39 protein-coding genes and 2 tRNA genes (2 of these 41 running past the window's edge) are annotated in these 57,671 nt (G+C 33.8%); 36 read left to right on the top strand and 5 right to left on the bottom strand.

All coding sequences use genetic code 4. From position 1 onward, the window contains the following. Together uvrA and uvrB are read right to left on the bottom strand one after the other, a co-directional pair. Window positions 1-1,823: the 5' portion of an excinuclease ABC subunit UvrA gene (gene uvrA / locus EXC55_RS00780; RefSeq protein WP_129622797.1), read on the bottom strand. The gene continues 1,018 nt to the left of window position 1, outside the view; only the first 1,823 of its 2,841 coding nucleotides appear in the window; its start codon is at window positions 1,821-1,823; its stop codon lies beyond the left edge, outside the window. An 11-nt stretch (window positions 1,824-1,834) separates the two neighbouring features. Next, window positions 1,835-3,829, bottom strand: a complete 1,995-nt coding sequence (gene uvrB, locus EXC55_RS00775; RefSeq protein ID WP_129622796.1) for an excinuclease ABC subunit UvrB — start codon at window positions 3,827-3,829, stop codon at window positions 1,835-1,837. Between the two features lie 264 nt (window positions 3,830-4,093). On the opposite strand from uvrB, the gene EXC55_RS00770 reads away from it, so the two are divergent. The 15 genes from EXC55_RS00770 (at window position 4,094) to EXC55_RS00700 (ending at window position 27,967) form a co-directional block, all read left to right on the top strand. Next, on the top strand, window positions 4,094-5,746 hold the full coding sequence (locus EXC55_RS00770; RefSeq protein ID WP_129622795.1) for a ribonuclease J: 1,653 nt from the start codon (window positions 4,094-4,096) through the stop codon (window positions 5,744-5,746). A gap of 249 nt (window positions 5,747-5,995) precedes the next feature. Then, entirely contained in the window at window positions 5,996-6,292 is a 297-nt protein-coding gene (locus tag EXC55_RS00765; protein ID WP_129622794.1) for an HPr family phosphocarrier protein, read from the top strand. Window positions 6,293-6,304: 12 nt separating this feature from the next. Further along, window positions 6,305-7,276, top strand: a complete 972-nt coding sequence (locus EXC55_RS00760) for an ABC transporter permease subunit (RefSeq protein ID WP_129622793.1) — start codon at window positions 6,305-6,307, stop codon at window positions 7,274-7,276. After that, entirely contained in the window at window positions 7,257-8,354 is a 1,098-nt protein-coding gene (locus tag EXC55_RS00755) for an ABC transporter permease subunit (RefSeq protein WP_129622792.1), read from the top strand. Before EXC55_RS00760 ends, EXC55_RS00755 begins: the two co-directional genes overlap by 20 nt. 9 nt (window positions 8,355-8,363) lie before the next feature. Then, a complete protein-coding gene (locus tag EXC55_RS00750; protein WP_129622791.1) occupies window positions 8,364-10,658 on the top strand; it encodes an OppA family ABC transporter substrate-binding lipoprotein in 2,295 nt (764 codons plus the stop codon). Window positions 10,659-10,781: 123 nt separating this feature from the next. Further along, window positions 10,782-10,855: transfer RNA gene (locus tag EXC55_RS00745), tRNA-Gly, on the top strand. 131 nt (window positions 10,856-10,986) lie between these two features. Continuing rightward, the gene (locus EXC55_RS00740; protein WP_129622790.1) at window positions 10,987-12,606 is read left to right on the top strand and encodes a CTP synthase; all 1,620 of its coding nucleotides are present in this window, start codon (window positions 10,987-10,989) and stop codon (window positions 12,604-12,606) included. Between the two features lie 17 nt (window positions 12,607-12,623). After that, window positions 12,624-15,314: an isoleucine--tRNA ligase gene (gene ileS / locus EXC55_RS00735; RefSeq protein ID WP_129622789.1), complete on the top strand. Its 2,691-nt coding sequence runs from the start codon at window positions 12,624-12,626 to the stop codon at window positions 15,312-15,314. Further along, entirely contained in the window at window positions 15,314-16,111 is a 798-nt protein-coding gene (locus EXC55_RS00730) for a signal peptidase II (RefSeq protein WP_129622788.1), read from the top strand. The genes ileS and EXC55_RS00730 overlap by 1 nt, the downstream gene beginning before the upstream one ends. A 267-nt stretch (window positions 16,112-16,378) precedes the next feature. After that, window positions 16,379-17,692 carry a 23S rRNA (uracil(1939)-C(5))-methyltransferase RlmD gene (rlmD, locus tag EXC55_RS00725; RefSeq protein ID WP_129622787.1) on the top strand — a complete coding sequence of 438 codons (1,314 nt, stop codon included), beginning with the start codon at window positions 16,379-16,381 and terminating at the stop codon, window positions 17,690-17,692. Window positions 17,693-18,210: 518 nt separating this feature from the next. After that, the gene (locus EXC55_RS00720) at window positions 18,211-21,741 is read left to right on the top strand and encodes an OppA family ABC transporter substrate-binding lipoprotein (protein ID WP_129622786.1); all 3,531 of its coding nucleotides are present in this window, start codon (window positions 18,211-18,213) and stop codon (window positions 21,739-21,741) included. A 68-nt stretch (window positions 21,742-21,809) separates the two neighbouring features. Continuing rightward, a complete protein-coding gene (locus tag EXC55_RS00715) occupies window positions 21,810-22,961 on the top strand; it encodes an ABC transporter permease (protein ID WP_129622785.1) in 1,152 nt (383 codons plus the stop codon). Next, the gene (locus EXC55_RS00710; RefSeq protein ID WP_129622784.1) at window positions 22,951-24,231 is read left to right on the top strand and encodes an ABC transporter permease; all 1,281 of its coding nucleotides are present in this window, start codon (window positions 22,951-22,953) and stop codon (window positions 24,229-24,231) included. The genes EXC55_RS00715 and EXC55_RS00710 overlap by 11 nt, the downstream gene beginning before the upstream one ends. 24 nt (window positions 24,232-24,255) lie before the next feature. Next, window positions 24,256-25,545 (top strand): ABC transporter ATP-binding protein, encoded by a 1,290-nt coding sequence (locus tag EXC55_RS00705; RefSeq protein ID WP_223211674.1) that lies wholly within the window; start codon window positions 24,256-24,258, stop codon window positions 25,543-25,545. Continuing rightward, window positions 25,538-27,967: an ATP-binding cassette domain-containing protein gene (locus tag EXC55_RS00700; RefSeq protein WP_129622783.1), complete on the top strand. Its 2,430-nt coding sequence runs from the start codon at window positions 25,538-25,540 to the stop codon at window positions 27,965-27,967. Before EXC55_RS00705 ends, EXC55_RS00700 begins: the two co-directional genes overlap by 8 nt. Before the next feature lie 159 nt (window positions 27,968-28,126). Here the strand turns inward: EXC55_RS00700 and EXC55_RS00695 are convergent. Then, a tRNA-Trp gene (locus EXC55_RS00695) sits at window positions 28,127-28,200 on the bottom strand. A 19-nt stretch (window positions 28,201-28,219) separates the two neighbouring features. Continuing rightward, window positions 28,220-29,323: a redox-regulated ATPase YchF gene (gene ychF / locus EXC55_RS00690; RefSeq protein WP_129622782.1), complete on the bottom strand. Its 1,104-nt coding sequence runs from the start codon at window positions 29,321-29,323 to the stop codon at window positions 28,220-28,222. Between the two features lie 309 nt (window positions 29,324-29,632). Between ychF and upp the strand changes: the two genes are divergently transcribed. The 9 genes from upp to EXC55_RS00645 all read left to right on the top strand — a co-directional run bounded on the left by upp (window position 29,633) and on the right by EXC55_RS00645 (window position 42,972). After that, window positions 29,633-30,259: a uracil phosphoribosyltransferase gene (upp, locus tag EXC55_RS00685; RefSeq protein ID WP_129622781.1), complete on the top strand. Its 627-nt coding sequence runs from the start codon at window positions 29,633-29,635 to the stop codon at window positions 30,257-30,259. Next, window positions 30,246-30,914, top strand: a complete 669-nt coding sequence (locus EXC55_RS00680) for an MPN527 family putative ECF transporter permease subunit (protein ID WP_129622780.1) — start codon at window positions 30,246-30,248, stop codon at window positions 30,912-30,914. The genes upp and EXC55_RS00680 overlap by 14 nt, the downstream gene beginning before the upstream one ends. Window positions 30,915-30,926: 12 nt before the next feature. Further along, entirely contained in the window at window positions 30,927-33,284 is a 2,358-nt protein-coding gene (locus tag EXC55_RS00675; RefSeq protein WP_129622779.1) for a class I tRNA ligase family protein, read from the top strand. Between the two features lie 85 nt (window positions 33,285-33,369). Continuing rightward, window positions 33,370-36,621, top strand: coding sequence for an endopeptidase La (gene lon, locus EXC55_RS00670; protein WP_223211673.1), 3,252 nt, complete (start codon window positions 33,370-33,372; stop codon window positions 36,619-36,621). Window positions 36,622-36,943: 322 nt separating this feature from the next. Further along, the gene (locus tag EXC55_RS00665; RefSeq protein ID WP_129622778.1) at window positions 36,944-37,543 is read left to right on the top strand and encodes a hypothetical protein; all 600 of its coding nucleotides are present in this window, start codon (window positions 36,944-36,946) and stop codon (window positions 37,541-37,543) included. Window positions 37,544-37,844: 301 nt separating this feature from the next. Beyond that, entirely contained in the window at window positions 37,845-39,629 is a 1,785-nt protein-coding gene (gene dnaK / locus EXC55_RS00660; RefSeq protein WP_129622777.1) for a molecular chaperone DnaK, read from the top strand. Window positions 39,630-39,966: 337 nt separating this feature from the next. Beyond that, entirely contained in the window at window positions 39,967-40,320 is a 354-nt protein-coding gene (locus tag EXC55_RS00655) for a hypothetical protein (RefSeq protein WP_129622776.1), read from the top strand. 3 nt (window positions 40,321-40,323) lie between these two features. Then, a complete protein-coding gene (locus tag EXC55_RS00650) occupies window positions 40,324-41,685 on the top strand; it encodes a hypothetical protein (protein WP_129622775.1) in 1,362 nt (453 codons plus the stop codon). Between the two features lie 12 nt (window positions 41,686-41,697). Continuing rightward, on the top strand, window positions 41,698-42,972 hold the full coding sequence (locus EXC55_RS00645; RefSeq protein ID WP_129622774.1) for a glucose-6-phosphate isomerase: 1,275 nt from the start codon (window positions 41,698-41,700) through the stop codon (window positions 42,970-42,972). Window positions 42,973-42,996: 24 nt separating this feature from the next. On the opposite strand, the gene EXC55_RS00640 is transcribed toward EXC55_RS00645, so the two are convergent. After that, complete coding sequence (locus tag EXC55_RS00640) at window positions 42,997-43,635, bottom strand: sugar O-acetyltransferase (RefSeq protein ID WP_129622773.1); 639 nt, start codon at window positions 43,633-43,635, stop codon at window positions 42,997-42,999. Between the two features lie 279 nt (window positions 43,636-43,914). Here EXC55_RS00640 and EXC55_RS00635 point away from each other — a divergent pair, with 279 nt between their 5' ends. From EXC55_RS00635 to EXC55_RS00580, 12 genes are all read left to right on the top strand, one after another. After that, on the top strand, window positions 43,915-46,314 hold the full coding sequence (locus tag EXC55_RS00635) for a P68 family surface lipoprotein (RefSeq protein ID WP_129622772.1): 2,400 nt from the start codon (window positions 43,915-43,917) through the stop codon (window positions 46,312-46,314). Window positions 46,315-46,384: 70 nt separating this feature from the next. Continuing rightward, window positions 46,385-47,695, top strand: a complete 1,311-nt coding sequence (locus tag EXC55_RS00630; protein WP_129622771.1) for a hypothetical protein — start codon at window positions 46,385-46,387, stop codon at window positions 47,693-47,695. 3 nt (window positions 47,696-47,698) lie between these two features. Then, window positions 47,699-49,786: an ATP-binding cassette domain-containing protein gene (locus EXC55_RS00625; protein ID WP_129622770.1), complete on the top strand. Its 2,088-nt coding sequence runs from the start codon at window positions 47,699-47,701 to the stop codon at window positions 49,784-49,786. Continuing rightward, on the top strand, window positions 49,770-50,852 hold the full coding sequence (locus EXC55_RS00620) for a carbohydrate ABC transporter permease (protein WP_129622769.1): 1,083 nt from the start codon (window positions 49,770-49,772) through the stop codon (window positions 50,850-50,852). Before EXC55_RS00625 ends, EXC55_RS00620 begins: the two co-directional genes overlap by 17 nt. Next, the gene (locus EXC55_RS00615; RefSeq protein ID WP_129622768.1) at window positions 50,791-51,783 is read left to right on the top strand and encodes a carbohydrate ABC transporter permease; all 993 of its coding nucleotides are present in this window, start codon (window positions 50,791-50,793) and stop codon (window positions 51,781-51,783) included. Before EXC55_RS00620 ends, EXC55_RS00615 begins: the two co-directional genes overlap by 62 nt. 3 nt (window positions 51,784-51,786) lie before the next feature. Next, complete coding sequence (locus EXC55_RS00610) at window positions 51,787-52,068, top strand: hypothetical protein (RefSeq protein ID WP_129622767.1); 282 nt, start codon at window positions 51,787-51,789, stop codon at window positions 52,066-52,068. Window positions 52,069-52,076: 8 nt separating this feature from the next. Beyond that, window positions 52,077-53,495 (top strand): hypothetical protein, encoded by a 1,419-nt coding sequence (locus EXC55_RS00605; RefSeq protein WP_129622766.1) that lies wholly within the window; start codon window positions 52,077-52,079, stop codon window positions 53,493-53,495. Between the two features lie 309 nt (window positions 53,496-53,804). Beyond that, a complete protein-coding gene (locus EXC55_RS00600) occupies window positions 53,805-54,059 on the top strand; it encodes a hypothetical protein (RefSeq protein ID WP_129622765.1) in 255 nt (84 codons plus the stop codon). A 23-nt stretch (window positions 54,060-54,082) separates the two neighbouring features. Next, entirely contained in the window at window positions 54,083-55,183 is a 1,101-nt protein-coding gene (locus tag EXC55_RS00595; protein ID WP_129622764.1) for a hypothetical protein, read from the top strand. Further along, window positions 55,119-56,813: a hypothetical protein gene (locus EXC55_RS00590; RefSeq protein ID WP_165001859.1), complete on the top strand. Its 1,695-nt coding sequence runs from the start codon at window positions 55,119-55,121 to the stop codon at window positions 56,811-56,813. Before EXC55_RS00595 ends, EXC55_RS00590 begins: the two co-directional genes overlap by 65 nt. Window positions 56,814-56,940: 127 nt before the next feature. Next, entirely contained in the window at window positions 56,941-57,303 is a 363-nt protein-coding gene (locus EXC55_RS00585; protein WP_129622762.1) for an Mbov_0395 family pilin-like conjugal transfer protein, read from the top strand. A gap of 34 nt (window positions 57,304-57,337) precedes the next feature. After that, on the top strand, window positions 57,338-57,671 hold the start of the coding sequence (locus EXC55_RS00580) for an Mbov_0396 family ICE element transmembrane protein (protein ID WP_129622761.1). The gene runs 857 nt beyond the window's last position; the window shows 334 of its 1,191 coding nt (coding positions 1-334); the start codon lies at window positions 57,338-57,340; its stop codon lies beyond the right edge, outside the window.

Here is a 57,671-nt window from a genome sequence, read left to right as displayed (position 1 = left end):
CGGCGAACTTCAGGAACTTCGATTTTACGAACACCGCTAAGATATTGGCCTGTGAGTGAATTAGGATTATTTTTAATATCTTCTAAATTACCAAGGGCAACGATTTCGCCACCGTGTGAACCGGCGCGCGGGCCAATATCAACAATAAAATCAGCCGCACGAATTGTATCTTCGTCGTGTTCAACAACAATTAGAGTATTACCAATTTCCACCATTTTTTGTAAAGTGGCAATTAATTTGTCATTATCTCTTTGGTGCAAACCAATTGATGGTTCATCCAAAACGTAAATCACGCCAGTAAGTGCAGAGCCAATTTGCGTTGCTAACTTAATCCGTTGACTTTCACCCCCACTTAAACTTTCCGCACTACGATTTAAAGTCAAATAGTTCAAACCAACATTTTGTAAAAAAGACAAACGATTTTTAAGTTCAGAAATAACTAAGGCAGCAATGGTGCGTTCTTTTTCGTTAAGGTCTAAATTTTCGATGGTTTCGAGCGCTTGGTCAACTGTCATTTCACTCAATTGTGCTATGTTATAGTCACCAACGCGAACGGCTAATGCTTTAGCATTTAGTCTAGTACCCTTACAATCTTTGCAAGTGAAAGTGCTCATAAATTGTTTGATTCAAGTTCGCACTTGTTCACTTGAAGTTTCACGGTATCTACGTTCAATTTTAGTAAGAATACCTTCGATTCTGCGGTTGTAACGTCTGATGCTTCCGCTTTCAGACTTAATGTCAAATTCCAATTCATCTGGAGAACCTTCTTTAATAATTTGTAGTTCTTCTTCAGACATTCTTTCAATTGGTGTTTGCCAAATGTCGATGTTATAAAAATCACACAAAATGTTGAATTCTTGTCATTCAATTTTTTCTGAACCAACAGAATTTTCAAAGATTTTAATCGCGCCTTGCGCGATCGAAAGTCAAGGATAAGGTACTAGTGCGTTAAAGTCGGCCTTAAGGTGTACACCGCGCCCTTCACAACTTGAACATCTGCCATCAAGTGACTTGAAGGAAAAGAGTTTTGGTTCAATTTTAGGCATTTCAAAATCTTTGAATTTGCAAGAGTGTTGTTGTGAAAACAATTTAATTTCACCATCAAGCGTTTCAATTTTGACTAAACCACGGCTATATTTCAGTGCCATTTCCACCGCTGCAGCGATGCGATTGTAATTAGTTTGACTAAGCACAATACGGTCAACAACAATGTCAATGGTGTGTTTTTTATTTTTTTCTAACACGATGTCTTCACCTAATTTATAGATTTCTCCGTCAATTTTAACTCTAGTAAAGTTGTCACGTTGTAACTTTTCTAACAACTTGGCAAAGGTACCTTTTTCGTTATCAACTACTGGACTCAAAATCATAACGTGACTTTGGTCAGGCAAAGTAAAAATTGAATTTAAAATTTCTTTGTTAGTTTGAGCAGCAATAGGAATGTTGTGGTTGGGACAAAACGGTTTGCCAATCCGAGCATAAAGTAATCTTAAATACTCGTAAATTTCGGTCACTGTACCCACAGTTGAATAAGGGTTGTTGTTGGCTGTCTCTTGCTCAATTGAAATTGAGGGACTTAGTCCTTCGATCGAGTCAACGTCAGGTTTAGAAGTACCACCTAAAAATTGAATTGCATAAGTTCCTAGCGAGTCAATGTAACGACGTCTAGCTTCTTCATAGATTGTGTTAAAAGCCAGCGATGACTTGCCACTGCCTGATAAACCACTAAAAACAATTAATTTGTTTTTTGGCAAAGTTAAAGACACATTCTTAAGGTTATGTTGACGAGCACCTTTAATTATTATTTCATCACGAATTGACATCTGGTTGTCTCCTATTTGTTATTCATTTCCAATTCAATTAACAAATCAAAAATTTCTTTGGCACGATCGAAATCAAGTTCTTTTTTGGCTTGTTCAAGTTCAGCTTTAAGTTTAGTCACAATTTGTTTTTTACTTACTTTCTTAGTGTCACCTTTTTTAGGTTCTTCGAGGTGATAGAATTTCATCAAATCATCATAAACTTTCGAATCATCTTGAATCGGTTCAGGAATTGGTTTTTGAATTGTACGTGGCACAATGCCATGTTTTTGGTTGTAAGCAATTTGTATTTCTCGCTTAGTACGATTGTCGTCAATAGTAGCTTGCATACTTTGCGTAATATGATCAGCATACATTAACACGCGCCCGTTGGCATTCCGTGCTGCCCGGCCAACAATCTGAATGAGCGATGTTTTGGAACGCAAAAAACCTTCCTTATCAGCATCTAAAATAATAATCAAACTTACTTCGGGTAAGTCAATTCCTTCCCGCAAGAGGTTAACGCCGATCACAGCATCGTAAACACCTTTTCTTAGTTTGCGTAAAATCGTGTTCCGTTCAAAAGTACTATGTTCCGAGTGTAAATAAGCAATTTTTTCTTTCTTTTGTAAGAAATAGTTGGTTAGTTCTTCAGATAGACGTTTGGTGGTAGCCAAAATTAATGTTCTCTCGCTTTTAGCTTTTTGTTTTTGCAACTCATCGTATATATCTTCGACTTGATTAGTAGTTGGTCTTACTTCAATTACAGGATCAAGTAAGCCAGTGGGACGAATTCATAAAGGGGTGATCGCGCCATAAGTTTTATTTAATTCATATTCATCTGGTGTGGCTGAAATGAAAACTGTTTGAAAATCAAAACAACTTTCAAATTCGTCAAAACGGAGCGGACGGTTATCAAGAGCACTTGGTAAACGGAAACCATATTCTACTAAGGTTTCTTTTCGTTCGCGATCGCCCCGATACATAGCTTTAAGTTGAGGAATCATCATATGTGATTCATCAATAAAAACTAAAGGATTTTTATCAGCCATATAGTCAAGCAATGTGTAAGGACGTTGTCCGAGTTCGCGACGGTCAAAGTACACAGAATAGTTTTCCACACCTGAGCAAAAACCATTTTCTTTGAGTTCATCCAAATCGCGGTTCGTGCGTTCTTCGATGCGTTGTGCTTCTAATAATTTGTTACGTTCACGGAAATATTGCACACGTTCAGCAAGTTCTTTTTCAATCTTACTTACAGCTTCTTGGACAATGTCTACACCTACAGTATAGGCATGAGCGGGAAAGATCGTAATAAATTCTTTCCGTTCAATAATCTTTTTATTTAGTGGATCAACAAGCGAAATTTCCTCAATTTCGTCACCGAAAAAATCAACACGAATTACGTGTTTGCTTGTGTCAAGTTGTTTAATAAAAACAGAGTCGCCTTTCGAGTCATAAGAACCACCAGTTAAATCGATTTTATGTTGGTATTGTAAAACGACTAATTTATGTAAAAAGTCGCGGCGCGAAATTTGCATACCAACGCGAATTGGTCAAAAGTTATCTAAATACTCTTTAGGGTTTAAAGCGCCATAAATTGCCGACACACTAGCAACAACAATTGTGTCATTGCGAGTTAAGAGTGCGTTGGCTGCTGACATTCTCATTGCGTCTAATTCAGCATTAGTTTGCGAGACCTTATCACTGAATGAGTCACTAGCAACGTGATAATATTCAGGACGATAGTAATCAAAATATGAAACAAAATATTCCACACGGTTATGTGGAAAAAAATCTCTTAGTTCACTATAAAGTTGTGAAGCCAAAGTTTTGTTGTGTGAAAGCACTAATACAGGGCGGTCAAAATGGGTAATCACATTAGCGATCGTAAAAGTTTTACCAGACCCAGTGATACCTTGCAAAACTTGGTATTTTTCACCATTTTTAATGTTTTTTACCAGTTCAGCAATTGCTTCTGGTTGGTGTCCTGCAGGTTTATAGTTCGAGACTAATTCATATTTATGCATAGCAAAAGAATTATATAGAATTAACTCTTATTATTCTTATTAATTTAAATACCATTTTTCTTCAGAATGCAATGAAAATGTACAAAAAAACCATTTAAATCGCAGTTTTTGGTTATTTTACGGATAATTAAATCCAATGTTTTTGATAAGAGGTAATTTGCAAAAAACATAGCAAAAGTGAATTTCATATATAATAAAAAAGTATTTTTTACGTGTTGTCTAATGAATAATTTTTGCAGCGAAATAATTTAGTAAAGGAGAGCTATGAATCATATTAGTATCTTTGCTCTTGGCGGTTTAGATGAAAATGAAAAAAACTGCTATGTTTTGGAGTGAAACGAAAAAATATTTATTATCAATGCTGGAACAAAAATTCCGATTAATTCAACCAATGGAATTGACACTTTAATTCCAAATTTTGATTATTTAGTCAAAAACAAAGATCGTATCCAAGGCATTTTTATAAGTGATGTCAAAAGTGATACTTTTAGTGCTTTGCCATGATTATTAATGCAAATTCCTAATTTAAAAATTTACACTTCTGAATTTAACAAATTAATGATTTTGGATCGTTTGTCTAAATATCGTATTAGCAATGCTGCATACAAAATTTTTGTTCTCAAAGATGTGAAGAAATTTGATGACATTTTCATTCAACCAATTGATATTGCTGGTTCAATGCCTGGTTGCTTAGGTTTTGATTTTATTACTCCAGATGGTGATGTACTTTTTATGTTTAACTTTGTTGAAGGAAATTTAGGTATTTATGGCAAGTTAAGCTTTGATAGCTTAGCCAAAAATTTTACTAAACGTAAACTTTTAGCTTTAGTTGTTGATGCTGGTAGAGTAAATTTGAATGGCAAAGCAATTGAAAAGATTGCTTTACCACAGTCAATAAAAGAAGTTTTTTTAAATGCAGGACCAAAAGAAAGAATTATTGTAAGTGCTTACGATGAAGAAATGGCATCAATTCAACAAATTCTAGACTTAGCTTACAAAACAAAACGTCCAGTTGTTACTTATGGCAAAACTTACGGTCAAGTGTTTGAACTAATTAGAAATACTTATAGTAAATTAAATTGACCAAATGCTATCGATTATCGTAACGCAAATAAAATACCAAATGCTGTTGTGCTTGTAACTGGATCAATTAATCGTCTCTTTAGTCGTTTTCTAAGAATTACTGAAAAAAACGATGTCTTTTTATCGTTGAACGCTAATGATAATGTGCTTTTTCTTTCGCCAGCAGTAAATGGGTTAGAAAAATTAGAAGCGTTAACACTTGATGAAATTGCTAAAGTTACTTCTAAAATTTATGATGTTTCTTCTTCTGAATTCTATCGTCACCGTCCTGCACGACAAGACATTATCGATCTAGTAACCAAGACTAAACCACAATATGTAATTCCAGTCGAAGGTCTTTATCGTTATTTAAGTGATGCACAAAGATATATTGCCAAAGAATGCAAAATGAAAGAAAATCAAATTTTAGTGTTGCAAAATGGTCGAATTGCTCACTTTATTGACGGCAAATTAGCTTCCTCAAAAGGAAAAGTCAAAGAAGTTGGTGAAACCATTATCGACGGTTACGGAATTGGTGATATATCTTCTGAAGTCGTGATGGAACGTGAAGTTTTAGGGCGTGAAGGTGTAATTGTCGTGAGCGTTTTATTCGATTCTAAAACTAAAAAACTAGTTTCTAAAATTCAAATTAATTTCGTTGGGTCGATTAGCAAAGAAGCAAAAAAAGATGCTTCAGAATTAATTAAACAAGTAATTTTAAAAATTCTTGAAGAGGAAAAATTTGCTAATATCAAAGAATTACAAAACAGAGCACGTCAAGTTATTAAAAGAAAAATTTTCAAAAATTATGACAAAGAACCACTTGTAGTGGTGACATTTCAACAAATTAGCTAATTTTTAAATGATGACGAAATCGTAGTTTCGAAATCTTTTCTGAAATAAAAATTTAGGTTTACGCCAAACCTATTTTTTTAAAAAACACTTTTTCACTACTGAATCAAAATATATGCCTATGTTATAGTACTATTTGAAAATTAGACATAAAATCAAGTTAGTTACTGAATTCTTATAGTTATTTTGTTTGTATTATAATATTTATACTTATATATTTATATAGTACATTGAACAATCTGAAAGGATAAAATGAAGGCATTTACTATTACAGTGCAGGACCCAATGGGTATGCACGCGCGTTGAGCAACAGCGGTATCATCTGTAGCATCAAAATACAATAATTGTGAAATTAAGGTTGTTATGAAAAAAAATAACCTTGAAGCAAATGCCAAATCAATTATGAGCTTGCTATCACTCCCAATTCGCAAAAGCGATAAAATTACTTTTAAAGCATCTGGTAGTGACAAGGAGCAAGACGCGCTTAGTTCAATCAAAGAAGTTTTACTTAAGCACGGAGTAGCGAGTCAAGAAGAATTAAATTTGTAGAAAGAAAGGCAAATGAATTTTGCTAAATATTTAACTAAAAAAATCTTTCTTTTAGCTGTTACATTCAGCATAGCTTTATTTTTGGGCTATGTTTTTTTCTTTTTATTATTGAACAAAACACAAACGGTGTCGATTTTAGAAGGGTTCTTTCTTTTTTTAAATAATTTAAGCAAAGGTTTTGGTCAGCTTTACAATACCACTATTGCTGATGCTTTTAGCAGTCCATTGACTTTGTTTTGAAATTATTATCAATGAAGCTTTTTGTTTGTGAGCACAACTTTAGTTATTTCCGTTTTAGTAGGTCTTACGATTGGTTTAGTAATGGGTTACAAAAATAACAAAAGCAGTGATTTGATATTATCCTTTTTTGTCTTTGGTGCAATTGCCATTCCTACCTTTGTTTTAGCTCCAATATTAATAGTTGTAGCTCAAAACAATGATTTACCAGTTATGTTTTTAAAACCATCTGTTTTAGGGTTGAATTGAACAATTGCGTCATTGATTTTTCCAATCATTTTATTATTGGTTGTACCAGTAAGCATAATTTCTACGATTACGAAAAACACTATAATAAAGAGTTATACAGAAAGTTATATTGTGCAAATGCAAGCTAATGGTATGAGTACAACTGCAATTTTTAGAAAAGCTATTTTTAAAAATATTTGCACAAATTTAGCTGGTAATGCGTTTGGAATTTTAATTTTAGTTTCAAGTTTTAGTTTCATAATTGAAAGAATTTTTCAAATCCCAGGGCAATCTTTGTTACTAATAAATATGATTGAAAGTAATGAAATTAATGTACTATTGTGTTTTTTATTTTTTAAACTATTAATTTTCTTGCTTTTTCTTTTACTTTTTGACACACTAAGCGACGTATGAAATAACTTGATTGAAGAAAAAACACAAGGTTGATACATTTGAAAACATATAAAACAAAGAAGTTGACTAAATAAGGAGCGGAAAAATGCAGAAACAAGAAAATAAAAATAACTCTGAATTATTTCGCTTTAGTCAATCTAAACCTTTGTTTTATTCTCCATCGAATCCTGAAAATTCTTTTAAAAGATATTGAAGACGTTTTTTTTCAAAAAAACTAAATTGGGTAATTTTGTTTTTGTTCATTGTTTTTTTATTATTTATCTTTCTTAGTGCAATTTTCTATCCATATTCGTCAAATAAAGCTGTTTTAAATAATGATTTTGTGAAGAATTTACCAAATTACACTAATCAAATTTTGACTAAAAAATTTGATCTAAACGATCCAAATTATTTATTGATCAAACAGCAAGCAGCTAAGAATTCCGCAATTGTTATTCAAGAAGTTTTTATCAGTGATAAAGTTAATTTGACGTATAACCCTTATTTGTTGTTGTATTCGTTATACGCAAAAAATTTTGTTTTGCTATTTGGCACTAACAGCTTTGGGATAAGTTACTTTAGTTTCTTTGTTAATTCATTTGCAAAAACTATTGGTTTGATTACATTAATCATTTTGTTGCAATTTTCGATAGGGTTGCTATTAGGAATGTTTTTAGGTTATTTTTCTAATTTTAAACTATTTAAAGTTAATTACTTCTTGTTCAACACTTTAAGTATTATTCCATTAACTGTTTTGTCCATTATCATTTTCAAACTTGTTGGTTATTCTGATGCAAAAATTATTTTTATTCCTGGCATTTTAGGGTTTGTAAATTTCTTTTATTTTGGCTACAACGAAACTATTCTGATAAAACAAAAAGAATACATTAACGCTTTACGTTCTCTAGGGTTAACCAACACAAAAATTCTTTTTTCAACTATTTTGCCTCAACTTTTAATTAATTCGCTCAATACAATTGCGGAAAACATAAGTTTATGCATACTTATAATTAGTTCGCTTGCATTTTTTAATATTGATAATTTAGAGAATGCATTAAATTTAGGCAGTGTTTTTCGAGAAATTTTAATTAATACAAAAAATGGATCCTATCTGACTTTTGTGATTCTTTCTGTTTCGTTTTTTGTTCTTATCAGTAAATTATTTGGTTTGAAATTATTTTTAGCTTGAAGAGTAAATGCGTAGAGGGTACTAATGAAATTAATAAAAAAACTTTCTTTGTTGACAACAATGTTAGCTCCTGCAATTGCAACTACTAGCTGTAACATTAGAGAAGCAGCCGCAAGTAACATTTATATAAAAAAATTCAATAGTCCAAATAATTTAAAAACAGATTTTGTAATTAATAAAGTTGGAAAAGTAACCAATGACTTTGAATCACTTTTGCATTCCCCACTTTTAAAGTGAACTTACGATGGCAAAGCAAAATATGATTCAATTAACAAGCAATTTTATAATTCAAGTTTAAAGTATCTTTCTTTTGGTTTGGCTAGACTTATTATTTTGGTTAATGATAAAAAAGAAGAAAATGTTTTTCTGCAAGACAGTGTGCAAACAAATAATCATTTATCAACTAACGAAACAGGAATAAAACAAGTTTTTTCAGATAACAAACAAAATATTAATTCTGAATTCTTTTTTGAAACATTAAAAAAGGCTGTGGAAATAAGAATTCAGCTAAAGAATAATATTTTGTATGTTAATAACAATGGAGAATTTATTAAAGGGCTTGGTGTACGCGCGATTGATTATTACACGTCCTTTAAAAATGATTGGGATAATACAATAAATTTATTTACTACTTATCAGTTAGAAACTCCAAAAGCAGAAGACTTTGTTGACAAAAGTTCGTCGATTAGTACTATCACCTTTAGATCACTTAATACCGTTAAGCCTGAACTTTCTGATTTTGTTCTCAACGAAATTCCAAATAATTTAATTTTTAATCCATTATTATCGTCAGATAAAAACCCTTTTGGTGCTGACTACGGAAAAACTCTAGACAAAACACTTTTTACTTCACCTTATTATTTAGCTTACAATTCATTTGAACAGCAAATTTTTAAAAAAAACCCTCATTTTGTCGATTCTAATTTTGTTAAAAATTCTAAAAAATTAGAAAAAATTGTTCTTAACTATAATTTAGTCCCTCAAGATTTAAGTACTTTTCAGTTACAACAAATGGAAGGTTTTAAACAAAATTTAGTGACTGAAGTTGAATATAATGTTCTCAATTCCAACCAAAAAGAAGAAGTAGATACGTTGCCTGTTCTTTTTAATTTAACTTACGCTACTGATGCTAAAGACTATTCAAATTCAGTTAATTTATTTTGAAATGTCAGCGGCGATTTCGAAACAAATGAACAACTTTTCAGTAAAGCATTCGGAAAAATTGTTTTAGGAAATATTTACGACCAAAGTTTGTCAGGAGAGGAAAGCGAATTTTTCTTTCCAAAAAGATTTGAATTAAGACATTTACTAAATTTAATAACCAATCCAAATACTTTTCAAAAGTTAATCAATAATAGAAAATATTGAAATAATGTTATTTTGCAAAATGCAAACTTAAACTCCGTTGATTCTGAAAGTTTTTCCACAAGCAAATTAATAGATTACGAAAGCTTTGTTAATAATTTTTATGATTTAAATTTTGCGACAAAAACTATTAGTTTCATTAGTGACTTTGAATTTGAAGACGCAAAAAACGCTGCGCTTTTATCAGCTGCTGACGCCTTAAAAAGTCCTTATTTTAGTGAATTTAAAACTCGGATAATAGCGTTGTTAAATTTCTTTTATGATTATTATCATTTTGATAAACAAGAAAAATTTAGTTGAACAATTCCTGTTTTTGCGACAAAAAACAAAGAAATTGAGACGATTTTAACATTAATTTTAAATAATATTAAATCCATTGATGAAAGATTAGAACCACGGTTTGAATTTTTTGCTAAAACAAACAAAAAAACACCATTTGTTTTGCAAAAAATGCATTTTGAAAATCTAGCTTTTAGTAATATTTTTGCTTCATTGTTGTTTAGATCTGATTTATTCTTTTGAGCTTACTTACTAAAAGCTCGCGATTTTGTTGTAAGCAACGATAAAGAGTTTACTTCTTGAAGCGATTTAAAAACCAATGGTTTGTTGTCTTTTGAGCCTATAAAAAAGGTATATATGTGAATTGAAACTAACTTTAAACCAGAAGTTTTTAGTACTAGTGAAACTTCACTCGCAACACTTTTAAGTCACAGTAAAAATTTAAAAACTATTACTGATTTGAAGTTAGACTTTGCAAATTTTCTTAAAACTTTTTCCAGAGCAGAACAACTTGATCTAATCAAAGTTGTGAATTTGATTTTTGACGGACAAATTTCGATAGATTCTTATATTCAAGCAAATTCATATTCAAAACAGCTCATTCAAATAACTTTTGAAAAGCCTCTTAATGATTTGGGGTATACACAGTATCAAGACATTAATTATTTTGGTTAGCTACAAATATTACTATGTCATAGTATTAAATTTAAAATTTGCTAACTTTATATTAGTATCAAATTATGTTTTCAAATTTTCTGCTTATGGTTTTGCGTTATGTTATAATACTTTAACGCAAAGGGAGATGTAGTTCAATGGTAGAACCCCAGCCTTCCAAGCTGGTCATGCGGGTTCGATTCCCGTCATCTCCTCCATTTGATTTAATCACCATTTATAGACGCACTTGTTGTGTCTATATTTTATATTTAAATAACTTTGGCTTATAATTTACAAATATTTTTGAGATAAAGTATTTAGATAATATAAAGATATTAAAAGAGGTACGATGAAAACTAAATTTATTATTACTACAGGTGGTGTCTTGTCTGGCTTAGGTAAGGGTGTGGCTTGTGCATCGATAGGGAATTTATTAAAGACCCAAGGTTTTAGTGTTTTTGCTCTCAAACTTGATCCATATTTAAATATTGATCCTGGTGTAATGAGTCCGAATGAACACGGTGAAGTATTCGTCACCGCTGACGGTGGGGAGACTGACTTAGACTTAGGACACTATGAAAGATTCATTGATGTTAAGTTAAATAAAGATAGTAATTACACCAGCGGAAAAATTTTTACTAGAATTTTTGAAAAAGAACGTCGCGGCGAATATGGTGGCAAAACCGTCCAAATTGTGCCACACGTTACAGACGAAATTATTAAAATTGTTACCGACTTAGCTGAAAGTAAACAACCTGATTTTATGCTTATTGAAATTGGTGGTACGGTTGGCGACATTGAGTCAAACCCTTACATTTATGCAATGAGTAAATTTGCTGCCCAACACCCAGCAAATGTCCTTTTCACCCACTTAGCATTTGTGCCTTACTTATCTGCTTCTAAAGAATACAAATCAAAACCATCACAAGTTTCAATTGCTACTTTGCGTTCGTATGGAATTAATCCTAACTTGTTGTTATTAAGATCGCAAGGTGAAATTGACCACAATATTATTCGTAAGGTAGCGGAAAGCTCTTTCCTTAATCCTAAACAAGTGATCAGTGTACCTGATAAATCAACTATTTACGAAGTACCTTTGTACTTGTTAAAACAAGGTGTACTTGAAATTATTTTTGAACATTTTCATATTCAGAAAGAAATCGAACTGACTAAACATCAAAATTGGTCACGTTTCATTGAAAAATATTTATTGCCAAAACAACACCAAATTAAACTATTGCTAGTTGGTAAATATATGGGGCTTGATGATGCTTACTTATCAATTATTGAAAGTATTAAAATTGCCCAAGCTCACAATGATGTCAAAATTGATTTCGATTTAGTAAGTGCCGACACAATTAATGCGCAAAATGCCGACGAAATTTTAACTAAGTATGATGGCGTGCTCATCTTACCTGGTTTTGGTAAACGAGGTTTCGAAAGCAAAATTTTTGTAAGTAACTACACTCGCACGCACAATATTCCAACTTTAGGAATTTGTCTTGGCTTTCAAGCTATGGTGGTAAACCAAGCAAGATTGCAAGGTATTTCTAATGCCACCTCAAAAGAATTTGCAAGTGCCAGTGCAACTGAAACTTATGTTCTAACACCTTTTTATGAAAACGGAGATAAACAACAAATCGGTGGCACTTTGCGTTTAGGCGAAGATCAAGTGATTGCCAAACCAGGGACTTTAGCTGCTAAGATTTATGGTGACCAAGTCTTTTTCCAACGTCATCGTCATCGTTATGAAGTGGCTCCACAATTTCGTGAATCACTTCAAGATGAAAACTTTGTGTTCTCAGGGTCAAAACCAGCATCTAAAAATGTCGCTGAAATCTGTGAATTGAAAAATCATCCTTTTTACCTTGGCGTGCAGTATCACCCTGAATTCACCACTAGAGTCTTAACTTCAAACCCTCTTTTTGATAGTTTTATTCAAGCTGTCATTGTTCACAAAACTAAATAGCAAATTAAGGAGTATTTATGTCAAATCCATCTGAAAAGAAAGATTATAAAAACACACTAAATATGCCCGTAACTAACTTTGAGATGAGAGCAAATTTAGTGCAAAAAGAACCTTTGTTTCGACAAGAATGAGAAAAAACTTTACTTTACCAAAAAGTTTTAGCGTCAAATGCGAACCAACCAACTTTTATTTTGCATGATGGGCCTCCCTATGCTAATGGTAGTTTACACACAGGACATGCTTTAAATAAAATTTTAAAAGACATCATTGTACGTTATAAATCAATGAATAATTTTTATGCACCATTTGTGCCTGGTTGAGATACTCATGGTATGCCAATTGAACACAAAATGCTCGAACAAGCTAAACTTAATGTTAAAACTTTAACACCATTAGAAATACGTCAAAGAGCTGCTAAATATGCTCTTGAACAAGTTGAAATTCAAAAAGAGCAATTCAAACAAATGCAATTGTTGAGTGATTTTAAAAAATACTACATCACCCTAGACAATAATTTTGTTGCTAAACAATTGCAATTGTTTAAGAAAATGGTTGTGAATGGACTTGTGTATAAAGGTTTAAAACCAGTTTATTGATCACCATCTTCACAATCAGCTTTAGCAGAAGCTGAAGTTATTTATAAAAATGTTGATTCGCCAGCAATCTTTGTGGCTTTCCCAATTACACAAATACCTGCAAATTCAAAAGTAAGTGTGGGCGATAATTTAGTCATTTGAACTACCACACCATGAACTTTACTTGCCAATGCTGCCGTAGCTGTGGGTGAAAACTTTAAATATTCACGTGTTGCCTTCAATGGCAAAACCTACATTTTTGCGAGTGAATTAGTTGAAAAAGTAACTACAAAGTTGGGCTGAACTAACTACCAAGTGCTTAGTGAACTTAACACTTTAAAAGATCTTGTGGGTGTGCAGTACACAAGCCCTTTGAATAGTTTAACTGCGCCAGTAGTACTTGGGCACCACGTTACACTCGAGGCTGGTTCTGGGCTTGTTCACATTGCGCCTTTATTTGGTGAAGACGACTTTAACATAGGCAAAAACAACAAATTAGTTAACATTATGCACATCGAAGATGATGGCAGCATTAACCAAGCAGGTGGCAAGTATGCTGGCCTTAATTATGGCCAAGCTAACAAAGTTATTATTGATGATTTACAAGCACAAGGCTTATTATTAAAACATTCAGTACTTAACCACTCGTACCCACACGATTGAAGAACTCACAAACCAATTTTGTATCGTGCGACACCACAATGATTTGTTTCAATTGAAAAGATTCGCGACAATATTTTAGAACAACTTGAACAAGTCAACACTTACACCGAGTGAGCTAAAAAACGTTTACACAATATGATTGCTGATCGTCACGATTGAACTATTTCACGCCAAAGAACTTGAGGTGTGCCAATTATTATCTTCTACGACGAACACAAAAATCCTGTTTTTGTGGAGGAAATTTTTGACTATGTGATTGCTTTAATTACCAAATCAGGTGCTAACATTTGGTGAGAAAAAACTACTGACGAGTTATTGCCAGAAGAATATCGCGGCAGAAATTGAACCCGTGAAATGGACATTATGGATGTGTGATTTGATTCAGGTTCGACTTCTTTTGCCGTTGAAATTGATCCACGTGCGCAAGCGCCATACGATTTATATCTAGAAGGTAGCGACCAATATCGTGGTTGATTTAACTCATCGTTAATTAACTCAGTTGCCTACGCGGGTGTAACCCCTTACAAAAACTTGTTAAGTCACGGCTTTGTTCTTGATGAAAAAAGCGAAAAGATGTCAAAATCTAAAGGTAATACCATTGATCCGCTTGACATTATTAAAAAAGATGGTGCCGACATTTTAAGACTTTGAGTTGCCAATAGTGAATATACTAATGATGTCACTTTAAGTGTTAACATTTTGAACCAAAATAAAGAAATTTATCGTAAGATTCGGAACACAATTAAGTTCTTATTAGGAAATTTACATCAGTTTACTTATGATTCAAAATTAGTGAGAGTTGGTGTACATGCCTATGTTAAAGCACAATTCGAAGCTTTTAAACAAGATGTACTTAAAGCTTACGATGAATATCGTTTCATCAATGTCATCAAGTTAATTAATAATTATGTAATCGAATTATCAAGTTTTTATCTTAATGTAGCTAAAGACATTTTGTATGTGGAAGAAGTTAATTCACCAGCAAGATTAATGGTGCAAACTAACTTATACGAAATTACTGACTTCTTAATCAAGGCAATTGCGCCGATTTTACCGACTACTGCTGAAGATGCTTACAGAAATTTTAACAAAGCAAATAAACTTGAATCAGTGCATCTGAAAAAATTCGCTCCAGTTAGTTCTTATGACGTGAAACTTCTTGAACAATGAAAAGAATTCTTTGACTTGCGTGACCAAGTTAATTTATTACTTGAACAGTCAATTCAAGGCGGCTTAATCAAAAGAACTAACGAAGCTAAATTGGTGGTTAACACCAAGAGTGAATTTATTAAATCATTAAACTTAAAACAATTATTGATGGTTGGACTTGTAGAATTTGGTTCAAAAACAAGTATCGAAAAATTTGATTCTCTCAAATGTGCTCGTTGTTGAAATCACTTCACACCGTCACAAATTAAAGATGAATTATGTCCATTATGTCACCAAATTTTATTCAAAGAGGCTAAATAATGGGACATCAAGCTGCCCAAAAACAAAAGTTTAGCGTGGCATTTAAACAGTATTTTCTTCGTTTAGGACAAGATCTTAAGCAAAACCCGCGCAAATATTTAATTCGTTACTCAATCTTTCTTGGCTTATTTGCAGGTTTTTTGTTACTGGATCAAATTACCAAAATCACTATCTTTAAGTGAAATTCGTCACATACCGATGGTTTGTATGTGAGTGATCATAGTTCTGCTGTGAGTTGAGGGATTATTGGCTTTCGTTCGGTTGGACATTATGGCGTAACTTTGTTTCCGCAAAAAAATAATGCCATTGTCATTAATACTGTGCAAGCATTAAGTATCGTTCTTTGTTTAGTTTTTTTAACTGCACCGTTATTTTGCAAAAAGAAAACAATTTTTGTATTTTTAGCAATGGTGATGGCTGGAGCCGCAGGCAATATGATTGATCGTTTCGCTTTCAATGGTATGGTCAAAGATATTTTGTATGTTCCTTTTCTTGAAAAATGACGCGGACGTGACGCAGGAACATTTAACTTAGCTGATCTTTTTATTGTTGTGGGCGGTTTTGGCAGTGTTCTTTACTATGGAATTAACTCAATTCTTACTTACAACAATGAAAGAAAAAAGCACGCTCAACTACAAAATTCTGAAACCAAATTAAGCGACAAAATTTACCAACACAACAATAACACAGATGTAAAAACCAACCAACCAATTGACAAAAAAGATGATTCTTTGCTCGACAAAGAAAATAATACAACATCTGATGCTACTGTTGATAACTCAGAAACTTCAAATTAAATTTAATTAACTCACTTAGTAACGTGATGTTTATTAGCGAGAAAATTTTTGGGACTAACTTTTAATTTCATCGTTAGATTTTTTGCAGTTTTTGCAGAAAAAGAGAAAACTCAGCAATTATTAAGAAATTCATTTCAATTTTAAGAATATAACTTAAAATTAAGTAAACATACCCAAAACAACAGATATATCACAAGGAAGACGAAGTGTGGGGCTTCGTCTTTTTTGATTCATTTTTTCGCGTCAAATTAAACTTATAATATCAATATGAAAATCAAACAAGGACAAGTTTTAGTCGATGTTACGACTGATGAATTTACTTATGAAGGCTATGGTGCAATTCGTAGCGAAGATTTTGTTATTTTTGTTGATGGACTTTTACCGGGTGAGCTAGCAGATATTAGAATCGAACAAACATATGCCAAAAAAGCCTTTGGCAAAATTTTAAAAATCAAAAAATCTTCGCCAGATCGAGTAAGAAGTTTTGATGATCAGCTAGTGCAAAGTGGAGTTGCGCCGCTTGCGATTTTAAATTATGAAAGTCAACTTCAATTTAAAGAAGCAGTAGTACAAAAACTTGTTGAACGCAATTTAAATTTTTATAATCTCGAAAAAATTCAGCCGAGTAGACAAATTTTTAATTATCGTAATAAAGTGAAAGTTTTTTACCAAAAGCACAAAGATAGTTATATCTTTGGCAATCATCTTAAGTTTACTAACAAAATCGCACAATTATCTAATTTAGCTCTAGCTCATCAAGAGATCAATAATTTGTTCGTTTTCTTTTGAAACTTAATTAAAGAACAGAACTATGATATAGGTTCAAGCGGCGAAATTATACTTAGATATTCAGCATCTTTTGACCAATTAGTCTTAGTTATAATCACGTCTAAACAAATCATTATGGATCCAACTTTAATCTTACAGTTGCAAAAACAATTTCCCAATTTGATTCAAGTTCATTTAGTAATCAAAACAAAAACTAGCACTAAAACAAAAACCTTAGTCAATAAAGATAAATTTACAAACAAAATTTTAGACTTAACTTGTGTGGCCAATTGAAATACCTTTTTACAAATAAACGAAGATGTGACCTCGCAAATTTATCAAGAATTAAGTAAACAGATGCATTTTGAAAAGCTCGATCACGTGTTAGATGCTTTTTGTGGTGTCGGCACCATTGGTTTAACTTTTGCTAAGCAAGTTGGAAGTGTTAAAGGTGTTGAAGTTGTGCCGGAAGCAGTCGAAAATGCACTTTTTAATGCACGACTAAACTATTTACAAAATGCAGATTTTAAACTTGGAGATGCTAATTCAACAATTCTACATCCAAAGTTAAACAAAGTTGTTTTAGATCCGCCGCGAGAAGGTGTCGCACAAAACTTTTTAACAAAAATTGCTACTCAACAAATTACAAGAATTGGTTATATTAGTTGTAATCCCCATACCTTTGTAAGAGATGCTAAATTTTTACTTACAAAAGGATACAAGTTAGTGTATTTAAAACCTTTTGATATGTTTCCTCAAACTCATCACATCGAATTGTTGGGTGTTTTTGAACTTGCTAATGGAAAAGAATAACACAGTTTGTTTCCATAATTCTAAGAAAAAAACTATGTTAGAAAAAGATCTGTTGTAAAATTGTTTTGTTAAATTTGGAGCAAAAATGCAGCAGCTACAACAAGTATTTCAAAACTGCTTCACTTGCAACAATACAGCAGCTCAAAATGCTGTCATTTTTTCTATTAATTTTATTAACTGATATTTCAACACAACCACATGAGCTATTAAGATGAAGATGGCGACAGTTAATAAAATTAAGAACCGTGAATTTTCTGCTTAAATTTGGCAAACAAATCAAATCTTTTTAACATAAATTAAAATTTTCTCAATTTTTTCACATATTTTGTTTCCAAATACGCATTCCTAACAATAATTATTATTTTTACATAAAGCTCGAAATATTAAGTTATTAAAATACCGTTTAACACGATGAAGAAAAAATCTTCATTCATTTCTCTTTCTTAACAAATTTATCTCTTATTTATCAATTTTTATTCAGTCGTAATTTTATTAACTGACTATTTTAAAAGGAAATTATGAAAAAAAGAAATTTACTTAAATCTTTAGTTCCGCTTTCAACCATAAGTGTACTTTCAGCCGTTGTGGCAGTTTCTTGTGGGAAAGCGGGAGCTAATTTTCCAACTTCTACCGAAAATTTAGGCAGCTGAGATGAAACATCAAGCAATTCAGAATTTGCTTTGAATCAAGCAAATACTTTTCGTGCAGACCTTAATGTTACAAACTTTGGAAGCACAGGCGACTATGATTTGTATTCTTACTACGGTAGCAATTCTGTAAATGATTATGCAAAAAATGCAACCGACTATTTTGTACATAAAGAATACATTGGTAACCCACAATTCATTACCAGAAGCACAGGCTCGGGTGCATCTCTTGAATTGAAATATCTTGTTACTCGTCCATCTTACTCAAGATACAAATTATCATTGGCAAGCGCAATTGTTCTTAACTTCGATGATGGAAAAGGCAACAAAACAACAAAAGTTTATGACAACGACCGTGCCGAGATTTTCAACGAGAGCGAATATAAGAAATCATTTGAATTCATTGATGCTCAAGGTAATAAAACAACAGAAGATTATTGAGAATTTGTTGAAGCACAATTAACTTCTGATGACCCACGTTCAATTAACAATGCACAATTCAGGAAAGATTTAAAAAATAAAGATCTTGTTAATGTTCAATTTGTCATTCGCGATGATGTTAAATACGTAGACGTGGAAGGAAAATGAACCAATTATAAAGATCAAGATAATAATGGTTACAAGCTACAAGCAGAAGACATTTACAATTCTTTACTACTAACATTCTTTAGCGATACTGCCGCAAGACATAAACAAGGTGGTAATGCTTTTGCTGACGAGCTTTGACGTAAATTGTTTGCAAGCGGTGCAAGCAAGAAGTGTTCTCCAACTAGCCACTTTCCAAATGCTTACGTTTGAAAACTTTATACCGCTGACTTTAACGCTTTACTTGACAGAGACCAAACACTGCAAAATTTAAGTGATGATGCCCAAACAAAACTCAAAACTACTAACGATTATAAAGTGAAAGTAGGATCTCCAGTAGTAGCGAAATGAACAGAAGCCAAAGAACTAACTAACTTAGAAAATGTACTTAAAAACAAAGTATTTACCATTAATGTACTTGAGGAAAATCGAAATCAAGAGGACCAACGTAAATTTCCACGTTTCGACCAATTGATTGACTTTTTACGTTTAGACACTTCTTTACAACCTCTGCCAACAAATTATGTAAATGATGTTAACACTGTTCTTGCGAGAGTAATTGATAAAATTTTTGAAGGTCAAACTTCAGAACAAGTACAAGTGTGAAAAGCTGACTTTGTAAAGATTGAAGAAGAAATTCAAGAAGCAAGCGACGTAGTTAAAGCAGCACAAAAAGAACATGCCATCGCGAAAGCTAAAAAAGCGGAAATAGATGCTGATCCTAAACAAACACAAGCTGCTAAAGATGCTGCAGAAGCAAAAGAAAAAGCAGCAGGGACTAAAGTTGACAATGCTATAGAAGCTTTGCAGAAGAAACAAGCTGTTTATGAGGCTAAAATTAAGGAATTCGCAACATGATTGAATGCTAAAAAATCAGTTTTAGCTCAAGACCTTGCAATTCTTGATCAAAATATTAATAACTATCAAGGCAAAAAGTTAAGTGAAATTATACCTACAGGTCATAACCGTAACTATTTAGCAGACTTTTTACTTCAAATGTCATTTCTTGATCGTGAATCAAACGCTTGAAAGACAGGTGTGTATTGATTAGGAACAGGTAGTGCTAGTTCATATGTAGTGGGACACTACTACAAAGCGCCTTTTGATGCAGCAAATGCAATTGGTTCTTACTACATTAATCAACATTACTGAGAAAAAGATTTTGTTAATAATCCAAATGCATTGCAAACCATTAATGTTTATTACAGAAAATCACAAGCTGACAATCCAGTAAAATTTAGTCACGACCAATTTGAATTATTCAAAGATGGCAAAGTTTCGCAACTTCAATATGGAACTTTATCAGAAAATGATAAGAAAGAATTAGAAAAGAATTACTCAGTTACTATCAGACCAAACCAAATAGTAAATCAAGAAAATGTTTTATATAGAGTTGCTAGACCGCTATTCTTTACCTTTGATTCAAAAAAATGAGGTGGACTTAACGGCACAAAAGAATTTGAATTTAGTGATGCATATTCTCTATTGATGTACGGAAAAACCAAAAAAGAATTAGTTGAACAACAAGTTCCGTCTCCAACGTTTTTTGCAGGTTTAGGTCTTGCCTTTAGGTCAGTTTTAAAAACTTCTGTGAACTGATATACTTTAGCAAGCAATTTTTCAAAACAAACTCGCGAATCATTTTTCCCTGCTATGCCTGCCGATGCTTATTTATATGCAGAGGACGATCAATATGGCACCCTTAATGAGAACAAAGCAGAAGTGAATAGTCTTTTTGTCATCGATGCTCAGGGTAACAAAGTTAAATTGCAAGTTGGTAATGAATTTCTTGATGAAATTTCTTATGAAAAAATGAAGGCTTATGCATTAAGTAAATCTACCATCGAAGATAAAAAATATTCACCGGTTGCACAACAATTAAAAGTGGTGATGAAGGGAATTCTTGATAAATTCTTCGAAGAAAACCCAACACTTAAGGGACAAAAAATCGAACTTAAGTTAGAAAGCCTTATCGGTACTTATAGTGAAGAACTAAAAGAATCAATGAGATTACTTAAAACTGTTTTTGAAAGCTTGGATAGCAGAATTCAAGTTACACTTAATCTTACAAATGCTGACACCGACCAACAGTGAGAAGAAAGAATAGATAGAGTTGCTTATGGTGGTTTGGCCAACATTTATCTTGGCTGAAATCCTGACACTGATAATGTATTTTCGGCAGTTGATGGTTTGTCATGAGAATATGGTTTGGCACCAGCATTGACATACATCTATCAAATTACTAAGGGCGAATTAAAAGATGATTCAAAATATGATTTTGAAAGAAAAGTTTTAGAGAACTTTCCAAAAATTGTTGCGACTGCTGAAGAGTTTGTTCAATATTTAAGAGACAGCTACGAAGGCGGTGACAAAGCGAAAACTTGACTTTTCGAGGGTGTGCCTGTTGATAAATTACATTTAATTGACACTCCATATTTGAAAGGCGAAGGTTTTAACAAACAATTTGTGCAAAATGATGCTGGCCTTTATGTTCAAAAAGCAGACAATCCAGCATTAACAAATGAGGATGGCAGAGACGCTTTTTATACCATTTCAGCTAACTTCTGAGCACAATACCCACTTAATAAAAAGAAAGAATACTTGCTTGGGTTCTTTAAAGAATTTTCAACCTTTTTCAGCAATGGTAGTGATCCAACTTCGCAATCTCTTAAAACCATTGGTTCATTCAACAAAGTTGTTATTTCAACCAAATACTTAGTACCATTTACTAAGAATTCAAGTTTTGCTAATTGAGCAGACTGAAGAATTAATACTCCTGAAGAAAAAGACGAAGCTGCTCAAGAAGCAAATAAATAAAATGTAAAATAGTGAACATGTTAAACAGTAAGTTTAATATGTTTTCTATTCAAAGAAAGTATTAAGTTATGTGAAAATATATAACAAATCGGATTCTCTTTGCGATCTTGACACTAGCAATCATTAGCTTCTTTGTTTTTGTGTTAACATCTATTTCACCTAATAACCCAGTTCTTAAAAAATCGACAGACGAATTCTTGGCCGCAAAAAACTCAGGTAGTCAGGTGACACTGAATGAAATTTTAATGAAAAACGAAGCGATTTATGGATTTCGTTACTCAACAAAAGTGGGTTCAGAGTTAGTTCCGGGCGCTAAAATTCCAGTAGTTGTAAGATTTTTTATTTACATTGGCAACTTTTTTAAAGGTGAATTTGGTCCTTACATCAAAGCTGATCAAAACCTAGTTCTTTCGCAATACAAAAATATTCCTGAGTTATTCTTCATCCCGTTGAAAACCACTTTAATTGTGACTGTACCATCCTTGTTTGCTTCTATGGCGCTCGGCCTTACGCTTGGTATTGTTTCCGGTTACAAACGGGGTAAACTCTTTGATAACTTCACAAACGTTTTTGTGCTAATTTTCATTTCAGTGCCATCGTTTGTTGTGGCACCAATTGCCATTGCAGTTGCGCTGAAACTAGGAATTACACCAAAAATTCCGCGTTATGGTGGCGACGCAACTATTACTTATAGTGAATATATCCTTGCTTACTTACCGCCAATTACAGTTATGACGCTTTCATCACTAGCAGCTTTTGCCATTAGTTCGCGTAATGTGGTGATTACAGTCTTAACTTCTAACTATGTGCTTATTGCCAAAACCAAAGGTTTGAGCCAAAAACAAATTTTCTTTAAATACGTAGCAAGAAATATTTCAATTCCACTCTTTGGTTTAATTTTTGGTTCCTTACTCGGTCTGCTTAGTGGTTCGATTATTATTGAGCGGTTCTGAGATATCAATGGTACTAGTCAGGTGATCACCGATGCCTTCTCAACTGGTGAAATTTATGTAATTATGTTCTCAACCATTATTTTTACCAGTATTGGTCTGTTAGCGGCGATTATCGTTGATGTTGCTTACGCAATTCTTGATCCAAAAATTACTTACACAACTAAATCAAAACGTAATTACACGATTTTCTTCAAAAATTGACTACTTCGTCGTAAGTTAATTCGCGAAAGATTTCCCAAAACGAAAGGAGTAGCTAATGCAGCTTAGTTTAGACGAATTTAATCGTAAATATAAGTTGAGCGAAGATTTACTCCAAAAAGTACGGATGGCCGAAGGAAGTAAATATTCTTCTAGTTCTGTGGCTGGCAAGCCAAAGCGCTTAGGTGTGGAAATTCTCAAACGTTTCTTTACCTCGCCAGCAGCAGTTATTTCGCTTATGGTCTTCACCATTATCTTATTAATGGCAATTCTTATTCCTGCAACTTCACCTTATCCAGCGAATGCGCGGATCTCTGATCTTGCCTACACAACGAACCTCCCACCTTACACAACACCTTATGTGTCAGTGCCAATTGGTGAAGGTACCGACGGCTATGTTGTGCAAGAAACCATCAAAAGTTGAGAAAATTTAAGTGGAACGCACCCACAAATTTATGCTGAATTGGTGCGGCGTGGTTTTACGCAAGACTTCTTGCAACCAGAAGTAGTTGGCGACAACATCTACATTCGTTATAATGCTTACTTGTTTTTTAGATTACATAACTTGCAAGATAGTCTTAAAGCTTACTCGGCGAGTGAAATTACCACGCAACTTGCTGACAAAATTTGAAGTGCTTCGGAAATTAAACCAATTCTTGGAACTGAGCAAACCATTGCTTATGATATTTGAACTCGTACCTGGTATGCAACTTGAAAAGCAATTAAAATTTCCTTCATTGTTGCAGCAATTCAAGCCATCATTGGTGTGAGTTTAGGTGCTTACCTTGGTTTTCGTGCTGGTTCAATGATTGACACAGTGACAATGCGGGCAATTGACATTTTCGACTCAGCACCAACCTTGATTTGAATTTTAATTTTCACTGCGCTCTTTGGCGCGCATGAAGGAACGCTCATTATCACCCTCTCACTTGTTGGTTGGAGTGGGTTTGTGGGTGGCACCAGAATGTACATTATTACAGTGAAAAATGAGGAATACATTTCGGCCGCTCGTGCCATTGGCGCCAAAACCTCACGGCAAGTCTTTGTCCACGCTTTACCAGCTATTATTGGTAAAATTGCCAACTCATTTGTACGTAGTATTCCAGGCATCATTATGTGAATTGCATCGCTAGCTTTCCTTGGTTTCTTTAGAACTGAAGGTAGTGATGTGAACTTAGGTCAAATTCTTATTGATGCAACTAACTCTGGCACCAGCAACGCCTGAACTTACATTCTCCCAACCCTCATCTTGCTCTTCTTATCACTTTCACTTTCATTCATCGCCCTTGGCTTACATGATGCTTTAGACCCACGGGTAATGAGAAAGAAAAGAAACTAACAATGGTTTAGAAGGTTTCACACTATGAAAAAAGAACAATTAAAGAAAATTTTCAAAAAAAGTTGAAAAAACTTTGCCCAAGGCTGCAAAGATTACGCACATAACTGAGTGCAACGTTGAAAAGTTCGTGGGCAAAATTTAAAACGTAAATTTACTAAACCGGCCATCAAAGTGAGCAAGTATGATGGCGACAACAAACGCAAAAGTCGTTACCAATTGAGTCAAGAGAATGTGTATGCTAACATTGCTACTACACCTTTACCAGAGAACAAAATTTTACAAGTCCGTAACTTACACGTGTCGTTCCCAGTTGGACGTAGTAAAACCATCCACATTGTCCGGGGCATTGATTTAGATGTCAACAAAGGACAAATTGTTGGTTTAGTTGGCGAGTCTGGTTCAGGTAAAAGTGTCACCTCGAAAACCTTAATTAACGTTAACCACAATGGCATTGTCACAAGTGACCAAATGCAAATTGGTGATTTAGAACTCACCAAAATTTGAAACCAAAAACATTGACAATACATCCGTGGTAAGAAAATTGGTTACATTCCCCAAGATCCACTCACTTCCCTTAACCCAACGCGTACCATTGGGAAACAACTCATGGATGCTCTTAACACCAACTTAGAGTGAAAAGGCAAAAAATTTGGTGAAAAGAAAGCTTATTTAGTTTCTTTACTCAAACAATTTGGTTTGCGTAATGCCGAAACAATTTATAACCAATACCCACACACTTTGTCTGGCGGAATGAAGCAACGGGTAGTAATTACCATGGTAGTTGCCCTTAAACCTGATGTAATTATTGCCGACGAACCAACTACCGCACTTGATCCCACCGTGCAAGCTTCGGCGCTTTCGCTCTTTGAAAGTATTCGGCAAGAATACCAAATTTCCATCATTCTTATTAGCCACAACATTAGTGTCATTGCGAAGTTCTGTGACTATATTTACGTGATGTATGCCGGTAAAATTGTGGAGTGTGGTACCAAGAAAGAAATTTTCACCCAACCAGCCCACCCTTACACTTGAGCTTTAATTTCAGCTATTCCCGAAAATCGTGAAGATAAGCTTTACAACATTAAAGGTACACCACCAGATATGGCGAATTTACCACTTGGTGATCCGTTTGCACCACGTAACGATTACGCCCTAGAAATAGACTTCTACAAAGAACCGCCATTAATTCCAATTACTCCAACTCACGCAGCAGCCACCTGGTTGTTACACCCAGAAGCACCTAAAGTGCAACTTTCAGATGACTTACTCAAACGTTTAGCATTATTTAAGGAAACTTTTAAAGAATATGAATAAAAATGAACGCAACGTAATTTTGTCAATTGACAATTTAAAGAAATATTTCGTTAACCACGGTTTTATCAACAAAGCTGTGGATGGGGTGTCATTTGATTTACACGAAGGAGAAATTGTAGGTTTAATTGGTGAATCTGGTTCTGGTAAAACCACTGTAGGGCGTACCATCTTACGTTTATATGATGATTTCAATGGGTTTGTTCGTTTGGAAGACAAAATTATTAGTGGTAAGAAAATTTCTAACCGGTTGAAACGTTTTTTGCACAAAAACGTGCAAATGATCTTCCAAGATCCTCACGCTTCATTGAACTCGCAACAAAATGTGTTCTCAATTTTGCGTGAACCACTCTTAGTTAATGGCATTATCAAAAGCCAAATTCAAGACATTTTTTCAGATTGATTCGCTGTCAAACAAGCCTTTAAATATAGTTTTCACATCAAAGCATTAGAACTCAAGTTAGAAAACTTAAAGATTATTAACTCTTTAGGTGAACCCTTACTACACAAGTGAAAAGAAACTTTTACTAACTTCTCTTTTGATCCTGAGATTGATTTCGATGATAACTTCACTAACTTTTTTGGTTATTTAGACGAAAAGCAACAAGTTGAAAGTCAAATTATTAATAATATGTACTCAAACTCAAGCAAGTTGATGACATATTATTACGAAAAACAAAAGCAATATCGCAACAAAGAAATTGCTGACTTTATGCTCGAACTCGAACAAGCTAAAGCTACTTTAGCTGAAAAAGAACAGTTAGCTAAAATGTCGAAAGCTGCTTATCAAGCAAGTAAAGATCTTGCAAAGGTAAAACAAGAATACAAAGAGTTCAAAGTCGAACAAAATGAATTCACTAAGAATGCGAAAAATGTCATTAATAACTATGTTGTAGAGTCAAAGAATGAAAAATCTTTAATCAACATTACTCGTTTAATGTCGACTGACTTAGAGTACTATTTATTCAACTTAAAGAACGAATTACTCTTTGCGCAACGCGCTAAAACACTCAAAGCCTTGCGTGGCGAATGTGATTATTTAAATTACGACGAAACGCGTGAATTAATTAATGAATTTGATGCTTACATTAAGAAGTTTTACCAACAACACTTAGACACAGTGCCATTCGCACCACAAGTGAAAAAAGAATTGCTTGCCATTATTGCACAAAACTTCCACTTTGACTATAGCAAATTTGTAACCAAGTCACAACGCCACAAAGCTAAATTTGAAGCACGCGAGCAAGAATTTCAAGAACGTATGCGAGTTTTAACTAACATCATTGCGCAAAACGCTACTCCTGAAATTTCACCGCAAGAACTTGAGCAAGCGCGTCAAAATTTAGTTAAAGCTAAAGAAACCTATCAAACCAACCGTTTGAAAGGTTTAGTTGATTTAAAACGTGAAATTATTAAACTTTCAAAAGCTATTAAAGTACAAGAAATTAAATATAACGAATTGTTAGCTGTCCAAACTTTTTGCAACGAACGATTTGATGAAATTAAAGAAGAATACTTCAAATTTATTGAAGAAATGATTACCAACAACCCTAACCGTGACAACAAAGACATTGTGACAGTAATTAATTCGTATAAATCTGACTTAGCAGTTCGTGAAGATACACTTAATTCATTTAGTATCGAACGTAAATATTTAAATAAAGATATTAATAATATTTACATTTTACTTGGTGTTAACTACAAATGAATTGAAAAGAACCTTGAAGGACTTGATCTTGAAAGCGAAAAACAAGTGAATGTTCGTGAATTATCAGCTCGCAAATGAGAACTAGTTTACAACTTTTATGATCACATCTATTCAATTCCTTTAGCAAAACGCAAAATTTCTAATTTGCTTTACAAAACTACAATTTACGATGCTTTGGAAAGTGTTGGCTTGTTAAAACAATTTGCTTATCGTTATCCACACGAGTTCTCTGGTGGCCAGTTACAAAGAATTGTAATTGCACGGGCACTTATTACCCAACCAAAAGTCATTGTGGCTGATGAACCGATTGCTTCACTTGATATTTCAATCCAAGCCCAAGTGGTGAATCTGCTTAAAGACTTGTGTCTTAAGAAAAATATTGGTTTAATCTTCATTGCGCACGACTTATCGATGATTGAATACATTGCTGACAACGTACAAATCATGCACCTTGGTAAAATCGTTGAACATGGTCGTACCGAAAAAATTTACGCCCAACCTTACCACCCTTACACTGTGAATTTATTCAAAGCAATTCCTAAAATTTCGAATGCTAACGAAAAATTCCAAAACGTTTCCTTTGACTTAGATTACTTGGATGAGCAACAATTTCCTAATGTGCCAGAAAATTATCAAGTTGAAGAAGAGCATTTTGTGTACGGCACTAAAACACAGGTGCAAAAGTGAATCAATGCAGTTAAACAGCAAGACAATTAAGTACCAAAATAAACAAAAAAACAATAGCACATCTAAGCTATTGTTTTTTACTTTCAAAATCACAAATTGAAATGATCTTTTTTGTTAAATTTGCTTTTTAACACTATGTAATAGCGCTATTTGTGAATAAATTTGAATTTGAAGGTGCGCATTGGCATTTGGCGGGAGTTAAAGGAATCGAACCCTTGCAAGCAGTTTTGGAGGCTGCAGTACTACCATTATACTAAACTCCCAAAAGGAAGGAAAATGAGACTATTTTCCAAATTTAAAGTGGCAAACATCACCATCTTGCACAACATAATTTTTACCTTCGCTACGAATTTTGCCGGCATTTCTAGCTCCTAATTCGCCACCGAAAGTAATAAAATCTTGATAAGAAATGATATCTGCTTTAATAAATTTATTTTCGAAATCACTATGTATTATACCAGCACACTGTGGAGCAAATGATCCGCTTTTGAAAACTCAAGCTCGCACTTCCACTTTGCCAGCAGTGAAATAAGTTTTTAAGTTAAGTAAGTCAAAAGCTGCGCGTGTCAATAAGTCAAGTCCACTATAACTAATATTGTAAGAAGAAAGCCATTCGGTTGATTCTTCTGTTGAAAGTTCGATAATTTCACTTTCCAATTGCACAGAAATTGGCAAAATTTTATTTTTGTCACCAATAAAAGCTTTTAATTGGTTTAATTTTTCGCATTTTTCTGGTTCTAAAATTTGGTCAGCGCTAAGGTTCGCAACATAAATAACTGGTTTTGCTGTCAAAAGTTGGTAACTTTTTAAAATTTTCTTTTCTTCATCGTTTAAATCAGGTATTAAAGTGTTAGCAAAATGCCCATTTTCTAAAGTTGCTTTAATTTTTTTAGCTAAATTAAACTCTAGTTCAGCTTGTTTGTCACCACTTTTAGCTTTTTTAGTAATGCGATGAATCACATTTTCAACTGTTTCTTGGTCTGCATAAATTAATTCAAAGTTAATTACTTCAACATCTTCAACAGGATTTACACGCCCAGCCACATGAAAAATATCTTTATCTTCAAAACATCTAACCACGTGAATAATGGCATCTACTTGGCGAATGTTGCCAAGAAATTTATTACCTAAACCTTCACCGCGTGAAGCGCCTTTAACTAAACCAGCAATATCAACAAAGTCAAATGTTGCTGGCACAATTTTTTCTGGATTAACAATTTTTGCTAATTCGTAAAGACGATGGTCTTTGAGTGGAACACTACTAATGTTTGGTTCAATTGTGGTGAAAACATAATTATTAGCTTCAACTTTATATTTGGTTAAAGCACTAAATAATGTACTTTTACCAACATTTGGTAAACCAACAATTCCGGCTTTTAATGACATTTTTACTCCTTTGTGTGCAATTAGTTATTTTGATGAAAATGTAAATAACTCTATGTTATAGACATGTTTGTAACATCGATTCAAACATTCGAATTCGTAAAATTTTGAAAACAATCTTGAATTCACTAACTTAAAAACATTTCTAAATCAGTTTTCGCTTGTGAACAAAAGTGATTTTGGCAAAAATTTCTCTCTAAATGTTAGCAAATTTTATACTATTAGTCCCATTTTAGTCCCATATTTACCCAAAAATATACTTTTTGTACTATTATTTATGTATTTAGAATTAGATAGTGCTAAAGGAGAAAAATGTTAAAAGTTGTTACCCATCCGTTGATTGATATGAAATTAACCAATATGCGGGACAAAAATGCTAATCACTCAGTGTTTAGACAAAATTTAAATGAAATTGCGTCACTGATGGTCTACGAAGTGCTTAGATCTTACCAACCAAAAGAACATGTTGTTATCACACCAAATGAAGTTGCATTTAAGGGCGCGAAACTAGACCGCGATATTGTGTTTATTCCTATTATCAGGGCAGGTTTGTCAATGATTGAAGGTTTGTTGAAATTAGTTCCTGAAGCTAAAGTAGGTCACATTGGTATGTATCGCGATGAAGAAACACATAAACCACATTCATACTATTACAAAATGCCACAAGTAAGTAAAGATAGTTACATTTTTGTAGTTGATCCAATGCTTGCTACTGGAGGTTCTGCTGCATTTGCAATTGAAAAATTAAGAGCAGATGGTTTTACTAACATCCAGTTAGTTTGCTTAGTGGGTGTAAATGAAGGTGTGGCAAAAATAGAGAATGCTTTTGGTCAAGATTTTCAAATTTATTTAGCTGCTCTTGATGACCACTTAAATGAACATAAATATATAATTCCTGGTCTTGGTGATGCAGGCGATCGTATTTATGGAACGAAATAAACAAAAAGATAGTATTTATTTTCATTCACAAGCTACATTAAAAATAGTCGCAAGTGCCTTTATTTTGGCTTTGTGCTTAATTTTTAATTTCATCGGATCGAGAATTTTTATCTTTCCACTAGCAAATTTTCTCAAGTTTGACATCACAATTTTTTTTATTACCATCATTTTTATTTACATTGGCTGAAATTACGGACTAAGCACTGGTTTTTTAATGTTGTGAATTGGACCGCTCTTAAGTTCACATGGTTACGAATTGATTGCAATTCTGGGGCATTTGATTTTATTCTTTGCCCAGATGACTTTCGGTTTTGTCTTTTTAGTTTTTCAAAAAACTAAAATAAAAAGCAATTTCTTCAAAGTTGTGTGCACTAGTTTAATCACAATTGGTTTTCTGCTAATTTTTAACATTTTTCTTTCAACACCTTTATATTTTAGACTTTACGGCGACGTTTCAATTGGTAGCTTTCTCGACTTGGCGCGTTCGTGAAACAATTACAAATTATTGTTTTTAGATATTCCAAACTATTATTTAGCCACAATCACTATTTACTTTCTTTTTAATTTGATTAACTTAAGCATTAATTCATTTTTCTTGTTGCTTTTCCTTAGATACAACGCAAGAGGCTTAATTTTCAAAAATCTCAAAACTTAGCAAGGAGCGCATATGAGTTACAATTCAAAACAACAAGAACAAAAGTGACAGCAATTTTGAGAACAAACTCGTTATTTTGAACCAAAATCAGATTTTAATTTACCCAAAAAATATATTTTAAGTATGTTCCCTTATCCAAGCGGTAATTTGCATATGGGACATGTTCGGAATTATGCTTTAGGCGACGCGTTTGCTCGTTTTTATCGTCGCAAAGGTTTTAATGTTTTGCATCCTTTTGGTTGAGATGCGTTTGGTTTGCCAGCTGAAAATGCTGCGATTAAACATAAAATTCATCCTCGTTCATGAACTTACGAAAACATTGCCAAAATGAATCCTACTTTGAAAAGATTAGGAATGTCTTTTGCGTGAGAACGTGAAGTAATTACTTCTGATTCAGAATACACAAAATTTGACCAATACATTTTTTTAAAAATGTGAGAAAAAGGTTTAGTCTATCGTAAAAATGCGTATTTGAATTGGTGCAATAGTTGCCAAACTGTCTTAGCTAACGAACAAGTTGAAGATGGTTTATGTTGAAGATGCGACAATGTAGTGGTACAAAAAGAAATGCCACAATATTACTTAAAAATCACTGCTTATGCACAAGAATTACAACAAGACTTAGCGTTGCTAAAAGACCATTGACCAGACAATGTTTTGTTGATGCAAAAAAACTGAATTAACTATAAAACAGGGTTAAACGCAAAATTTGAATTAGTTGCTAATGGCGCGAACGTTGTTGAATTTACAACTTTTGTTGAAGACTATGACACAGTCAACAACTGTAATTTTGTAGCAATTAGTGGTACCCACCCGTTGCTAACAGAACTTAAAAATCAAAACCTTTTAACTGCAGCTGATCTAACGCAAATTGAAAATATAGTTAACCAAGCGAAGACAAAAAATTTCGCAGAGAAATTAGCTTTTAAATTACCATACTTTGCAGTTTTAACTCAAGATGCAGCAAGACAACCACTTGCTGTTTATGTTACAGACTTTGCTTCGGCTGGTGCTGCAGACAAAGTGATTTTAGTGAACACAAACAAGCTTAAAAGTTATGAAGAATTTGCACAAAAAAATCAAATCACTCTATACCATAGACCTAAAGAAAATTTGGTTTTATCAAATTTAGAATCCGCAACTGAAATCAATTTACAAGATTGAGGAATTAGCCGCCAGAGATATTGAGGCGCACCTATTCCAATGATCAATTGTTCAAAGTGTGAAATTGTGCCAGAAAAAGTTGAAAACTTGCCAGTTGCTTTGCCTGACCAAGTTGAATTTACTGGTCAGGGTAACCCAATTTTGACTAACCAAACTTGACTTAACATCAAGTGTCCATATTGTGGTTCACCTGCACAGAGAGAAAGTGACACTTTCGATACCTTCTTCCAATCAAGTTGATATTTCCAAAGATATACTGTGCCAACTAAACTTAGAGTTAACCACTTATTTGAAACCAAAGAACTTAATTACTGAAATTCTGTTGACCAATATATTGGCGGGGTTGAACACGCCATTTTGCACCTTTTATATGCTCGTTTCTTCACAAAAGTCTTAGCTGATTTAAATTTAGTGGATTATCGTGAACCATTCAATAACCTTTTAACACAAGGAATGATTCTTAAAGATGGCGCCAAAATGTCCAAATCAAAAGGTAATACGGTTTCGCCAGAAGAAATGTTAGAAAAATATGGTGCTGACACAATTCGCTTGTTCATTATGTTTGCCGCTCCACCAGAAAAAGATTTAGAATGACTTGATTCAGGTATTGAAGGAGCTTATAAATTTATTAAAAAATTATGAGAGAGATCAAGTGAAATTAAGAATAATTTTAATTATCAAAGTTTCTTAGCAAATTACGACTTTAGTTCACTTTCAAGTCAAGCCAAAATTGCTCGTCGCAAATTACATCAAGGTTTACAAAAGCAAGAAAATATCTTCGCACAAACAAATCAAAATTTTGCCTTTAACACTATTATTGCGTGGTGTATGGAAACTTTTAATGCTTACGAAAATATTAGTGACCAAGACTTAATTAGTGAAATGTTTTATGTTTTATTAAACTTACTTGAACCTTTCGCACCTCACTTAGTATGAGAGCTTAGTGATAAATATTTTGTACGTGCAAATTTGACGCATTTTGTCGCAGATGAAAAAGCTTTGACAGATAATGAAGTAACTTATCCAATTACTATTAACGGTAAACCTAAGACACAATTAACGTTACCAAAAACACAACTTGATCAAGAATTAATTCTTAACCAAGCGCGTGAGTTGGCTGCTAAATTTTTACAAGGTAAAGAAATTGTGAAAGAAGTGTTTGTGCCGCACAAAATCATCAATTTTGTAGTCAAAGACAAAAAATAATATTTAGCACAAAAATAATATTTTGCTAAATATAGTGTTATAATTCACCATTATTATTTTAGATAAGATAAGGAGAAAGATAAGTATGCATCTAGAACAAATGCAAAACAATGGGTTAAAAGTCTTTTTATTTGATTTAAACTCACCTTACAAAGATGGTTATGTACTTTGTGGGCGCGAAGAACTCACGATGTCATTCCCTTTGATTGCAACTGGTGAGTATGAAAATGCATCGATTATTAACGAAGTTAAGGCATACAATAAATACAAAAAAAGCAACGGTGGTAAAGTTGAAAAAGATAAGGCAATTTTTGCTTTAGTGCTTTATTATGACAGTGGCTCAAAACAAGAAGCTGCCAAATATGGTTTAAGTGATGTTGATTATTGCCCTGGCACTAAGGTACTTAAATTTGGTCATCTCGTAAGAATTGAAGATGCTAAAAAAAGTGCCAATAATAAAAAACTAGAGTTGCAAGTTGTAGGTCGTTCATTAGTTATTGTTCGTGATCTTTTAGATCCTAATGGTAACAAAATCACACAAGAACAATTTGTCACCAAAGCAACTTTTCAAGCAATTGACAGCAATTACGGAATTTCAGATCCTGTGGAAATGGAAAATGTTTTTGCTAAATTTGGTCGTTTTGACAAATTTATTTCTGACTTACAAACTAACAACATTTACAACACTATTTTAGAGTGAAGATTAAAAAACAACAAAATCAACATTTCTGCAGCCGAATGAATTTGAATTTTAAACAACAAATTAGAAGAATTAAGCATTGACAACTTACCATTTGATCTTGAAAATGAAATTGAGAGTTTTAACGCACTTTCGTTTGAAGACACAATCTTAACTAACGCTAATGATGCAAAAGAAAAATTCTTGAGTCAGCACGCTGTTTTATCAGCGATGATGTGTACCATTGCATGTGGCAACTATGAACGTTACCAAGTTTTATTGCACACAAGCATTAGTGAACAACTTACTTATCTTGATTCAATTGTCAAATCATGAGTATCTTCTAAAGAATTACCTTTAGAAGTGGTCAGAAAACTTGTAAGTTTAGACTTTTTCACTAAAGTAGATGATGATCCTCTTAATATTCGTAATGACATCAAAAAAATGTTTGATGATGTTTCACAAGACTTGGAAAACAAGGGCAAAAACACAAATGTGATTGACTCAATTAAAACATTCTTAGATCAAGACGGTCTTGATGACATCAAAGACACTAACGAAAAACTTGGTAAAGATGAGCAGAAAGCTAAAACCAGCAAAGATGGCGACAAGAAAAAACGCAGCAAGAAAACTACAAATGCTGAGCAAGACCAACTTAACGGTGATGTAACTGATCTAACTAAAAACTCAGAAGCGCCTGTGTTTGTTATTGACGAAGAATTAGCCGACTTTCAAAAAACTAAAAAACAAGAAGAAGAACGCAAAAAATTAAAAAACTTCATCGAAATGGAAGCTAACAACAAGATGAAGAAAAACCTTGACCGTTCACAAAAAGACTTTATGTTACGTGAAAAAATCAAGGCTTTAAAAGAAATTTTGAACGAAAACAACCCAAACGCCACAGAAGATCAAGATTTTGCGCAGTTGCTAGATGATCCAATTAAAGTTCAAGCTTTTCCTGAATCAGTGTTGAAATTAATTGCGACTGAAAGTGACAGATTAAAACAAATGATGCCTGGCAGCCCTGATGCTAACTTAACGCAAGTTTACATCAATACACTCAAAACCTTGCCATGACGAAAAGTTGAAGTCGAAACTCTTGATATCAAACGTGCGCGGGAAATTTTAGACAAAAACCATTATGGTTTAACTGAAGTAAAAGAAAGAGTCATTGAATACTTGGTTTTAATTATTAACCACAAGAACTTAGACGCACAAAACCCTGAAAACAAAGATAAAGTTCTTGTGTTCCCTGATGATCCAGAATTAGCTGTTGATAAGAGTTTATTTAAAGAAGTTAATAAACACACGAAAAAATCACAAAAAGAATTTAATAACGTGCCAATTCTAACTTTGGTTGGGCCTCCAGGAACTGGAAAAACTTCTTTGGCACGTGCAATTGCGGAAGCTTTAAATAAAACTTACATCAAAATTAGTTTAGGTGGCGTCAATGATGAAGCTGAAATTCGTGGTCACCGGAAAACTTATGTGGGAGCAATGCCAGGAAAAATTATTAAAGGTATTCAAAAAGCTAATGTTTCCAACCCACTTGTGTTATTAGATGAAATTGACAAAATGTCATCAAATAGCAATAAAGGCGATCCTTCTTCAGCGATGCTTGAAGCGCTTGACCCTGAACAAAACACCAAATTCCAAGATAATTACATTGAACACGAATATGACTTGTCAAAAGTTTTATTCATTGCCACAGCTAACTATTACGAAAATATTCCAAAACCATTAATTGACCGTGTGGAAGTGATTGAATTAAGCAGTTATACCATTAGTGAAAAAATTAAAATTGCTCGCCAACACTTAATTCACGATGTTATTCGTCAAGCTGGTTTACCATTAGAAAAATTCCAAATTGCTGATGATGTAATTGAACATGTAATTAAAAATTACACTATGGAAGCAGGTGTGCGTGGTCTTAAACGTCAACTCGACAAATTAGCGCGCAAAATTGTGACAAAAATCGTCGAAGGCGAAACTTTCACTGAGTTTGTTATTACCAAAGCAATTGCAAGCGAATTTCTTGGCGTGCCAACTACTTTTGATGATGAGTTGTCAAAGAAAAACGAAGTTGGTTTAGTGAACGGTCTTGCTTGAACTCCAATTGGTGGTAGCACCCTTCAAATCGAAGTAACCACATTTCCTGGTAAAGGATCGAATGGCATCAAACTCACTGGTTCACTCAAAGATGTAATGAAAGAATCAGCAACTATTGCCTTAACCTATGTACGCACCAATGCTGAAAAATTTGGCATCACCAACTTTGACTTTGAAAACACTGAAATTCACATTCACGTGCCTGAAGGGGCTGTGCCAAAAGATGGTCCAAGTGCCGGTATTACTTTTACCACTGCTTTAATTTCCGCTTTGTCAAATACACCAGTACCTCAAGACGTTGCGATGACTGGTGAAATTACCTTGCGTGGCCGTGTGCTCAACATTGGTGGCTTGAAAGAAAAATCATTCGCTGCTTTCAAAAAAGGTATTAAAACCGTCTTTATTCCTAAAGGTAACCTTAAAGACTTAGTTAAAATTCCTGATGAAGTTAAAAATGCACTTACCTTTGTACCTGTGGAAAACTACAGCGAAATTTACGAAGCTATTTTTGCAAAAAACAAACCAAAAAAGACTAATAAAAGTAATTAATCATCTATAAAAAGCAACAAAAGTTGCTTTTTTTATTCTTACTTGTTATGCATCTGATTTTATGTTGTATTTATTCCGCTTCTCTGTCGTAATTTAAAAAGTAAATTACAAAATACATATTTTCACATTTAAAACTAACAACAAGTGCTTTTTGTGACTTCTATCGTGATATTTCGATCAAAATTTTCTAAAACTTAGTTTTACCAATACAATTATGTTATAGGTGTGTTCGTGTTAGTCTTTGAAAATTTTTTGTCTTTTCTAATGACAAACAAGACGTTTTAACCAGAGAATTTGCATATTAATATATAATTAGCACACTATGAACTCAAAAAGAAAAACTAAATTACTATTCACTGGTGGCATTGTTTTTGGTCTCGGGATTGTTGCAACTACTGTCGCAACTGTTGTTTTTACACAACAAGATAAAGTAGCAAGAAGAAATTTAATTAACTCAATTGAAAAAGCGCAAAAATTTTTGCTTGACAATAATGTTGCGTTATTAGAGTCACAACAAAAAACCGATTTAGAAAACCAAGTAAAGAAAGCTAACGAATTAATTCTTAATAAACAATTTAATCAATATGCCGCAGCTGTAGTTGCTTTACAAAGTGCGCAAGCTAATGCAGAAGATTTCACAAGAGCAAAGAAAACATTAGAAGTAACTAAAGAAAAAGTTAAAAATTATTTAATTTTAAACAAGGCTCGTTTTAGTACTGAATTTGTGAGTGCAGTTAACAAAAATATCGATGATGCTGAAAAATTACTTGCAAATGTGCAATCAACTATTGTGCAACTAAATCAACAATCTACAATCTTAGAAGATGACTACAAAAAATGTTTAGACGTTGTTAACAAGAGCAATTCAACAGCGAATACAACTTCTGACTCGAATACTGAATCAACAAGCGCAAATCAGTAAGTAATTTTTCCTAATTATCTTATTTATTAATTTAGTTTTTATTCAAAACATCTAATAATTAAAAAATAGCTGGATGCTATTTTTTTATTTTATTAGGCCAAAATCTCAGACACAGATTTTGTGTGAAGTTAGATTGTTACTCATTTAACAATTTTAAAAATGCACAAAAAAAGATTTTAAAAAATTAGCAGAAACATTTATGCGCGCTAAATTTGATGATATAATAAATTCACTTTTTGAAAATGACGAATTTAAGAACACTCTCACTTAAGTGCTAAAATACGAAAGAAAAGGAGCACATATGGCGAAAGAAATTATTTTAGGAATTGACCTTGGAACAACTAACTCAGTTGTTTCAATCGTTGAAAATGGACAACCAATTGTTTTAGAAAATTTAAATGGTAAGAGAACAACTCCATCAGTAGTAAGTTTTAAAAACGGTGAAATTATTGTTGGAGAAAATGCAAAGAAACAAATTGAAACCAACCCAGACACTATTGCTTCTATTAAAAGATTAATGGGAACAACCAAAACTGTTACAGCAAATGGCAAACAATACAAGCCAGAAGAAATCAGTGCAATGATTTTGGAACACCTTAAGAAATACGCAGAACAAAAAATTGGCCACACAATTTCTAAGGCTGTTATTACAGTGCCGGCATATTTTGATAACGCACAACGTGAAGCAACTAAAATCGCAGGTAAAATCGCTGGTTTAGAAGTTTTAAGAATTGTGAATGAACCAACCGCTGCTGCCCTTGCTTTTGGTCTTGACAAAACTGATAAAGAAAAGAAAGTGTTAGTTTTTGACCTTGGTGGTGGAACATTTGACGTTTCTATTCTTGAATTAGCTGGCGGTACTTTCGAAGTTTTAGCTACTTCAGGAAATAACCACTTAGGTGGAGACGACTGAGACAACAAAATTGTTGAATGACTTGTAACTAAAATTAAAACAGACCACAATGTTGACGTTAAAGCCGACAAAATGGCGATGGCTCGTTTGAAAGAAGCTGCTGAAAAAGCCAAAATTGACCTTTCATCATCTATGGTAGCTAATATTTCTCTACCATTCCTTCTCTTCTTAAATGGTCAACCAGTTAACATTGACGTAGAATTGAAACGTAGTGAATTTGAAAAAATGACTGCTGACTTACTTGATAAATGTCGCAAACCGGTTGAAACTGCGTTGACAGATGCAAAATTAAGCGCTGCCGACCTTGATGATGTTTTAATGGTGGGTGGTTCAACTCGTATGCCAGCTGTGCAAGAACTTGTTGAAAAATTACTTAGCAAAAAACCAAACCACTCAGTTAATCCAGATGAAGTCGTAGCGCTTGGTGCAGCTATTCAAGGCGCTGTGCTTGCTGGTGATATCAACGACATTTTATTAGTTGACGTAACTCCATTGACACTTGGAATTGAAACTGCTGGTGGTATCGCAACCCCATTAATCCAAAGAAACACCAGAATTCCAATTACCAAAAGCCAAATTTTTACAACTTTTGCTGATAACCAAACTGATGTAACCATTAAAGTTGTGCAAGGTGAAAGACCACTTGCCTCTGAAAACAAAACACTTGCTGAATTTAATTTAGGTGGCATTGAACCTGCGCCTCGTGGTGTACCACAAATTGAAGTTAGTTTCAAAATTGATGCTAATGGTATTACTACAGTAACTGCCAAAGACGTAAAAACTAACAAAGAACAAAGTGTAACCATTAAGAATTCAACTAAACTAAGCGATGCTGAAGTTGAAAGAATGATTAAAGAAGCCGAAGAAAATCGTGAAGCTGATGCTAAGAAAACTGCTGACATTGAAACTCTAGTAAAAGCTGAAACTCTTGTGTCAAAACTTGAAACTGCTTTCAAAGAAAACAAAGACAAAATGTCTGAAGAAGAAATCAAACGTTCTGAAACTGAAATTAACCAGTTACACGAAATGATTAAAAACAAAGAGTATGATAAATTACGTGAAACTTTAGACAAATTTGAAAAACTTTTTGCACAACTAAGCAAAATGCACGAAAACACCCAACACCAAGAAACTACGACACAACAAGATTTTAAAGAAGAAGACGCAAAATAAATTGATACACAAACACTTGCGACTTACTATTAAGTCCAATGTGAACGTGTTTTAAGAACAACTATTTTCATAAATTTCATAAAATTCATAAATCCTTTTTAATTGATCCTTACTTATTCAATTTATCCAAACAAATATAATACGAATTAACATCATAAAAAGCACTCACGAGTGCTTTTTTTGTTACCAGTATCTTGGTGTTTTGAATTCATTTGTGGTTTCAAATACCAAAATTGAGTGAAACAGTTAAAATATAACTAAGTTAACTACATCTTACTTTTTAGATTGTTGGAGTAATTAAAACTAGCTTAGCAAATTGTTATAAAGGTCGTGAATTATGATTACAACGAAACGCATTTCGCCCTATACGCGGAGAATTGAAACTGGCAAAGTCATTGACATTACAACCGAATTTGTGACTGTCAAAGCACAAAAAGGCATTTATACCATTAACCGTCGTTTGATTAGTGACTATGCTCAACACAATAATTTAACCATTTTTACTCCTGGTGAACTTATTACTTTTGCGGAGGTAAGTTTTGATCCTGCAACCGGCCGTGGCAGCGGTAACTTTAAAGTTTTGCACCCACAATTTTGCAAAGATCCCTTCGCACACAACCTTACGCCTACACCCAAAGGATTTAAAAATTTGCTTGCCAGTGTCACTGCAAAATTCACGAAAAAGGACTAACAAATGAATTATTTACGTCTCAAAACTTATAACTACTATCCCGATTTTCAAAATGAGGATTTAAAACGCAAAGCCACAACTATCATTGAAAACATTCGCGCCAAAAATGCACCCGGTTATGAACACTTTGGTTTTAATGATTTAGCCTTAAATTTTAGTCATACCAACATTGCTGAAATTACTGAATTTTGCCAATTAATTGTAGACAAACACATTACTGACTTAGTAATTTTTACTAACACAGTTGAATTAGATAATTTCAAAATTATAGATGACTTTTTATTTAAAAACGATCTTTTAACGCAACGTAAAATCAATTTTCATTTTTTTAACAGCGATGATAATGTAGCGAATTGGTTCACCTACTTCAATCAAATTAGTTCTGTTTTTGCTTCACAACAAAGTGCTTTTCTGTATGTTTCACTAACACCATTTTCTGAAGCTTTTTTAAATTTTATTTTGCTTTGTTTAAATGAATTTCAACAACAAGTTGGTTATTTTCGTGCGTTGAACAACCAATTTTTAGTTGCTAAGGAAGAAGTTGAACAACAAATTTTAAATTTGTACACTTTGTCAGAACATAATCACAAACAAAAACACAAACTCAAAGCAACAGATTTTACCCATAAAGTTGATAGTAGTCGTCGCAACCATGCCAACCAACACTTTTATGCAATCGTGCCTGAACAAAACATTCTCATTGTGCCGGCAATTTTACATAACCACTTTGCGTTTTTTAGTAAAACCAACTTAATTTTAGCAATGTTAAAAGGAGCTGATTTAGGCGCTTTACTGGAAGGTTACTTAGTAGGCACGCAGGACTTCACTGCTCGTGATGTTGAGCAAAATCTCGCCTTTAAACTTGGTTATATTTATTCGGAATGAAAAAAAGATAAAACTGTGAATTTATTAATTGGTTCTAACCGAATTTTTACTGGTTTGCTCAATGCTTTCGCTAAACAAAGTCTGGTTTGTTCATTCGAAGCCAAACCGTTTTTTGCCACGCACACAATTTTTCCAGAAGGCGTTTATACTTATGGACAGTATTTATTCGATCCTAATGCTTTTAATTGTGGAGTTGTGTTTGAACTTATTTATGAAAAAGTTGACTTTGTGCTTAGTGATGAAATTAACGTCAAAGACATGAATTTTAAAATTAAAGACAATAAACTTTCGGAATTTACTAACACAATTAACCACGGCTTAACTATAACTTTAAGCAACATTGTCACTTTACCCTTGTGTCGGATTACTGTTACGGACAATAGTGAACTTTCACTGGGAAAATTAATTGCTTTGTTGTATTGAACCAAAATTTATGAAGCTTATTTGCTCAACCAAAATCCGTTTGAAACTACTAATTAAGGAGACACCCGCATGAAGAAGTACCTGGAAGTGCAATTTCACCATACCACGCCAATTGCTAAAGTTCAGCGTGTGTTACAAAAACTTGAATTACTCAAAACTCACATTTTAACTACACCAACAACTACCAAAAATTTGTTTGGTTGAATCGACTTAGCAAGTAGTCCGCTTGATTCTTTGCTTGTGGAACATATGCAAAGTATTTACAAAACTTGACTTGACGATGGTGTTGAAGTAGTAGTAATCATCGGGACAGCTTCAGCATATTTAACAACCAAAGCAATTTACGATTTGTTGCCCGTGGATAAATTTCACCGTAAAATTCAATTAATGTTTGTCGGACACGCCGTAACAACTGAACGTCTCATTGCTGACTTGAATTTGTTAGGTAACCGCAAATTTGCTATCAATGTAATTTCTAAAAGCGGTTCGAGTGTTGAACCTTTTGTAGTGTTTCGTGAATTTCGCAAACGTTTAGAGTCGCAAGTAGGATCAAATAATGCGCGCAAATACATTGTAATTACCACTGACTTTGAACGTGGGTTTTTGCTAACATTAGCCCAAAAACAAAACTACCAAGTACTAAGAATTCCAAACACTTTAACAGCGCGGTTTAGTGCCTTTACTTGTGTTACGCTATTTCCCTTGCTGTTAGCTGGTTATGATATTTTTACATTTTTTGCAGGTGCTCAGCAAGCCACCCAGGAGTTTAAAACTACTGCTGGTTTTGCAAATCCAATTTTAGTTTATCTTGCCAATCGCACTGTTTTAGCAGACGAGTATAAAGTTGATTTATTTTGTGCTGTTGAAACTCAGTATCAAAAATTTTTAGAATGAATTGTTTTATTATTTGAAGAAACTGAGACTAAAGGTAATCACGGTTTATTTAGTGCAAATACGCTCTTAGCACACAATTTTAAATATGCAACACACACTTTTGGCACACAAATTCGCGCACAAAGTGCAACTACTAGTAGTGCTTTAGATGTTCTTACTTATTATCAAAAGGAATATGCCCACAAAGATCTCTACATTAACAAAGAAAAGCCTTTCAGTGTTGATTGAGAGCTGCTGCAAGCAAAGCTTGCAAGCCAACTGCTCCCTGTCAAATCATTTGAACTTATCACTTTCACACTGGCGAAGTTAGATCTTGAAACCTTAGGTTATTTATTGCAGTTTTTGTACTTTGCTGCTACTCTAAATGGTTTGCTCAATGACGTTGATCCTTTCAACCAATCAGCAGTTGAAGTTTTTAAAAATAATTTGTTGAAGTCTTTTGATAAGTAACTTGATTAAAAAATGTATCAGTTGTTACTTAGCTTCATTTGGAAACATTTTAGTTCAAATTTCATCATCTACTTCTTGTGTTTTGAAGTAGTATTTTTTGTCAGCTTGGGTGATGGTGCGGAGTACTCGTGCTGGGTTGCCAACTGCAATTGTTCAAGCGGGGATGTCTTTCACAACCACCGAACCAGCACCAATCACAACATTGTCGCCAATCGTGACACCTGGACAAATTATGCTACCGCCGCCAATTCAAACATTGTTGCCAATTGTTATAGGAATACCATAGCAACACATTGTGTTGCGAGTAGTAGGATGAATTGGATGTCCAGCAGTAAAAATAGAAACATTAGGTGCGATCATACAATTATCACCAATTCTTACTTTGCCACCGTCTAAGATTGTTAAATTAAAATTAGCAAAAAAGTTTGTGCCAACCTCGATGTTTGTACCATAGTCGCAGTGAAAAGGAGGATTAATTCAAGTAGTTGAATCTGCTTTTCCTAAGAGTTTTCTAATTATCTTCTGCAACTTTTGTTTTTTGTTAGGGTTAGTGTGGTTAAACTTATAAGTTAGTTTTTGTGCTCTGTCCATTAACGTGACTATTTCGTTGTCACCAAAATAAATTTTGCCTTTGAGACGTCTTTGATTGTTTGTTAGTTTCATCTTTTGCTCCGTTTTTGATGTACAAAATTTTAAAACTAAAACATAAAAGCAAAAATTTAATAAATCAAACAATTTTTAGCAAAATAACTATAAATTGATAAAAAATGCAATTTTTAGTGTTTAAAATAAGACTTTTCATACTTTTTTCATAGTTAATTATTTGTCTCAACAGTAATTAAACTTTTAGTTTCATATGTTTTCTTATAATTAGTTAGCAATTAGTGCCAAATTAAACTTGGTATTAAATTGGTTAAATTTGTTTTATGGAGAAATTTTAGAATGGCAAAAAATAAGAAAACCAAATGACTTTTAGGGGGGGGCTTTACTCTAACTAGTTTAGTTCCTTTGTTAGCTGTAAGCTGTGGTACTGAATCTTCAACCAGCACTGAATCTTCAACCGAAATTCTTGACACTGTTGATTCAGTCTTTGCGAGCAGTAAAAAACAAACGCCAGATGTAACAATTAGTGATGATTGACTTAAAAAAAATCCGAAGGAAATAAAATTTGGCGTAACTTTTAGTCGTAATGGCGTTCAATACAGCGCACTTAACGCTGTAGTAGAAATGTACAATAAGCAAAAAGGAGTAAAAGAACAAAGATTAGAAGAGCTTAAAGCAAAAGGCGAAAACTTAACAGACGATGAAAAAACAGAAAAAGCTGATATCACAAAATTCCTTGACAACTTTGTACCAGTTAAAATAGATGTTAAGGCTGGTGGTTATGAAGGTGCTGAAACTTCACTTCAAACTGCAATTGAAAATTCAGCAATAAATGAGCTAGTTAGTTTAACATTCAATTATGCTTCTACTGCATCTATGTTGGCTACTAAGGGTATGCTTTTGAATTTTTATTCATCTGCTGACCCAAACATTTCAAGTGATTTTACCAATTTTAATAGTGACTTTACTACAGACAACGTTAAGACTTCAAACATTCAAAATACCGGAACATGAATTTTACCTGCTGCAAAAAGCAGTAATGTCACTGGAGTAAACTCACCTGTTTTACACTACTTATTAAAAGTTCTTGAAGAAAGTGGAGCAAAAATTGAACTAACATCTTATGAAACTTTAGGGGAACACGCAAAAACCGATTTAGAATCAGTAAAAAAACTTTGAGGTGAAAGAAACCCAGAAGTTAATAATGGAAACCTAATCATTAACGATAAAACGTTTTCTACATTAGAAGGTTTGCTTGCTTTTGGAACAGCAGTAAAAAATACTCTTAAACAAACAGATGAACAAAAGAAAAATACTGTTGTGCTTGGTATAGATGACATCGCCGGAGTTTTAGCAACAACAAGTTATGCTTATTTGAATGGCGATGACGACAAAATGTTTATCAAATCCAGCTTAGACAAATCAAATACTCGTGTTGTGGACACAAGTAATTTTGAAAGTAAAAATTCTCGAATTTCCAAAAAATTAGACGAAACATTCAACTCACTTGTTAACGCAATGAAAGTTAATGCTGTTAGATTATTTGCTGCTGGAGTTTATGGGTCAAACGATCTTGCAAGACACAAAATGGCACTTAACATCGGGTCTACAGCTGGGTACAGTCATAATTACTTAAAAACACCTCCTACTTACTTTGAATTTGTTAAGGACAACAAGAAACAAGCAATCGAAGAAGGAACGAACCTTGACTTTGTGAAAATTTGAAAAGTTGAGGATGGACTTCTTAGTTTTGACAAATACCAAAATCGTATTTTAACTTCTACTTTAGCAAATGATGATGCATCATACTATTATAAAAAAGGTGATCAAACTTCACTTGACAATGCTAAAAAGCATTCATTTGTAGCAAAGGACAAGCAGACCGATGAAAAGTTAGTTGCTGTTTCAAAAAAAATTTCTTCAACTACTGACAAAAGTGAAGATTATAAAAATTACAATAATCTTTTCATTTTTGTTGAAATTAAGACTGACGAAGATGATCCAGTAGGTAAAGCTAAGCATACGATTTTGGATGAAATCGCTAATACTCCAAATTCACCATTAAATAGATTGGGCGAATTTAAAAAAGGAGCTCCTAAAGAAGAAAAAACTTTTGTTGGTTATGTAACAACTGGTAGTTTGAATGGCACCTTTGGTAATATCACAGGAAAAATGTTCACAAGAACAAACGCTGATGTTCTTAATCAAAATGAATTAAACGTTTTTGCTGCTCCAACACGACTAACTAAAGATGACAAAACAAATGTTGTTTATGTTCAAGGTCCATCGTTGATTGGTGTTAGATTAAACAAAACATTAGACAACGGGACAAGACAATTTGTGAAGTTTTTCTTAGATCAAACTAAAAAGTACGATTTCGAAGTTCCTGACCGCAATAAAACAAAAATAATTAATGCTTTTCCAATTGACTTCTTTTCGCAACAGGCTTCATATGTGTTTCCATCCAAATCATTAACACAAAATGATAACAGCAATATTTACCTTAAAACAACAATTGCAGAATTTATTAAAGTTAATCAAACAAAAAATGCGGACGAAAAATATATTGCTTATTCAGAACCTGCTTCAACAGAATCATCGAAATTTAGAAAATCATTGAAAGCTGTTTGATCAGGAATTAACAACGAAATTATAAATGGCGAATATGATGACAAAAAAACATACGACACAGCAATCATTGATGCAGTGAAACTTCAATTCAATAATAAAAAAGCTTAATTTAACTAAATAAAAAAATATGATGACACAATAATTTCAATTATTGTGTTTATCTATCTTTTATGGTAAAATGAAGAAAAAAGCAAAATTATTTTGTTCAATTTCGCTGCCTGCCATTGCATTTTCCGTTGTTTCCGTTAGTTGTCAAAACTCTAATATCAAACTTAATTCTGCATTATCAGAACCTCTTACTGCTGAAAATATTGTTGCTGATAAAAAAGTAACTACCCAAGCAGCAACAATCGATAGCATTAAAGCTTATTTAAACAAAAATTTCAAACCAAATTTTCAATATGTTAATGATAAAGTAACAATTAATGATTATTGACGTACCAAAAAAATGATTAAGCCAGTTTATGGCGTTTCAACCTTTGAATTAGTTATTGAAAATAACAAAAAATTTGAGCATTTCTTATTTGATTTAGATTCGATTTATTTTGATAAGGAGATCGATGCTAATAAAACTACATCTGAGCAAAATAATGAACTTAAAACAAATAGAGTTTTTTCATATCGTGTCTACTTTAAAAACTCAAATAAGTGATACATGATTAATAACTTTAGTTACCAATATAAAGTACCTGTAACAATTAATTTAGGTAACCCCGCAGAAAGTTCAACGAAAATTAATCCACAGATTTTGCGCGAAATCAAAGATATTGATTGAGATGCAAGCAAACAATCTTGAGTTGAAGCAGAAATTTTAGCTTGAGCAGACGGTGACACCATTTCTGATTTTAAAATCATTAGTGAACCTGACAAAAGTGTTAAATCTGGTTTATGGGACTTATGAAAAGAGGATAGTTCAAATGAACGCAAACCTGACAGTGGTTCAAGAAAAATTAGATTAATAAATATTGACACACCAGAAAAGGCCGTTGACAAAACTATAGCTCCTCCATTTGAATTTCAATATGCAAAAAAAGCAACTGATTTTGCTGAAAGTAATTTTGGTCCTGGTCAAAAATATAACAGAGGTCGTATTTGATTTACTGGTGACAAAGATAAGTATAACCGATGAACTGCTGAATTTTTCTTTGGTGACAAGTTTCAATATGCCTATAGCGTCGAGATTTTAAATCATGGGTGAACTTTACCTTTTAATGAAGAAACCGCTCCGGTTGCGAATTTGCATAATTTTGAAAGTAATAAATATACGTTGTTACCAGCAGCGAATGCTTTTAATTCGGCAATTGCTAATAGAAGAGGTATGTTTCACGATTTTCCTCATCCAGCAGGAGCAGCTAATGCAATTTACAGGCTAAAACCATCGTCAGATTATGAGCGTTTCTTGCCTACAAATGAAAATAATATTTTTGAATACAATAGTGTCAAACCAGAGTATTCTGATCCTATTGCAGGTATTAAATATAAGGAATAAAAGATGAAAATAATTAACTTTCTCCTTGACAAAATTACAAAAAAAGTAGTCAAATTCAATGACAAAGATGAGCAAGAATATGAACGTCTTGGAAAGATAATTACTGAAGTTGGTCATAAAAAACAACTTCCAGCAATCGAATTGAAAAATGTTTTCATTGACTTTGGTGAAACTTTAGCTGTTGATGACGCAAGTTTTACAATTTCAGAAGGCTCTCTAGTTACTTTACTTGGGCCTTCTGGTTCTGGCAAAACAACTACACTTAATGCTATCTCAGGTTTATTAACTATCACTAGTGGTAATGTTTATTTTAGAGGCAAAGATGTTACTAAGTTGCCACCACAAAAGCGGAAATTGGGTTTTGTTTTCCAAAACTATGCTCTTTATCCGCATATGAGCGTATACGCAAACATCGCTTTTCCTTTAAAAAATGACATTGAATGACAAAATAAAGTGATTTTAAAAAGAAACACAGCATTAAACGAAATTCGATTCACTTACTTAAAAGCGCTTGGTTGTGACGATGCTACTCTAAATGAACTGCATCAATTATGAAGAGTTTATCGTAAGATTGATCGCGAAACTTCGTTTGAATATTCAAACAAAATGGTTGAATTACGTAGAAATTTAGAAAAAGCAACAACCGACTATAAAATGTCAAAAGTTCACTATGTAGCTGAATTAAATGCTTCTTCGAGATTAGCACTAAAAGCTTTAGAAAGTTTAAAAGCATCTCAAAAAGAAAAGAAAGCAGTTATTAAAGATGAACTATCATTGCTAAAAAACACCCACCAGTTAGGCGTTGAAAGCGATTATGCTCAAACCAAATTTGTGAATGAATTAGAGTCTCCAGTCAAAAAAGTGAAACCAGAATCACTTGAACACGCTCAAAGTTTACTTAATCAAACGCAAGATAAGATCGCAGCTTTAGTCGAAGAAGACCGCAGTGGTTTTTGACCTAAAACCCAGATGAACTTGTTAAAACTTGAAACAAGATATATGAAGGATGCGATTTTTTACAAGTTTTACATTAAACAATTCCAAGTTATTGAAAAATACAAACCTTTTATTGCTGAACAAAAAGCTAAGTATTTAGCAGCTAAAAACGAATATAAAACTCTTAAAAATGATGCTGAAGCACAACAACTGCGTCGTAATTTTAAATATTTAAAATATCTTGCTTTAGCTAAATTCAATGCTAAATATACCGAAGTAGCACAGCAGTTTAATCTTGTTGAAATGATGGAACAAGATAAGAAGATCAAAAACGTACCTTTAAGTGATGAACAACGCGCTTACATTCGCGAACAACAAAAATCGGTGCTTACAATTCGAAAAGCAATTCACGAAGAAGTACTTGAAGTGGCTCGTCGCGTGGACATTATGCCAATTTTGAAGAAGAAACCAACTCGTTTATCTGGTGGGCAACAACAACGTGTGGCAATTGCACGTGCGATTGTGAAAAAACCTCAAATTCTCTTAATGGACGAGCCTCTTTCAAACCTTGACGCAAAACTTCGTATTTCAACTCGGCAATGAATTCGTGAAATTCAACAAAAACTTGGTATTACCACAGTGTTTGTTACCCACGACCAAGAAGAAGCAATGTCAATTAGTGATGTTATTGTTTGTATGTCAATGGCAAAAGTACAACAAATTGGTTCGCCAATGGAACTTTACCACAAACCAAAAAACAAATTTGTTGCTCGTTTCTTAGGAATGCCTGAAATGGCAATGTTACCAGGTCAATATAAAGATGGCGTGCTTTCTGTTTTTGATCACAAACTTGATGGTATTAAAATTAAAAATGTTGACCAAGCTAACTATAGCGTCGGAATTCGTGCTGAGGACTTTGAAGTCACAAGCGATAACAGTGGTCTTTTCAGTGGCCGTGTGAAGGCAGTTGAAAACTTTGGTAAGGAATCAAAATTAATTGTGGAACTACCAAACAAAGCGGACGCTAACTTCTTAATTGACAATAGATTCAGCTTTAAAGTAAACGACACAGTACACTTTAACATTCCTAAAGATCGTCTACACATCTTTGATGAATTAACAGAAAAGAGGGTGGAGTATGAAATTATCGAGTAGTTTCTGAGCTAAACTTTCGCAAAAATTTCCACTTTTCTATCGTTTTAGCGCTTACAAGCAAAGCAAAAATCGTGCTAATTCACTTTCTTATTCAATCATTGAAAAAGAAACTCCAACTTATAAACCACTGGCAATTTTAATGCCCACTATCTTCATTATTATTCTCTTTACCCTGATACCTTTATTTTTAAACTTTAAAGATGCTTTCACAGGTACAGCTGTAACAGCTAATGGTACTGAAATCCAAGTGTTCACTTTTGAGAATTTTAAAAATGTGGTTAACCATCCTAGCTTTGCCGTTGGTTTTCGTAACTCACTAATTTATGGTATGTTAGTGTTACCATTATCGCTCTCGGTGAGTTTATTAATTAGCAGTTGCATCGTGCATGTTTATCGTAAGTGAGCAAGGGGTTTTTGACAAACCATCTTCTTCTTACCATATATGACCAACGCGGTTGCTGTTTCACTTACTTTCTTGCAACTATTCGCACCAAATGGTTTTATTAACAAAATTTTTAACCAAGGAACCTATGGTTGGTTAGAAGCTAACGATCAGTTTACCTTCCGTGCACTTGTGCCACTGATTACACAAGGTGTGTGAGGATCATTAGCGTTTAATGTTTTAATCTTAACAACCGCAATGCTTTCGGTTGACAAAAACCAATATCGTTCAGCTTCAATCGATGGCATTTCGAATGTTAAACAATTCTTTTCAATTACTTTGCCATCAATTAAATCAACAACAACTTTCTTAATTACAATTGGAATTATTAACGGTGTGAAAGTGTTCCCACTTGCGATCTTTAACAACGACCCAAGTACAGCCATTACCAATGGTGGTGCTTCGCTTATGCTTTTGGTCTATAACTTCCTTAAAACTAATGAAAAAGCTTATGCTGCCGCGAGCGCGCTTGCTTTATTTGGGATTGGTGTGCTTTATTCAACTATTGTGCGTGGTGGATTTAGAACAATTGTCCAAGTAACATTTAACAAAGGAGAATCAGATGTTTGAAAAAAAATTAAAGCTTCAACAATGGTTTCTAAAAAAACGTCTCTCGCGCAATAAAGAAATTACAGCTAACCAAGTTCACGAAACCCGTTTTAGCGCGATGGCTGGTGGCTTGTTTCTCAAAATGTTAGCTCTTAGCTTCTTTGCGCTTATTGTTCTCTTTCCATTCTTCTTTATGATTATGATTGCTCTGATGTCAAAAGAGCAAGCTGATGCGCTCAAGACTGATTTCTCATTAATTCCAACAGACGGTTTGCACTTTGAAAACTTCGGTAAAGCTGCTAAGGGATCGCTAGTTACTTCTTATGGTGCTGCCCTTGGACTTACTTTTACCAATGTGTTATTTTCAATTGTGTTTAAAACTTTAATTACAATGTTAGCCGGTTATGCTTTTGCCCTTAAAAGGTGAAAGGGCAAGAACATTTTGTGATCATTCTTTATTGCCTTACTAGTGTTACCGGAAATTGCGCTGCTTTCAGGACAATACGCCGTAATTATTTATTTTGACAATACTTATCAAATTCGTTCGAGTTATGGCGGAATGGTAACAACTCTTGCGCTGCCTTTTATTGCGAGTGTATTTAGTGCCTTGATGTTTAGAAATGCTTTTGAAGCAATTCCAAACCGGATTAAAGAAGTGGCAGCAGTTGACGGAGCTACTGGCGCAAAATACTTTTTCAAAGTGGCTGTGCCAATGGTAACGCCAACAATGTTGACTGTGATTATTCTTACTGCACTTGCGTCATGAAACTCATACTTGTGACCATCACTTGTTGTCCCTGCTTCTTCAAATTACAGAGTGCTTTCACTTTGAATCTTCGAAGTGGGAATCGACCGTGAATCCTTAGATAGTGATGCGCGTGTGTTACAAAATATCAAAATGGCTGGTGTGATCTTGGCGATTTTACCAATGTTTGGTGCGTATTTACTCTTTAGAAAAAGAATTATGCGTTCAATTTCAAAACAAGGTAGCACGATTAAAGGATAACGTATGAATAAAGTTAATATCAAAGCCAAAACTGTGATTTGAATTGGAGCAGCTGTGATTGCTTTGCTTGTGATCATTTTGTCTTCAATTATTATTCACAACACATCGTTTATTCTCAATGAACTTAATTCCGTGGCAACAATTGACTTTGAATTCATTCGCCAAGCGCATACAGAACGTTCTTTCTCGATTGGTTTACTTGTGTTTTCAATTTTAATTTTCTCAATTGGTTCTTACATTGGTTATGCTGGAATTAAAAGCTGAAACTATAATGCTATTCTTTAGGAGTGACAATGCGAAAAAAACTTAAATTTTGCTTCATAACTACTGGTGCTGCACTTTCAGCTTTGACACCCCTTATTGCTTCGTCATGTTTTCTTAGTTTGCCAAAACAGCTTACTGACATTTATGACTATGCCAAAAACACTCGTTTTTATAACTTAAAACCATACGAAGAAGTTAATCCTAATGCTACGAAGTTGCAAAAATTCCTTTCACAACGGATTAACACTACTGAATCAAAATACATTGACTTGTCAGAACACTTTGGTTCGCTTACTTGAACTACTAACATCGCTTCCGATGATCTGCAAGATATGAAATCGATTGATGAAATTAAAGATGTGATCAAATATTACTTTGGTAGTTCGTACTTAAGTTATGACTTAGCGCTCAAGCTTGAAGACATTTTTAGAAAACAAATCACTGGTAAGTATGCTTTCTTTACCTATGGTTCACTCCAGCTCCCAAATGATAGTCTCTATCGTTACTTTTTAGAAGGAGCAAGCAAGGTCTACCATCAACATGAAACTAGTGGCCAGAAAAAGGAAGTTTCAGTAGCCACACATTTTGTTGATGTGTTTAATTATCTTGCTAAATATGGATTAAATCTCAATAATAAACAAACAGAAACTGGGATTCAGTCAGCTATGCCAGCGATCTTTGTGCCACTACGTTTCAATGATTTATTTGCTAACCATGGTGCCGCTGCCAACATTTTTGCCAAAGATTTGGAAGTTGATTCACCAAAATGGTTTGAATTCTTACGCGACCCATTCCATTTTCTTTTTCTCGATGACAATTTAACGCCAAATCCAGAGAACATTGAGTACAACAACTGAGAAAACTATGCACACAAAACTAAGCTCAACTATGATGAAATGGAAACCAAACGGAAGATTCGTTTGAACATTGATAAATATCTCAAAAGAGATGGTGATTTTTGCGGAGCACCAGTCGATGTTATTGCTCGTTACTTCGCGCAGATTTTCTTCTACAATAATCCAGTTGACACACAAGTAGGTTTTGCTTATAGTAAATCAAAACAAGACTTTATTTACTACTTAGAAGTATTTGATAAACTCGATAACAAGTACTACTATTTTGATGTAGCGGGTTTCTACAATCTTTATCAAGCTAAAGCGAAAGGTAATGCCAACTTTGCTGGTTTAGCTCTAACCGATGCTGATGTCAAAAACTTAATTTACACCAAAGACATTTTTGCAACTGATTGAACCTATAAACCGACTCTTAGTCTTAATGGCCAACAAAAAACTGACGCTGATGCTGATTATGAAACATTCGCGAACAATAAAAGCGTTGCAGTTGTATTGAAAGAAGATCCAACTCTGCTTAACAGATACGAGGATTCAGTTCCACTTTTATTAAAAGATCTTAGAAACATTGAATTTTACTCAAATTACAAGAAATAATATCTAATTACAAATTTCACAAATAGGAGTTTAAAACTCCTATTTTTTTATTTTTTTTATTTTTGCACAGTTTTGTACCGTCTGAAGAAGCAGACTTTGAAATTTTACAGAAAGGAGCAGTTATCAAACAAAGGGTTAAGTTCAAAGTTAGACCCAAACCTTTACTTAGCACTCTAATTACCGGGTGCTTAACTAACAAGCTCTTATTCACAAATTTAGCATACAAAACACAACACTTGAAGTAACGGTTTTTCGTAATGCTTGTTAGTTAAGCACTCACATTTGATAACTTGCTCAAAAGGAAATGCTATGACAAAATTCAAGACCAACAAAACTTTCAAAAAATCACACTGACTCATTGTTATGCTTGCTTTGTTCTTTCTTACCGCAATTGGTTTTGTTGCCTCCTTAATGTTTGTGCTTTTTGGTTCGAATCCACACATTGGCATTGTGTATGCTGTTTATACCGTGTTAGGAGCAAGCGGAGCATTTATGTTTAGTTTGTTTATTCTTTGTTTTGTCAATTTACTCCAAATTGTGAAACAAAAACGTGATGAAGTTTAACGAGAAGGCGAAAAAGTTAAAAAATGCCAGCAAAAACTAAAAAAACTAACGCTTTTGCCGAACTTAAGCATTTAAGTGTCGAGCAAATGAGCCAAATCAATTCCCACTTAAACACCACACCATCAATTCAAGACTTTTTGTTTGCAAATGAAATTTTGACTTACTTACCAAGTAACGAAGTTTCCTTAACGTTTTGGAAAACCAAAAGCAAAGATAGCACCATCAAGCAAAATTTTGTGCAGGAGCACACAATTATTCAGGAATATTTTGTCGCTTTACCGCCCTTAGAACAAAACGCAATTTTGTCTTACTTACACGCACAACAAATTAAGCCAAAACTAACAAACGACCCAGAATTTGCCAACCTTAGCGCAGACTTTGTAACTATTTGTGACAACAACGAAGCGTTACCAAACTTTACGGAATATTTAACAAGTTCCAATTTGCGCCACTTTGACACTTTGTTTGCGCAAATCACACAAAACGGTGTTAAGTTAGACCACACCAACAAACACTTTTGACTTTTAAAGCAAATGTTTTGAGTGCAAGACCACTTTAGCACTAACTATCTTTATTTGCAAATTTTGCCGCAAACAACTAATTCCCTTGGCTTTACTCTTTGTGCGGAATGAAGTGTAATTCGTACTTTTTGTGATAGTTTAGACAGTGCCCAACTTAAAGTTTGTTTCGAACATTTAAAAACACTAAACCCGAAAGCCCACGCGGCACTAAGCAAGCTTTATGCCGCCCAACTAAACATTGTGCAAGCACCACCGAAAGCTAAAAAAGCAAAACCAGCAACCAAACCAAACGAACATTTAGTTGATTTGGTTGAAGCAATTGTGAACAAGCTAAACGAAGCAAACAAAGACGCCACACCAATTCCAAGTCTAAGCGAATTTTTCCAAAGCAACAATATTCACACACAAAACAAAGTTTTGTACGCCCAATTCGATACCAACAACCGCATTCAAACTTTACTTTCACCCCAACAAATTATGAATAACTATTTGACGACTTTATCAACCGAGGTGCAAAGCCAAGTGAAGAATTTGCTAAGTGAGCGTTTATTTGCCAACTTTGCGCAACCCCGCGATGAACAAAGCGAACAAGCGAAAACTTAAACATTTTGTGTTGCCAACTTTGTGCTTTGCACCGCTTATTGCCACAAGCTGTTTTAGTGTTAGAGAAGGAGCCGGGGCGGCATTAGCACCCCGACCCGGCAGTGACACAATCAGCACATCCGCCAACACGCAAAACCAACCGATCGTGCGCAAAGTGACAGTACAAAACCAAAACTTTTGAATTGCACAGCAAGACAATTATGTACTTTCGCCAGTGTGAATTGAGGCAGCGCAGCATTCAAGCAAAGAATTAGCACAATTAATTCCCAGTGTTACAACAATTACGCTAACAGATAACCAACTTAGCACCCAAGCGCTAACGCCTTTGTTTACATTAATTGAAACAATCTGAAACCAACACGGAGTAAATGCACAATACCGCACCAACTTTAAGTCCATAGTAACAAATTTAGAGCACGTTTTTAACCAACGCTTTACCAGCGAACAAAAAAACGAAATTAAAGCCACTGTGAACTTTTTTCACCAAGGAGACAACAATGAACCAAACCAAAATTGCGAACATGCTGCAGAAAATGCAGCGCAAAATGAACCGCAAACTTATTGTGACACTCAAGCAGAAGACAACCCCAATGAACCCACAGAGGCGCAATTCCAAGACTATTACCAAAGTATAAGTTTTTATCTTAATTTAAGTGGCCAGAACACTTTACCCGACCAAGTCGACAACCCCAGCGATGTTAAAAATCCCTTTGCCAATGAACCTTTAATTAAATTCTTTGCCGATATGGACTTTTTTGACATTGTTTCCCAAGGTTTTACCGGTATTGCCACCATTGAAGCTTTAAGCAAAATTAAACAAGACTTTGACAAAGCGAACCCGGCAGCTTTTGCCCCTTACGCGGTGCTTAAGGCCAACCATAGCAACGCGTATACGTTAGATGACTTTGACCCCAACGGCACTTACCGCGTAAATGAGCAAAATATTGTGACGCAGTTTGCCAAGGAACAAGTGCTCAATGCACCTTTTGCAAATTCCTGAAGCGAATCTGACCTTTTTCTAGCCACACAGACACCGCAAAATGCGTTAGTTAACTTTAACGACGAAGATGGCACCAAAAAGCAAGAGTGAAGTATCTTTTATGCCCAGTTTTTACAATGTGCCATCGCCCAAAAGTGAATTGCTTTAATGCAACACATTTTACACCAAGGAACTAATTATGACTTAGAGGATTTACGTGCTGATGTACACATCAAAGCCAAAATCGAAGCTTACTTAGACGCATTGTTAACTTTTGCGCAGTTAAATTGAACTATTGGTCTAATGCTTAGTAATGAAACTAAACCTAACTTATTGCTTTTCCCCACGAGCCCACAATTGGCATTTGCAGGCACTCATGCGTGAGTTTTAGACCAAATTCAAGGTGTCGCCTTACCTTTGCTTTACGTGCTTTTAAACACGCAGGAAGAGCAAAACGAACTTAAGACTAAGTACCACCAAACTTTTTTTCAAGACGGCCAAGAACTTAGTCTAAAGCGCAAATACAACATTTTCAACCAAGCGTTAGCGCAAAGTGATGGTTTAGAGATAACAATTGCTAATTTTGACGACCTTACAACGCAAGCAGAGAGTAAAGTGCAAACGCTTTTAAATTCTTTAGCATTCCATTAATTTTGGCACGCTTTCATTTTCACGCTCCAACTAAGGAAACAAACAAATTCACAAATTTTGTCAAAATGGGAATTTTTTGGGAAAAACATTGGCAAATTAACACCAAACTCACTTTAGAAAGGATGAAATGAATTTCATAACACAATTAGCAGAAACATCGCCAACCGAAACTCAAAAAATCGGAATTGAAACAATTAACAAACAAGCTTATAGCATAGGCTCACAAATCTGAAAATTTGGTGCTGCGTTCTTAGGAATTGGCTTAGTAATTGCAATTGGTTTTATTATCTATTTTGCCTTAAAACTAATTATGTCCAACGACCAGGAGCATACGGAAAAATATATGCTCAAAATCAAAATTTCTGTGCTTGCGCTTGGCATTGTTGTGGGCGTGCTCTTAATTGTTTCCTTTATTGTACCGACCGTAATTGAGTTATTTTCAAAATCAAACCCCTTAAGTGCTTTGAACAAAAGCGATAAAGTGAGTTAAATTGTTTAATTGAATATACTATGCCATTTTCCAAATGTTTTGAACATTTAATTTCTTTGCGTTCAACATTTTAAAAGGAATTTTGTGACTTTTTCACCAGGTGGCCGTGGAATTTCCCTTTCGCGTTATTCTAGGAATTTCCTCCACCCAGCCCTTAAGCGATATTAGTCTCCCGCGACTTTTTATTGTCTTTTCGCTTATTGTTGTTGTTTCTTTCATTGGCTTTGTGTTAGTAGGTTATTTTCGTTCTATCAACCACGACACTGAATCGGGCAAAAAGCCAGCCATTATTAGTACTCTAAAATATGCTTTCTTATCAACTATTTGACTTATAACTATTCCCATTGCGTTCTATTTAATTTCATCTT

It is taken from the genome of Mycoplasmopsis columbinasalis (assembly GCF_900660705.1).
GTDB lineage: Bacteria > Bacillota_I > Bacilli_A > Mycoplasmatales > Metamycoplasmataceae > Mycoplasmopsis > Mycoplasmopsis columbinasalis.
The sequence above is the reverse complement of the archived record's forward strand: the minus strand, read 5'-3'. Positions and strand labels throughout refer to the sequence as shown.